At 73.8% G+C, this 55,837-nt stretch carries 49 protein-coding genes, 1 other RNA gene, 1 pseudogene and 1 riboswitch (2 of these 52 running past the window's edge); of the genes and pseudogenes, 25 read left to right on the top strand and 26 right to left on the bottom strand.

The genetic code is table 11. The features are described 5' to 3' along the window. Positions 1 to 934: the start of a SpoIIE family protein phosphatase gene (locus ACH4OW_RS01245; RefSeq protein WP_398024003.1), read on the bottom strand. It extends 1,766 nt beyond the left edge of the window; only the first 934 of its 2,700 coding nucleotides appear in the window; it begins with the start codon at positions 932 to 934; its stop codon lies off the left edge, out of view. Positions 935 to 1,204: 270 nt separating this feature from the next. After that, positions 1,205 to 1,605, bottom strand: an RNA gene (gene rnpB / locus ACH4OW_RS01250) — RNase P RNA component class A. 77 nt (positions 1,606 to 1,682) lie between these two features. Between rnpB and ACH4OW_RS01255 the strand changes: the two genes are divergently transcribed. From ACH4OW_RS01255 to eda, 4 genes are all read left to right on the top strand, one after another. Beyond that, complete coding sequence (locus ACH4OW_RS01255) at positions 1,683 to 2,495, top strand: MerR family transcriptional regulator (RefSeq protein WP_398024005.1); 813 nt, start codon at positions 1,683 to 1,685, stop codon at positions 2,493 to 2,495. A 76-nt stretch (positions 2,496 to 2,571) separates the two neighbouring features. After that, a complete protein-coding gene (locus ACH4OW_RS01260; protein ID WP_398024006.1) occupies positions 2,572 to 3,258 on the top strand; it encodes a hypothetical protein in 687 nt (228 codons plus the stop codon). 65 nt (positions 3,259 to 3,323) lie between these two features. Then, positions 3,324 to 4,121, top strand: coding sequence for a peroxide stress protein YaaA (gene yaaA / locus ACH4OW_RS01265; RefSeq protein WP_398024007.1), 798 nt, complete (start codon positions 3,324 to 3,326; stop codon positions 4,119 to 4,121). 76 nt (positions 4,122 to 4,197) lie between these two features. Then, the gene (gene eda / locus ACH4OW_RS01270) at positions 4,198 to 4,851 is read left to right on the top strand and encodes a bifunctional 4-hydroxy-2-oxoglutarate aldolase/2-dehydro-3-deoxy-phosphogluconate aldolase (protein ID WP_360136810.1); all 654 of its coding nucleotides are present in this window, start codon (positions 4,198 to 4,200) and stop codon (positions 4,849 to 4,851) included. A gap of 152 nt (positions 4,852 to 5,003) precedes the next feature. Here the strand turns inward: eda and ACH4OW_RS01275 are convergent, their stop codons facing one another. The 5 genes from ACH4OW_RS01275 to ACH4OW_RS01295 all read right to left on the bottom strand — a co-directional run bounded on the left by ACH4OW_RS01275 (position 5,004) and on the right by ACH4OW_RS01295 (position 10,952). Beyond that, the gene (locus ACH4OW_RS01275; protein ID WP_398024010.1) at positions 5,004 to 7,085 is read right to left on the bottom strand and encodes an alkyl/aryl-sulfatase; all 2,082 of its coding nucleotides are present in this window, start codon (positions 7,083 to 7,085) and stop codon (positions 5,004 to 5,006) included. 261 nt (positions 7,086 to 7,346) lie between these two features. Continuing rightward, positions 7,347 to 8,114, bottom strand: a complete 768-nt coding sequence (locus ACH4OW_RS01280; protein WP_398024012.1) for a PIG-L deacetylase family protein — start codon at positions 8,112 to 8,114, stop codon at positions 7,347 to 7,349. A gap of 43 nt (positions 8,115 to 8,157) precedes the next feature. Beyond that, positions 8,158 to 9,342 carry a bifunctional RNase H/acid phosphatase gene (locus ACH4OW_RS01285; protein ID WP_398024014.1) on the bottom strand — a complete coding sequence of 395 codons (1,185 nt, stop codon included), beginning with the start codon at positions 9,340 to 9,342 and terminating at the stop codon, positions 8,158 to 8,160. A gap of 3 nt (positions 9,343 to 9,345) precedes the next feature. Then, the gene (locus ACH4OW_RS01290; protein ID WP_360136866.1) at positions 9,346 to 10,089 is read right to left on the bottom strand and encodes a C4-type zinc ribbon domain-containing protein; all 744 of its coding nucleotides are present in this window, start codon (positions 10,087 to 10,089) and stop codon (positions 9,346 to 9,348) included. Then, positions 10,086 to 10,952: a Nif3-like dinuclear metal center hexameric protein gene (locus ACH4OW_RS01295; protein ID WP_398024016.1), complete on the bottom strand. Its 867-nt coding sequence runs from the start codon at positions 10,950 to 10,952 to the stop codon at positions 10,086 to 10,088. Before ACH4OW_RS01295 ends, ACH4OW_RS01290 begins: the two co-directional genes overlap by 4 nt. Positions 10,953 to 11,217: 265 nt before the next feature. Between ACH4OW_RS01295 and ACH4OW_RS01300 the strand changes: the two genes are divergently transcribed. Continuing rightward, positions 11,218 to 12,633, top strand: coding sequence for a hypothetical protein (locus ACH4OW_RS01300; protein WP_398024018.1), 1,416 nt, complete (start codon positions 11,218 to 11,220; stop codon positions 12,631 to 12,633). A gap of 150 nt (positions 12,634 to 12,783) precedes the next feature. Further along, positions 12,784 to 12,948, top strand: coding sequence for a hypothetical protein (locus tag ACH4OW_RS01305; RefSeq protein WP_360136816.1), 165 nt, complete (start codon positions 12,784 to 12,786; stop codon positions 12,946 to 12,948). Positions 12,949 to 13,034: 86 nt separating this feature from the next. Here ACH4OW_RS01305 and ACH4OW_RS01310 read toward each other — a convergent pair whose 3' ends face one another. The 3 genes from ACH4OW_RS01310 to ACH4OW_RS01320 all read right to left on the bottom strand — a co-directional run bounded on the left by ACH4OW_RS01310 (position 13,035) and on the right by ACH4OW_RS01320 (position 16,068). Then, positions 13,035 to 13,988, bottom strand: coding sequence for a 3-oxoacyl-ACP reductase (locus ACH4OW_RS01310; protein ID WP_398024020.1), 954 nt, complete (start codon positions 13,986 to 13,988; stop codon positions 13,035 to 13,037). Positions 13,989 to 14,052: 64 nt separating this feature from the next. Continuing rightward, a complete protein-coding gene (locus ACH4OW_RS01315) occupies positions 14,053 to 15,138 on the bottom strand; it encodes a Zn-dependent alcohol dehydrogenase (RefSeq protein WP_360136818.1) in 1,086 nt (361 codons plus the stop codon). 63 nt (positions 15,139 to 15,201) lie between these two features. After that, positions 15,202 to 16,068: a MaoC/PaaZ C-terminal domain-containing protein gene (locus ACH4OW_RS01320; protein WP_360136819.1), complete on the bottom strand. Its 867-nt coding sequence runs from the start codon at positions 16,066 to 16,068 to the stop codon at positions 15,202 to 15,204. A 363-nt stretch (positions 16,069 to 16,431) separates the two neighbouring features. On the opposite strand from ACH4OW_RS01320, the gene ACH4OW_RS01325 reads away from it, so the two are divergent. From ACH4OW_RS01325 to ACH4OW_RS01335, 3 genes are all read left to right on the top strand, one after another. Next, on the top strand, positions 16,432 to 17,739 hold the full coding sequence (locus ACH4OW_RS01325; protein WP_398024022.1) for a sensor histidine kinase: 1,308 nt from the start codon (positions 16,432 to 16,434) through the stop codon (positions 17,737 to 17,739). Positions 17,740 to 17,862: 123 nt separating this feature from the next. After that, complete coding sequence (locus ACH4OW_RS01330) at positions 17,863 to 19,260, top strand: condensation domain-containing protein (protein ID WP_360136820.1); 1,398 nt, start codon at positions 17,863 to 17,865, stop codon at positions 19,258 to 19,260. A gap of 66 nt (positions 19,261 to 19,326) precedes the next feature. Beyond that, entirely contained in the window at positions 19,327 to 19,965 is a 639-nt protein-coding gene (locus ACH4OW_RS01335) for a response regulator transcription factor (protein WP_360136821.1), read from the top strand. 11 nt (positions 19,966 to 19,976) lie between these two features. Here the strand turns inward: ACH4OW_RS01335 and gcvH are convergent, their stop codons facing one another. From gcvH to ACH4OW_RS01360, 5 genes are all read right to left on the bottom strand, one after another. Continuing rightward, positions 19,977 to 20,372, bottom strand: a complete 396-nt coding sequence (gene gcvH, locus ACH4OW_RS01340; protein ID WP_398024026.1) for a glycine cleavage system protein GcvH — start codon at positions 20,370 to 20,372, stop codon at positions 19,977 to 19,979. Between the two features lie 83 nt (positions 20,373 to 20,455). After that, entirely contained in the window at positions 20,456 to 21,253 is a 798-nt protein-coding gene (locus ACH4OW_RS01345; RefSeq protein ID WP_360136823.1) for an SDR family oxidoreductase, read from the bottom strand. Then, entirely contained in the window at positions 21,246 to 22,694 is a 1,449-nt protein-coding gene (locus tag ACH4OW_RS01350) for an MFS transporter (RefSeq protein WP_360136824.1), read from the bottom strand. Before ACH4OW_RS01350 ends, ACH4OW_RS01345 begins: the two co-directional genes overlap by 8 nt. A 133-nt stretch (positions 22,695 to 22,827) precedes the next feature. Continuing rightward, the gene (locus tag ACH4OW_RS01355) at positions 22,828 to 24,024 is read right to left on the bottom strand and encodes a lipid-transfer protein (protein ID WP_398024028.1); all 1,197 of its coding nucleotides are present in this window, start codon (positions 24,022 to 24,024) and stop codon (positions 22,828 to 22,830) included. Between the two features lie 29 nt (positions 24,025 to 24,053). Beyond that, positions 24,054 to 26,249: an acyl-CoA dehydrogenase gene (locus tag ACH4OW_RS01360; protein WP_398024031.1), complete on the bottom strand. Its 2,196-nt coding sequence runs from the start codon at positions 26,247 to 26,249 to the stop codon at positions 24,054 to 24,056. A gap of 236 nt (positions 26,250 to 26,485) precedes the next feature. Between ACH4OW_RS01360 and ACH4OW_RS01365 the strand changes: the two genes are divergently transcribed. The 4 genes from ACH4OW_RS01365 to ACH4OW_RS01380 all read left to right on the top strand — a co-directional run bounded on the left by ACH4OW_RS01365 (position 26,486) and on the right by ACH4OW_RS01380 (position 30,250). Beyond that, entirely contained in the window at positions 26,486 to 27,136 is a 651-nt protein-coding gene (locus ACH4OW_RS01365) for a class I SAM-dependent methyltransferase (RefSeq protein WP_398024034.1), read from the top strand. A 21-nt stretch (positions 27,137 to 27,157) separates the two neighbouring features. Further along, positions 27,158 to 28,093 (top strand): N-acetylmuramoyl-L-alanine amidase, encoded by a 936-nt coding sequence (locus ACH4OW_RS01370; protein WP_398024036.1) that lies wholly within the window; start codon positions 27,158 to 27,160, stop codon positions 28,091 to 28,093. 141 nt (positions 28,094 to 28,234) lie between these two features. Continuing rightward, positions 28,235 to 29,089: a DUF5336 domain-containing protein gene (locus ACH4OW_RS01375; RefSeq protein ID WP_360136829.1), complete on the top strand. Its 855-nt coding sequence runs from the start codon at positions 28,235 to 28,237 to the stop codon at positions 29,087 to 29,089. 150 nt (positions 29,090 to 29,239) lie between these two features. After that, positions 29,240 to 30,250: an LLM class F420-dependent oxidoreductase gene (locus tag ACH4OW_RS01380; RefSeq protein WP_398024039.1), complete on the top strand. Its 1,011-nt coding sequence runs from the start codon at positions 29,240 to 29,242 to the stop codon at positions 30,248 to 30,250. A gap of 38 nt (positions 30,251 to 30,288) precedes the next feature. Here ACH4OW_RS01380 and ACH4OW_RS01385 read toward each other — a convergent pair whose 3' ends face one another. Continuing rightward, positions 30,289 to 31,083: a maleylpyruvate isomerase family mycothiol-dependent enzyme gene (locus tag ACH4OW_RS01385; RefSeq protein ID WP_360136868.1), complete on the bottom strand. Its 795-nt coding sequence runs from the start codon at positions 31,081 to 31,083 to the stop codon at positions 30,289 to 30,291. A gap of 120 nt (positions 31,084 to 31,203) precedes the next feature. Here ACH4OW_RS01385 and ACH4OW_RS01390 point away from each other — a divergent pair, with 120 nt between their 5' ends. Continuing rightward, positions 31,204 to 31,503, top strand: coding sequence for a hypothetical protein (locus tag ACH4OW_RS01390; RefSeq protein ID WP_360136831.1), 300 nt, complete (start codon positions 31,204 to 31,206; stop codon positions 31,501 to 31,503). Positions 31,504 to 31,552: 49 nt separating this feature from the next. Here the strand turns inward: ACH4OW_RS01390 and ACH4OW_RS01395 are convergent, their stop codons facing one another. The 3 genes from ACH4OW_RS01395 to ACH4OW_RS01405 form a co-directional block, all read right to left on the bottom strand. Then, positions 31,553 to 32,623 (bottom strand): prenyltransferase, encoded by a 1,071-nt coding sequence (locus ACH4OW_RS01395; protein ID WP_398024041.1) that lies wholly within the window; start codon positions 32,621 to 32,623, stop codon positions 31,553 to 31,555. Next, entirely contained in the window at positions 32,620 to 33,396 is a 777-nt protein-coding gene (locus ACH4OW_RS01400) for a class I SAM-dependent methyltransferase (RefSeq protein ID WP_360136833.1), read from the bottom strand. The genes ACH4OW_RS01395 and ACH4OW_RS01400 overlap by 4 nt, the downstream gene beginning before the upstream one ends. Before the next feature lie 90 nt (positions 33,397 to 33,486). Further along, positions 33,487 to 34,866 carry a glycosyltransferase family 4 protein gene (locus ACH4OW_RS01405; RefSeq protein WP_398024044.1) on the bottom strand — a complete coding sequence of 460 codons (1,380 nt, stop codon included), beginning with the start codon at positions 34,864 to 34,866 and terminating at the stop codon, positions 33,487 to 33,489. Between the two features lie 295 nt (positions 34,867 to 35,161). Here ACH4OW_RS01405 and ACH4OW_RS01410 point away from each other — a divergent pair, with 295 nt between their 5' ends. Together ACH4OW_RS01410 and ACH4OW_RS01415 are read left to right on the top strand one after the other, a co-directional pair. Continuing rightward, positions 35,162 to 35,794, top strand: coding sequence for a TetR family transcriptional regulator (locus tag ACH4OW_RS01410; protein ID WP_360136835.1), 633 nt, complete (start codon positions 35,162 to 35,164; stop codon positions 35,792 to 35,794). A gap of 121 nt (positions 35,795 to 35,915) precedes the next feature. Beyond that, positions 35,916 to 36,506: pseudogene (locus tag ACH4OW_RS01415) on the top strand (LuxR C-terminal-related transcriptional regulator); the annotation flags it as partial. On the opposite strand, the gene ACH4OW_RS01420 reads toward ACH4OW_RS01415, so the two are convergent. From ACH4OW_RS01420 to ACH4OW_RS01445, 6 genes are all read right to left on the bottom strand, one after another. Then, complete coding sequence (locus tag ACH4OW_RS01420) at positions 36,432 to 38,315, bottom strand: ATP-binding cassette domain-containing protein (protein WP_398024045.1); 1,884 nt, start codon at positions 38,313 to 38,315, stop codon at positions 36,432 to 36,434. The pseudogene ACH4OW_RS01415 and the gene ACH4OW_RS01420 overlap by 75 nt on opposite strands. Then, on the bottom strand, positions 38,308 to 40,014 hold the full coding sequence (locus ACH4OW_RS01425; RefSeq protein WP_398024047.1) for an ATP-binding cassette domain-containing protein: 1,707 nt from the start codon (positions 40,012 to 40,014) through the stop codon (positions 38,308 to 38,310). Before ACH4OW_RS01425 ends, ACH4OW_RS01420 begins: the two co-directional genes overlap by 8 nt. A 113-nt stretch (positions 40,015 to 40,127) precedes the next feature. Next, complete coding sequence (locus ACH4OW_RS01430) at positions 40,128 to 40,247, bottom strand: SapB/AmfS family lanthipeptide (RefSeq protein WP_360136838.1); 120 nt, start codon at positions 40,245 to 40,247, stop codon at positions 40,128 to 40,130. Positions 40,248 to 40,379: 132 nt separating this feature from the next. Beyond that, positions 40,380 to 43,010 (bottom strand): class III lanthionine synthetase LanKC, encoded by a 2,631-nt coding sequence (lanKC, locus tag ACH4OW_RS01435; RefSeq protein ID WP_398024049.1) that lies wholly within the window; start codon positions 43,008 to 43,010, stop codon positions 40,380 to 40,382. Between the two features lie 185 nt (positions 43,011 to 43,195). Continuing rightward, the gene (locus tag ACH4OW_RS01440; protein WP_398024051.1) at positions 43,196 to 43,465 is read right to left on the bottom strand and encodes a ferredoxin; all 270 of its coding nucleotides are present in this window, start codon (positions 43,463 to 43,465) and stop codon (positions 43,196 to 43,198) included. 7 nt (positions 43,466 to 43,472) lie between these two features. Continuing rightward, complete coding sequence (locus ACH4OW_RS01445) at positions 43,473 to 44,924, bottom strand: aldehyde dehydrogenase (protein WP_398024053.1); 1,452 nt, start codon at positions 44,922 to 44,924, stop codon at positions 43,473 to 43,475. Between the two features lie 144 nt (positions 44,925 to 45,068). Between ACH4OW_RS01445 and ACH4OW_RS01450 the strand changes: the two genes are divergently transcribed. The 8 genes from ACH4OW_RS01450 to ACH4OW_RS01485 all read left to right on the top strand — a co-directional run bounded on the left by ACH4OW_RS01450 (position 45,069) and on the right by ACH4OW_RS01485 (position 53,894). Further along, complete coding sequence (locus tag ACH4OW_RS01450) at positions 45,069 to 46,142, top strand: MBL fold metallo-hydrolase (RefSeq protein WP_360136842.1); 1,074 nt, start codon at positions 45,069 to 45,071, stop codon at positions 46,140 to 46,142. A gap of 80 nt (positions 46,143 to 46,222) precedes the next feature. Beyond that, positions 46,223 to 46,324, top strand: a riboswitch (cobalamin riboswitch). Positions 46,325 to 46,579: 255 nt separating this feature from the next. Next, a complete protein-coding gene (locus ACH4OW_RS01455; protein WP_360136843.1) occupies positions 46,580 to 47,893 on the top strand; it encodes a prenyltransferase/squalene oxidase repeat-containing protein in 1,314 nt (437 codons plus the stop codon). Next, the gene (locus ACH4OW_RS01460; protein ID WP_398024056.1) at positions 47,893 to 48,615 is read left to right on the top strand and encodes an SCO2322 family protein; all 723 of its coding nucleotides are present in this window, start codon (positions 47,893 to 47,895) and stop codon (positions 48,613 to 48,615) included. The genes ACH4OW_RS01455 and ACH4OW_RS01460 overlap by 1 nt, the downstream gene beginning before the upstream one ends. Then, positions 48,612 to 49,823, top strand: coding sequence for a CbiQ family ECF transporter T component (locus tag ACH4OW_RS01465; RefSeq protein ID WP_398024058.1), 1,212 nt, complete (start codon positions 48,612 to 48,614; stop codon positions 49,821 to 49,823). Before ACH4OW_RS01460 ends, ACH4OW_RS01465 begins: the two co-directional genes overlap by 4 nt. Further along, positions 49,820 to 51,595, top strand: a complete 1,776-nt coding sequence (locus ACH4OW_RS01470) for an ABC transporter ATP-binding protein (RefSeq protein ID WP_398024060.1) — start codon at positions 49,820 to 49,822, stop codon at positions 51,593 to 51,595. The genes ACH4OW_RS01465 and ACH4OW_RS01470 overlap by 4 nt, the downstream gene beginning before the upstream one ends. Beyond that, positions 51,592 to 52,497 (top strand): ECF transporter S component, encoded by a 906-nt coding sequence (locus ACH4OW_RS01475; protein WP_398024063.1) that lies wholly within the window; start codon positions 51,592 to 51,594, stop codon positions 52,495 to 52,497. The genes ACH4OW_RS01470 and ACH4OW_RS01475 overlap by 4 nt, the downstream gene beginning before the upstream one ends. A gap of 322 nt (positions 52,498 to 52,819) precedes the next feature. Next, complete coding sequence (locus ACH4OW_RS01480; RefSeq protein ID WP_398024065.1) at positions 52,820 to 53,266, top strand: transglycosylase SLT domain-containing protein; 447 nt, start codon at positions 52,820 to 52,822, stop codon at positions 53,264 to 53,266. Between the two features lie 106 nt (positions 53,267 to 53,372). After that, positions 53,373 to 53,894, top strand: coding sequence for a hypothetical protein (locus ACH4OW_RS01485; protein WP_398024067.1), 522 nt, complete (start codon positions 53,373 to 53,375; stop codon positions 53,892 to 53,894). 27 nt (positions 53,895 to 53,921) lie between these two features. On the opposite strand, the gene ACH4OW_RS01490 is transcribed toward ACH4OW_RS01485, so the two are convergent. Continuing rightward, the gene (locus ACH4OW_RS01490) at positions 53,922 to 55,091 is read right to left on the bottom strand and encodes a steroid 3-ketoacyl-CoA thiolase (RefSeq protein ID WP_360136850.1); all 1,170 of its coding nucleotides are present in this window, start codon (positions 55,089 to 55,091) and stop codon (positions 53,922 to 53,924) included. Positions 55,092 to 55,378: 287 nt separating this feature from the next. On the opposite strand from ACH4OW_RS01490, the gene ACH4OW_RS01495 reads away from it, so the two are divergent. Next, a protein-coding gene (locus ACH4OW_RS01495; RefSeq protein ID WP_360136851.1) for a cytochrome P450 crosses the window boundary here: on the top strand, positions 55,379 to 55,837 show its start. It continues 774 nt past the right edge of the window; the window shows 459 of its 1,233 coding nt (coding positions 1-459); its start codon is at positions 55,379 to 55,381; its stop codon lies beyond the right edge, outside the window.

Genomic DNA, 55,837 nt, shown 5'->3' on the forward strand with positions numbered 1-55,837 from the left:
CCCTGCTGGCCCGTACGTGGCCGACGTCCCACGGCACCAGCTCCCAGGGGCTGGCGCTCGGGTCGCGGGGAACCACGGTCCAGGCGGTGACGGGCTCGCCGGCGAGCTGGCCGGTGATCTGGTCCAGCAGCCACCGGCGGAAGACGCGGTTCTGGGGCATCGCCGGCCAGGTGAGCAGGCGCTCGTCCCGGGCCGCCTGCTCAGCCAGGTCGAGCACCCGGCGCAGGGTGGCCACGGCCCGCCCGGCATCCGCGGGAAGCACCAGGTTCAGGGAGTGGATGTGGGCCACCGCGGGCTGCTTCTCCAGCGCCTCCGTCAGGCCCGCGCTGATCAGGTTGGACATGTCGTGCGCGACGGCCAGGTCCTCCGGGCGTACGCCGGTGTCCTCGCCGGCGAACCCGGCGAGAGTCAGCTCGCGCAGCAGCGCGTGCCGGTGCCGCTGGGACGCCAGGTACAGCGTGCCCGGCAAGTCGACCAGCGTCACCGTGCGCGTGGGCCCGGAAGGCGGCGCGGGGATCTCCCATCCGGAGGGCTGCGGCGGCCGCCCGTCCTCCCACAGCTCGAACCACACCGTCTTGCGCTCTTCCCCGGTCTCCACCCCGTACCGGGACGCCAGCTGCCGCACCATCGCCAGCCCGTGCCCCGGACCGGGGTGCGGAAGGTCCTGCGGCACCGGCCCCCGCTCCGGCCGCCGGTCGCCGACCTGCACATGGACCACGCCGTCCGCCGCCCAGGCGGCCACCTCCGCCTCCGTACGCGCGTGCAGCACCACATTGGTCACCAGCTCGCCGGCCAGCAGCTCGGCCGTCTCCACCACATCCGCGCCCGCACCGGCCAGCGCATCCCGCACGAAACGCCGCGCCGGCCCCACACTCTCCGGCCGAGAAGCAAACCTCCGAGAGCCCCCCGCCCCCGTCTCACTGCTGTGGTCCATGCCGCCAGTGTGCTCCACGAGACGGCCCACACAGCCGACCGGCACGCACGCCCGAACCGGCGCTCTCACACCAAGAGCCGTCCCGACCAGGATCGAAGCGATGGGGCGGACGAGTCGGCCAAAGGCCGCCTTCATGGCTACCTTGATGGCTACTTACGTAGCCGCGCGGTCTGGTGTGAACCGGTATGCAGTGAGGTCTGAGTAAGGCGCCTCCGGCATCCAAAAGGGCCCTCTGACCAGCGAAAATCCTGGTCAGGGAGCCCTTGCGGACGGACGAGTCGGCCTGTACGCCGGGTTCTGTCGCCGAAGGGCCTTGCGGCCCGTCGGGAGACGGCCATCCATCTAGGGCTGTCGTTGCCGGCAGCCTCGTGCGGTCTACCCGCGGACTCGGGCGGGCAGCCCTCGAACGTCCGCGCAGAAACACCGGGGTGTTTCCTCTTGACCTTGCTCCGGGTGGGGTTTACCTAGCCCTCCGAGTCACCTCGGAGGCTGGTGGTCTCTTACACCACCGTTTCACCCTTACCGGCGCCTTGCGGCACCGGCGGTCTGCTTTCTGTGGCACTGTCCCGCGGGTCACCCCGGGTGGGCGTTACCCACCACCCTGCCCTGTGGAGCCCGGACGTTCCTCGGGGGGATCCGATGAATCCCCACGCGGCCGTCCGGCCGGCTCGTCCGCCGTGCCGACCATGCTACCTCCCGGTCGGCTGAGCCTTGACCTTGACGCAACGGCAACGTGTGTACTGGCCGCATGAGGATCGGAGAGCTCGCGGCGCTGGCCGGTGTCACCACCCGGACCGTACGGCACTACCACCATCTCGGCCTGCTCCCGGAACCCGAACGGCTGGCGAACGGGTACCGCGAGTACCGGCTGCGCGACGCCGTGACGCTGGCGCGGGTGCGGCGGCTGACGGAGCTGGGGCTCGGGCTGAGCGAGGTGCGCGACGTGCTGGCGGACGACGCCGGGCGGGAGCTGCGCGAGGTGCTCGGCGAGCTGGACGCGGACCTGGCGCGGCAGGAGGAGGAGATCCGCCGCCGGCGCAAGCGGCTGGAGGGGCTGCTGCGGCAGGTGGAGAAGGGGCATCTGCCGGACGAGGGGCCGTATTCGGAGCAGCTGACGGCGCTGGTCGGCGAGATGCAGCGGGTCTCCGCCACGCTGCCGGGCCCGGAACCGGCGATGGCGGTGAAGGAGCGGGAGATGCTGTCGGTGCTGGAGATGGCCGCGGGGTCCTCGGAGGAGGGCGAGCGGATGATCTCCGTGCTACAGGAGGCCGCCATGCCGCCCGGGGCGATGGAGCGCGCCTACGAGGTCTACGCCTTGCTGGACGAGCTGGCCGGGGTGGAGCCCGGGGACCCGCGGGTGGAGGAAGCGGCCCGCGCGCTCGCGGCGTGCGTTCCGGACGGGCTGACGGAAGAGCTGCGCAGGGCGGAGCAGGAGGGGAAAGCGGGCGGGTCGCGGCTCGACACGGGGTTCTTGGGTTCGTATTTCGCGGGCTTCGCGCCGGCGCAAGAGGAGGCCGTGCGGTGGGCGACCCGGATGGTGCTGGAGCGGGACCGTGAGTAGCGGACGCGGCGCGGCCGGAGGGGGATCAGTCATGAGGGGGACGGGCATGAGGGGGACGGGCATGAGGGGGACGGGCATGGGGAGTACGGGCGTGGTGGGGCGGCTGGCGGCGTACGAGAGGCGTCGGATGGCGAGCCTGGCGCTGTGGGTGGCGCGGCGGCGCCACGGCGTGGGTACCGGGGAGCGCGCGCTCGGGTATGCGCGGGCGCAGGCGCCGATGATGTACGGCTTCGCGTTCGTGGCCCTGGTCGAGTCGGTCGGTGTCGGGTTCCTGCTGGCGGGGTTGCCGGTCGTGCACCTGGTCATGCAAGTGCTCGACGTCTACACGGTGCTGACCGTGCTGAGCTTCCAGGCCGCCGCCGTGACCCGGCCGCACGTCCTGGGGTCCGGCGGGCTGCGGATACGCAACGGGGCGCAGCTGGACGTGTGGATACCCCTGGAGCGGATCGCGTCCGTCCGCTACGACCTGCGCTTCCCGAAGACCGAGGAGGACAAGCGCCGGGAGCTGGAGCGGGACGGCGTGCTGGAACTGGCGGTGGCGGCGCAGACCTGCGTCACCGTCGAGCTGGCCGAGCCGGTCGTCGCGGTGAAGCTGCTGGGGCAGCGGGTGGCGGCCCGTACGGTCCGGTTCCACGCGGACGAGGGGCGGGCCGCGGCCGCCGCCATCAGGGAGGCGGTCGCGCGCCGGAAGGAAGAGCAGGAAGAGAAGGAAGCGAAGGGGGAGGAAGAGGGTGAGGGGAGGGCTGTGGTGGCGCCGGTGTGAGAGGGGCGGCCGCCGCCGAACGTAAAGTGGCGGGGCCATCGCACCGGGAGTTTAAGGAGAAGCGCGTGCTCGTGTTGCTGCCGCCGTCCGAAGGGAAGGCCGCGTCCGGGGGCGGGAAGCCGCTGGATCTGGGGGCGCTGTCGCTGCCAGGGCTGCGCCCCGCGCGGGAGGCGGTGCTCGAAGAGCTGGTCGGGCTGTGCGCGGCGGACGAGGCGAAGGCGCAGGAGGTCCTCGGGCTGAGCGACGGCCTCAGGGGCGAGATCGCGAAGAACGCGGCGCTGCGCGAGTCCGGTACGCGCCCGGCCGGCGAGATCTACACGGGCGTGCTGTACGACGCGCTGGGGCTGGCCACGCTGGACGCCGGGGCGCGGCGGCTGGCCGGGAAGTCGCTGCTGGTGTTCTCGGGGCTGTGGGGTGCGGTGGGGATCGGTGACCGCATCCCGTCGTACCGCTGCTCGATGGGGGTCAAGCTGCCGGGCCTGGGCGCGCTGGGTGCGTACTGGCGTACGCCGATGGCCGAGGTCATGCCCGAGGCCGCGGGGGACGGGCTGGTGCTGGACCTGCGGTCGGCGGCGTACGCGACGGCCTGGAAGCCCAAGGGCGAGGTCGCGGGCCGTACGGCGACGGTGCGGGTGCTCCAGTCGAAGATCGTGGACGGTGTCGAGAAGCGGTCGGTCGTCAGCCACTTCAACAAGGCGACGAAGGGGCGGCTGGTGCGGGACCTGCTGACGGCGGGGCGGGCGCCGGAGGGCCCGGCGGAGCTGGTCGAGGCGCTGGGCGATCTCGGGTACGTGGTGGAGGCCGGGGCCCCCGCGAAGGCGGGCAAGGCGTGGGCGGTCGACGTGGTGGTCAAGGAGCTTTAGGGGCCGGAGGGGCAGCAATGAACGCCCGTTGCAGTATTTGCAATGGGCGTTGCGGATGTTGACGGGCGGGCGCAGTATGGGCGGCGTGACTACCGCTGCCCCCTCCCCCGCCGGCGCGCCCTCCGTCCTCGGGCTCGCCCCCGTGATCCCGGTCGTGGTCCTCGACGACGCGGCCGACGCCGTCCCGCTCGCCCGCGCGCTGGTGGCGGGCGGGCTGCCCGCCATCGAGGTGACGCTGCGCACGGCCGCGGCGCCGGACGCGATACGGGCCATCGCCGACGCGGTGCCGGAGGCGGTCGTGGGCGCGGGCACGGTCCTGACCCCTGGGCATGTGGACACGGCGGTCGCGGCGGGCGCCCGTTTCCTGGTCAGCCCGGGGTGGTCGCCGCGGCTGCTGACCGCGATGCGGGCGTCCGGCGTACCGTTCCTGCCCGGCGTCTCGACGGCGTCGGAGGTGGTGACGCTGCTCGACGAGGGCGTGACCGAGATGAAGTTCTTCCCGGCGGAGGCCGCGGGCGGCACGGCCTACCTGAAGTCCCTCGCCTCGCCGCTCCCCCTGGCCAGGTTCTGCCCGACCGGCGGCATCGGCCTGGCCTCGGCCCCCGCGTACCTCGCGCTGCCGAACGTGGGCTGCGTGGGCGGCACCTGGATGCTCCCGGCGGACGCGCTCCGCGCGAAGGACTGGGGGCGGGTGGAGCGGCTCGCCCGCGAGGCCGCGTCGCTGCGCTGAGACGGCGCGCGCCACACACCCGTACGCCACACGCCCGTACGCCACACGCCCGTACGTCACGCAGCCGTACGGCGCGGCCCCGGCTGTGCGGATCGGCCGGTGCGGATCGGCGTGCCCGCACCGGCCTGACTGCCCCTCTCCCCGGCGGCCGGCTAGCCCCGGCCGCCGCCCCGCGGTGTGACGATCGGGAACATCGGGTCCGGCACCGTCAGGTAGCCGAAGACGGTGTCCGCCGCCGCCTGGTCGTCGACGCGGACCGTGCCGTTCTTGACCGCCGCGTCGAAGTTGTCGCGGAACAGCGGGCCGTCCAGTGCCAGCGAGTCGAACGCCGCCCTGGTCAGGACGATGGTGGCCTGCGGCTTGCCCGCGTAGAGGTCCTTGCCCTCCACGTACACCAGGACGCCGTTGCGTAGTGTGGTGGTGCACTCCTGCCGGGTGTCCGTGAAGTTCCACTGGAGGACGATCGCGGCGCGCTGCTCCTCGGCCGCCTTCGGCCCGTCCACGCTGCGGGCCATCGCCGCGAAGACCTGTTCCAGGCTCATGCTGCGGACCAGGTCCGGCGCGCCCTTGCCGGTGGGCCGCTGCGGGCCGTTGCGCAGTTCGTCGGCGCCGGTGAGGTAGAAGTTGCGCCAGGGCCCGTTCTCGGCGCCGTAGCCGAGCTGGGCGAAGGTCTTGGCCTGGAGGGCCTTGGCGTCCCTGGCGGCCTGCTCGGAGACGGTGCCGGGGTCGGCGAAGATGACGTGGTTGAGCAGTTCGACGACCCAGCGGTACGCCTGCGGGTCGTCCGGGTGGCGGTCGTACGCCTCCTGCGCCGTGCGTACGACGGCCTCGGCGCCGCCCATCGCCGCCACGTACCGGGTGCCGGCCTCGGACGGCGGCAGGTTCCACAGGTGGGCCGGGTTTCCGTCGAACCAGCCCATGTAGCGCTGGTAGACGGCCTTGAAGTTGTGGCTGAGCGAGCCGTAATAGCCCTGGTTGTACCAGTGTTCGGCGAGTCCGGCCGGCAGGTGCTGCAGTTCCTCGGCGATCTGTATTCCGGTGTATCCGCGGTTGGCGAGCCGCAGCGTCTGGTCGTTGAGGTACGCGTACATGTCCCGCTGGTTGCTCAGGAATTCAAGAATGCTTTCCTTGCCCCAGCGCGGCCAGTGGTGCGACGCGAATTCCACTTCGGTGTGCTCGCCGAAGGTCTGGATCGCGTCGGTGAGGTATTTCGACCAGGCGTGCGCGTCCCGGACCTGGGCGCCGCGCAGGCTGAGAATGTTGTGCTGGTTGTGGGTGGCGTTCTCGGCCATGCACAGGGTCTGGAGTTCGGGGAGGTAGATGTTCATCTCCGCGGGGGCCTCGGTGCCGGGCGTGAGCTGGAAGAGCAGCCGTACGCCGTCGACGACCCGCCGGTGCAGGCCGGCCCGCCACGGGATGACGTCGGCGGGCGTCCAGTCGTCGCTGGTGACGGCCTGGGCCGCGCCGATGGAGTCGGTCGGCGGCAGGAGCGTGACCTCGCCCGTGGAGATGGTCAGGCCGAGGCCCGAACCGACCTGTGCGTAGGGGGACTTGTCCAGCCCGGCCGCGTACATGTACTCGGCGCGGCGCGCCATCGCCGGGCCCGCGTAGACGTTCTCGCTGACGGCGTGCTCCAGGAACCCGTCGGGCGCGATGACCGGGAGGTCCGCGGGCACTTCGTCGTTCCGCTCGGCGAACAGGCCGCGGGCGCCGCCGAAGTGGTCGACGTGGCTGTGGGTGTAGATGAGGGCGACGACCGGCCGGGGCCTGGGGCGGTCGCCCTCGACCGTGTCGCGGTAGAGCTTGAGGGCGGCCTGCGCGGTCTCGTAACAGGCCAGCGGGTCGATGACGACGAGCCCGGTGTCGCCCTCGATGATCGTCATGTTCGACAGGTCGTAGCCGCGTACCTGGTAGACGGCCCTGCTGCCGTTGGAGGTGACCAGGAACAGCCCGGCCGTCGCGGTGAGCACCCCCTGGCGCCACAGGCTCGGGTTGACCTCCGCCGGTGCCTGCTCGTCGCCGTCGACCAGGAAGTCGTACGCCGCGAAGTCCCAGACGGCCTTGCCGCTGTCCGAGCGGGCGGGGATCACCGCGACGTCCGGTCGGGCGAGCAGTTGCCTGTTCGCGTCCTCGAAGTCCCGCGAACCGCCCGCCTGGATTCGCTCCGCGACCTTTCGATTGGCCTGTGCCACGGACGGGGAAACCGCAATGGGCTCGACGCTCTCGCTCGGCATACCAACCTCCGTACAGGCATGCGGAATGCGCGCATGCGGTGAGGGATAAAGACGCTGGCCGCGCCTTGGTGTGCAAGCGACGCTATGGAAGCGGAGTGCGCGGTACAAGGAATCGAACAAGCCACCCGGTGCGGACCGGCCCCGCGCCGGCGAAAAGCACTGCGTTCACGCCAAGGAAAAATGGCCCGGAAAGGGCCCGTCCGGAGCGGAAAAAAGCCCGCCGGTACGTCCTCGCGGAGGTACCGGCGGGCGGGTGCGCGTTCAGGCGGTCAGTTCCGTCCGGGCGGTGGCGGCGGTGGCCGCGGTGACGGGCGCGTGGCGGATGTACCACTCGGTGCCGAACAGCCGCGCCCCGGCGTCCGGCGCGAGGCCGTCGAGCACTCCCGGCAGGGCTCCGCGCGCCGCCTCGGAGCGGTGCGCCAGGATGGCGGCGATCTTCTGCTCCAGCCAGGGCCGTACGTCGACGGTCGCGGTGACCAGTGCGTCGGGCACGCTGTAGAGCGGCGCGTCCGCGTCGAGCACGTCGCGGAGCCGCGGCACGGCCGAGTCGGGGTGCGTGGCCAGGTAGAGGGCGCGCGGCTGCCACGGCTCTCCGGCCTCGGGGTAGAGCTTTTCGAGCCCGGCCGCCTGGACGGCGAGCATGGTCACCCGGTGGGTGTGCACGTGGTCCGGGTGGCCCGTCAGCCCTCCGTACGCGTCGTGGGTGACGACGACCTCAGGGCGGGTCTCCCGGATGTGTGCCACCAGCCGCCCCACCGCCTCGTCCAGCGGCGCGTCGCACAGCCGCGCGCGGCCCGGGGCCGACCACGGGACCCTCGCGTCGGCGTAGCCGAGCATCCGCGGCTCGCCGGCGCCGAGGATCGCGAGTGCTTCGGCCAGTTCCGCGGCGCGCGCGGTGTCCTCGGCCCAGGTCGCCGTGACGACCGCGGTGCGCGCGCCGGCGGCCGCGTGCCGGGCGAGCACCCCGCCCGCCGACAGCGACTCGTCGTCGGGGTGGGCGAAGACCGCGAGCAGGTCGGGCCATGCCATCGGCGTACCGCCTTCCGTCAGGAGAAGACCTGCCGGGGTCCTCTCAGCGCAGATGTCCCGTGTCGTTCAGCAGGCGCACCGACGCGTTCCCGTCGGCGTAGTACGCGACGGCGGACAGCGACGCCGCGGAGAGTTCCATCCGGAACAGTGACTCCGGCGGGGCGCCGAGGGCCAGGCGTACCAGGGTCTTGACCGGGGTGACGTGGGTGACCAGCAGCACCGTGCGGCCGGCGTGGCGGGCCAGCAGCTTGTCGCGGGAGACGGCGACGCGGCGGGCGACGGCCGCGAAGGACTCGCCGTCCGTGGGCGCCGCTTTCGCGGAGCCGAGCCAGGCCGCCATGTCCTCCGGGTGGCGCTCTTGGACCTCGGCGAAGGTCAGGCCCTCCCAGGCGCCGAAGTCGGTCTCGCGCAGGCCCTCGTCGGTCCGTACGTCCAGGCCGAGGCGGGCCGCGACGGTCTCGGCCGTCTGCCGGCAGCGCTTGAGGGGCGAGCTGACGACGGCCTGGATCGTGCCGCGCGCGGCGAGTGCGGCGGCGACCGCCTCGGCCTGGCGGTGGCCGGCCTGGGACAGCTCGGGGTCGGAGCCGCCGCTGCCGGAGAATCGCTTCTGCGGTGTCAGCGCGGTCTCGCCGTGCCGCAGGAGGACGAAGGTGGTCGGCGCGCCGAGGTCGGCGGGCGCCCAGCCGGCCGGCGGCGCCTTCGGCCCGGCGGCCTCGGCGGCCTCCGCCGCCGCGTCGGCGGCGCGGGCCGCGGCACTGCGCGCCGGACCGCCCGCTTCCAGTCCGGCCCGCGAGTCGCGCGGCTCCCACTGGCGGCCCGCCTTGCCCGCGTCCATGGCCTCGTTGGCGAGCCGGTCGGCGTGCTTGTTCTTCTCGCGCGGGATCCACTCGTACGTCACCCGTGAGGGCGGGAAGACGCTGCGCGCCTCCGCCGCCAGCGGCCGCATGTCCGGGTGCTTGATCTTCCAGCGGCCCGACATCTGCTCGACGACCAGCTTGGAGTCCATCCGGACCCGGATCTCCGCCTCCGGGTCCAGCGCGTGCGCGGCGCGCAGCCCGGCGACCAGGCCCCGGTACTCGGCGACGTTGTTGGTCGCCGTGCCGATGTACTCGGCGGCCTCGGCGAGGGTCTCGCCGGTCGCCGGGTCGATGACGACCGCGCCGTAGCCCGCGGGCCCCGGGTTGCCCCGGGACCCGCCGTCGGCCTCGACGACGAACGTACGGGCCACGGCCTACAGACCCGAGTCGGGCGTGCGCACCAGGATGCGGCTGCAGTTCTCGCAGCGCACGACCTTGTCGGCGGGCGCGCTGCGCACGTCGTTCAGCTCGGTGATGTCCAGCTCCAGGCGGCAGCCCTCGCAGCGGCGCTGGTAGAGGCGGGCCGCGCCGAGGCCGCCCTGCTTCTCGCGCAGCCGGTCGTAGAGCTTGAGCAGGTCGGCCGGGATGTCGGCGACGGTCAGCTCGCGCTCCTTGCGGACCGTGTCGGCCTCGGCGTCGATCTCGGCGAACGCGGCGTCCCGGCGGGCGGCCGCGTCGTTGACCTTGGCCTGCACGGACTCCACGCGCCCGGTCAGCTCGGCGACGCGCTCCTGGGCGGACTCGCGGCGCTCCATGACCTCCAGGACGACGTCCTCCAGGTCGCCCTGGCGCTTGGCGAGGGAGGCGATCTCCTTCTGGAGGTTCTCCAGGTCCTTGGGCGAGGTGATGGCACCGGAGTCCAGGCGCTGCTGGTCGCGGGCGGCGCGCTGGCGCACCTGGTCCACGTCCTGCTCCGCCTTGGTCTGCTCGCGGGTGGTGTCGCTCTCCTCGGTCTGCGCGGCCACGAGCAGGTCGCGCTGCTGGGTGAGGTCGCCCTCCAGGGTGTGGATCTCGGCCAGCTCGGGGAGGTTCTTGCGCTTGTGCGCGAGCTGGCTGAGCCTCACGTCCAGAGCCTGGACGTCGAGGAGGCGGATCTGGTCGGCGGGCGCGGCGTTCAGCGTGGGGCTCCTGTTGTGTTCGTCGGGGTCGTGCGGGCGTCGGACGCCGCGTGGGCGGTCCAGGGATCGGTGACCGTGCGCGAGACGTGGGTGCGCAGGTTCCAGCCGTGCCGGTCGGAAATCTCGTCGAGCTGGGCCGCGGCCTGCTCGCACCAGGGCCACTCGGTGGCCCAGTGGGCGGCGTCGAGCAGCGCCGGACCGCTTCGCTGGGTCGCCTCGGAGGCGGGGTGGTGGCGCAGGTCGGCGGTGAGGAACGCGTCCACGCCCGCCGCCCGCACGTCGTCGAAGAGGCTGTCGCCGGAGCCGCCGGAGACCGCGACCGTGCGGATCGTACGGTCGCCGTCGCCGGCGATCCGGACGCCCTGCGCGGTGGCGGGCAGCCGGGCGGCGGCGTACGGGCCGAACTCGGCCAGCGTCATCGGGTGCGGCAGTTCGCAGACCCGGCCCAGACCGCGGCGGCCGTGGGTGTCGGTGGCGTCCGGCACCAGGGGGCCGAGGACGCGCAGGTCCAGGGCGCCGGCCAGGGCGTCGGAGACGCCGGGGTCGGCGGTGTCGGCGTTGGTGTGCGCGACGTGCAGCGCGATGTCGTTCTTGATCAGCGTGTGCACGACACGGCCCTTGAAGGTGCCGACCGCGACCGTGGTCGTACCGCGCAGGTAGAGCGGGTGGTGCGTGACCAGCAGGTCGGCACCGATCCGGACCGCCTCGTCGGCGATCTCCTGCACGGGGTCGACGGCGAACAGGACCCGGCGCACCCCGGCGTCCGGGTCACCGCAGACCGTGCCGACGGCGTCCCACGATGCGGCCCGCTCGGGGGGCCAGAGGGCGTCGAGCGCGGCGAGGACTTCAGACAGTACGGGCACGGGTGGAAGGTTACCTCCCACCCGTGCCCGTATGACGGGCCGCTTCGGACGGCGGCGGGCGGGCGTCCGCGCGCTCCGGGCGGCCGGGGCGCGAAGTCGGGGGCGCCGCGCTCCGCGGAGGCCCGTCGCGTAGAGCACAACCCTCTCCCACGCCTCAGGCGAAGCGGACATCCACCACTCTTTTGCGTGAAGTGCCGCAACCTTCGCCGATCGTTTGGAAGGACGAAAACTAGCTTCGAGCGCACTGACTGGAGGTGAGCACTCGATGACGGCCTGTGTCACCGAGGACGCCGCGGCGCCGGACACCCGGCAGCGCCCCGCGGCGCTGACGATCGCCGCCGACGGCTCCTACGCCGCCCGGCTCGCGCGGCACGAGAGCACCGGGAGCTGGTTCCCCGAGCGCTGGACGCTGGCGGGGCCCGAGCCGTACGCGGTCCCGCTGCCCGGCAACCAGCCCGAGGAGGCGGACAGCGAGCTGCTGCCGCTCACGGACGGCCGGGTGCTGATCCGGCGCCGGTCCGGGGACCGTTTCGCGCTCGCCCTGCTGTACCCCACGGGGCCCGGCACCGGCGAGCTGGCGCTGGGCGCCGTGAGCGCGCCCGGGCTGACGCTGCTGCCCGCGTCGCCCTGCGGGACCCGCGCGTACGCGCTCGCGCCCGGCGAGCGGTCCACCGTGCTGTGGCTCGTGCACGACGGCCGCGACTCCCCCGTGCCCGGCCTGGCGCATTCGGGCCCCGCCTGCGTCGCCGAGCTTCCGGGGCGCTGCACGGGCGGTGTCTGGCTGGACCGTACGGGCCGGCTGCTCGCCCTCGACCAGGAGCTGGACGGGCGTACGAAGACGGTGGTGGTCGACCTGGAGCGCGGCGGCGAGACCAGCCCGCTGCTCCAGATCACGGAGCGGAGCAACGACCGGCTGCTGCTGGCCGACCCGGACAGCGGCCTGCTGGTGCTGCGGTCCGACGCGGCCGGGCACGACCGGCTGGGCTGGGGTGTGCTGGGCAGCGCGCTGCCGGTGCGCTTCCCGGAGTGCCTGCGGCTGCCGGACGCCGCGCTCCAGCCGTTCGCGGTGCAGCCGGGGCAGGCGCTCGCGCCGGAGAGCAGCGCGGTGGCGTTCCGCGTCGACGCGGCGGGCGGCACCTGGCTGGGCGTGTGGCGGCCCGCGGAGCGCAGGCTGCGGCAGCTGGCGGCCCCGCGCGGGTGGCTGGCGGGGGCCGGGCTGTGGGCGGCGGACGGCGAGCTGCGGCTGCCGTTCGTGACGCCGACGGCGCCGTGCGGGCTGGCCCGGCTGCCGGCCCGGGCCACGGGGCTCGTGGAGCGGGAGGCGCCCGCCGGGGAGTCTGGGCCACGCACGGAGATCGCCGTACGGCACTCCCGCCCCTCGGATGCCCCGCTACCGGACAAATTTCCCGAAGACCCACCACCTGCCAACTTCCCGCCCAGAGCCGCACGATGGGTACGATTCTCACCGGCCCCGTCCCCAACTCCCCCGGTGGCGCTGCGAGTAGACCGCGCGGACGGGCGGCCGAAGGTGCGCTGCGAGGCCCCACCGCCCACCGCCTCCACACCATCCACACAACCGGAACCCGTAACCCAGGAACCGTACGCCGCGCCCGCGCATCCCCTTCCTTGCAGGCCGGTGCCGCTGCAGCAGGCGCCCCTCGCGGCCCGGGAGGCCCGGTAGAGCAAGATCTTTCGCACCGTTAGGATCGGGCGGGGGCTACGCAGCCGGTTGACCGGCCACCGACGGGTGTTGCCGCGGCAATCCCAGCGGTTCGCTGGGAGAGGTCCCGACGCGTACAGCTGTAAGCGATCTGACGGAGTGACTCCTCGCATGTCCGAAGCCCGAACCGACACGACCCAGGCGCGCCAGTACGACGCCGCCCAGGCCGCCGCGGCGGCAGGCGCCGGCAAACACCGTGGCCCGGCCGCCTCGGAGGACGCCGACGCGTCCCCGAACGGCCGGCACCGCCGGAGCAAGCAGACGCAGGACGCCTGAGGCGGGTCCGTACGGCAACGGCCGTGGCCGCCGCACCGCATTCCAGGGGTACGGGGGCCACGGCCGCTGTCGTGCGCGCCGGGCGGTCAGCGGTGCTTGAGGCCGAGCACCTCCGCCGCCGCGAACGTCTCCTGCGGCGGGCGCTCCGCGTAGTACGGCGTCAGCGCCTCGTCCAGCTCCGCGTACGTGAAGACGTCCTTCGCGGTGTCGAACTGCGCCGCCACCTTCGGCCGTTCGACCACCGCGACCATGCCGCCGTGCACGACGAGCAACTGCCCGTTGACCCGTGCCGCCGCCGGCGAGGCCAGGTAGCCGACCAGCGGCGCGACGTGCTCGGGGGCCAGCGCGTCGCGGGACCCGTCCGCCGGCACCTCGAACCCGGCGAAGACGTCCTCGGTCATCCGGGTGCGGGCTCTGGGGCAGATCGCGTTGGCGGTGACCCCGTACTTGGCCAGGGCCAGCGCGCAGGACGTGGTGAGGCCGACGATGCCGCCCTTGGCCGCCGCGTAGTTGGGCTGGCCCGCCGAGCCCGCGAGGAACGCCTCGGACGAGGTGTTGACGATCCGCCCGTACACCGCGGACCCGGCGGCCTTGGACCGCTCGCGCCAGTGGGCGGCGGCGAAGTGCGTGGTGTTGAAGTGGCCCTTGAGGTGGACGCGGATCACCGAGTCCCACTCGTCCTCCGTCATGGAGAACACCATCCGGTCGCGCAGGATGCCCGCGTTGTTGACCAGGACGTCCAGCTTCCCCCAGCGCTCGACGGCCAGCCCGACCAGGCCGCGCGCCGTCTCGTGGTCGGCGACGTCGCCGAGGTGGGCGACGGCCTCGCCGCCCGCCGCGCGGATCTCGGCGGCGGTCTCCTCGGCCGGGCCCGCCGACGCCGCGCCGGAGCCGTCCCGGCCCGGCTGCCCGTAGTCGTTGACGACGACGGCCGCGCCGAGCCCGGCCAGTTCCAGCGCCTCGGCCCGGCCCAGGCCGCGGCCGGCCCCGGTGACGATCGCGGACAGTCCCTCAAGCGGCCGTGCGGTGGGAGCGCTCACGGTGCCGGCTTCCTCTCGGTCGGTGTGCGTACGCGGCGGGGCGGGCCCTGTAGGGCCGGTACGGTCAGATCTCGATGCACGTACGGAGGGCGGCGCCGGTCCGCATCTGCTCCAGCGCCTCGTTGACCTCGGCGAGCCGGACCCGGTGGGTGATCAGCCCCGCCAGGTCGATCCGGCCGGCGCGCCACAGGGCGATGGCCCGCTCGTAGGACCGCAGCACGTCCCCGCCCCCGTACAGCGACGGCAGGATGCGCTTCTCGTCGAAGAACAGCTCGAACATGTTGACCTGGAAGTGGTCGTCCACCGCCCCCGCACCGACCACGCAGAGCGTGCCGCCGCGCCGCGTCGCCTCGTAGGCGGTGCGGGCGGTGGCGGCCTTGCCGACGACCTCGAAGACGTAGTCGAAGCCCTCGCCGCCGGTGATCCGCTGCTTGGCGTCGGCCAGCTCCTCCGGGGCCACCGCCTCGGTCGCGCCGAAGCGCAGCGCCGCCTCGCGCCGCGAGACCACCGGGTCCACCGCGACGATCTGCGCGGCCCCGCACACCCGCGCACCCTGGACGGCGGAGATGCCGACCCCGCCGCAGCCGATGACGGCGACCGACGCGCCGGGCTCCACCCGCGCGGTGTTCATCGCGGCGCCCAGCCCCGTCGTCACCCCGCACCCGATCAGCGCCGCGATCTCGTACGGCACGTCGTCGGGGATCGGCACGGCGCAGTCGGCGGCGACGACCACCTCCTCGGCGAAGGTGCCGGTGCCCGCGAAGCCGAAGACGTCGGACGGATCGGCCGCGGCGCGGCGGAAGTTGGGCGTCCCGGCGTTCATGAAACCCGCCAGGCACAGCTGGGTCTGGCCGCGCTTGCACGACGGACACGTACCGCAGGCGGGCAGCCAGCACATCAGCACCCGGTCCCCCGCCGCGAGCCCCTGGACGCCCTCGCCCACCTCCGTGATCTCGCCCGCGCCCTCGTGCCCGGGGACGAAGGGCGCGGGCTGCGGCAGCACCCCGCTCATCGCGGACAGGTCGGAGTGGCACAGCCCCGTGGCCCGGATGCGCACCCGCACCTTCCCCGGGCCGAACCCGACCGCCTCGACGTCGTCGACGACTTCCAGCTTGTCCTGCCCTGTCTGGTGCTGAATCGCTGCGCGCATGGTGCGCTCCCTTCGCGGGGCGGCCGGGTCCTGGTGGGGTGTCGCGGGCGCCGCAGCGCCGCCTCAGGCGCCGGACGGGCTGATGTCGATCACGGTGTCGGCGAGCACCGGCGCGTCGTCCCGGTCGGCCGCCGTGACCGACACCAGGACCCGGCCCGGCTCCTGCCACATGCGCACGCGGAGCGTCTCGCCGGGGTAGGCCACCCCGGCGAACCGGGTCGTGTACGCGGCGACGCGCGCCACGTCGCCGTCCAGCACCTCGTCCACCACCGCCTTGAGCGTGACGCCGTACGAGCACAGGCCGTGCAGGATCGGCCGGTCGAAGCCGGCCAGCTTGGCGAACTCGGGGTCGGCGTGCAGCGGGTTCCAGTCGCCGGACAGGCGGTAGAGCAGCGCCTGGTCCTCGCGCAGGTGCCGTTCGACGGTGCGGTCCGGGGCGCGTTCCGGCAGCTCCAGGCGGTTGGAGGGCCCGCGCTCACCGCCGAAGCCGCCCTCGCCGCGGACGAAGATCTGTGTGTCGCAGGTCCACAGCGGGCCCTCGTCGTCGGCCGTCTCGGACCGCAGCACGATGACGGCGGCCTTCCCCTTGTCGTACACGGCGGGCACGGTGGCGGTCGTGACGGCGCGCCCCCGTACGGGGATCGGCCGGTGGACGGTCACGGTCTGGCCGCCGTGCAGGACCGCGGCGAGGTCGACGTCGATGCCGGGCGCGGACAGGCCGCCGGCCAGCGCCATCCCGCCGCCCGCCACGGTCGCGAAACTGGGCAGCACGTGCAGCCGGCTCTCCAGCGTGTAGCGCAGCTCGCCGGGGTCGGTGGCGGGGACGCCCGCGCCGATGCCGAGGTGGTAGAGCTGGACGTCCTTGGGCTCCCACGCCAGCTCGGTGGTCTTCGGCTCGGCGGCGGTGGCCTTGGCGGCGTCGATGGGCATGGGTCTGCTGCTCCTTCACCACGGTGGGAAGACCCCGGCCCGGCCGTCCGCACCGTCGGCCGTGCCGGGGTCGCCTGCGGTCGGCCGTCCGCGCCGTCGGGTCCGGTCGGCACGGGATACGTGTGTGCGCGTACCGCACCCGCCGCTCGTTCTAGAACGCGTTCTATCCGACGGCATCCATGTATAGCCGATCCGGCAGGAGCCGGGAACCCCTGACGACCCGTCAGCCAGACGGGCGGCGACGGCGGTGCGCCGCCCGTGACATTTGTCCCCGTCGGCCGACTACATTCGCACCTGCCGGGGCCACGGACGGCGCCGTACCGTCCTGACCAGGGCCCGAACAGGAAAGAGGCAGTGCGCGACGTGCGGAAGAACAGACGGAGCGAGCCGGACGGGGACCACGGGCAGGACGCCCGGGACCGCCGGGGCACCGGCCGGTGGCGGTCCGGCACCCTCAGGGTGCCGGGCTGGGCCGCCATCCCCGGCGGGGCCGGGGACTGCGGGGACGGGCCGGCGACGCCACGGGAGAAGCACCGGCGCAAGGGCAAGGCCCCCAACAGCTTCACCTTCCTGCCGTGGCTGCTGATGGGCATCGGCGCCCTGTCCAACATCTTCAGCGGCAAGACCCAGAACACCTGGCTCGCGGGCCTCGGGCTGCTCACCTTCAATTCCCTCTACGTCTTCGTCGTCTTCTCGGCCTTCAACCCCCGTTACCGCGACTCCCGCGTCCCGGTCTACGGGCTCGCCGCGCTGACCGCGGTCACCTACGCGATCACGATCGGCTTCGGCCACGCCTGGCTGCTGTTCTTCCCGCTGCTGTCCCTGGCGTCCGGCACCGTCCGCGTCCTGCGCGGCAAACCCCACTTCGTCCTGCTCTTCGTCCTCAGCGCCTCCGCCGGCGCCGTCGCGGGCGTACGCGCCGGCGACGGCTGGAACGCCTCCGCCATCGGCTACGGCACCTTCATCTCCGGCATGGTCGCCGCCACCGTCCTGAGCCTCTTCGACAACATCAAGCAGCTCGACGAGACCCGCCAGGAGCTGGCCCGCACCGCCGTGGAGAAGGAGCGCCTGCGCTTCTCCCGCGACCTGCACGACCTGCTCGGCCACACCCTCTCGGTCGTCGTGGTCAAGGCCGAGGCGGTACGGCGGCTGGCGCCGCGCAACCTGGACGCGGCACTGGCCCAGGCCGCCGACATCGAGGCGGTCGGCCGCCAGGCGCTCACCGAGATCAGGGAAGCGGTCACCGGCTACCGCGAGGGCAGCCTGAGCACCGAACTGGACCGCGCGGCCTCCGCCCTCCAGGCCGCCGGCATCGAACATGTCGTCCGCCGCTCGGGCCCGCCGCTGCCCCCGCAGGCCGACGCGCTGCTCGGCTGGGTGGTGCGCGAGGGCGTCACCAACACCGTCCGGCACAGCGGCGCGGCCCGCTGCGAGATCGAGGTACGCACCGACGCCGCGGGCGACCGCGCCCGCCTGACCGTCACCGACGACGGCCGCGGCCCCGGCACGGGCGCGGCACCCCCCGCATCCGGCGGCACCGGCCTCAAGGGCCTGACCGAACGCCTCGCCAGCGCCGGCGGCACCCTCGACGCGGGCCCGGACGGCCGACGCGGCTTCCGGGTGGTGGCGGAGCTGCCGGTGGACCTGGACGAGGTGACGCCGGAACGCTGAGAGCCTGACCGCGCACACCCCGCATCTCCTGTACAACTTTCTCCTCAAGGGGTAACCCCCGCCTCGTACGGGACAACCTTCTAGCTATGTCCCGAGGGTCTACGATCGGAGAACCCTGTGCGCATGACTGACATCCAGCGCTGCGAGATCCGCCCCGGACGTCTGGTGGAGTGGACGCTGCACCCCGCGGTCGTCGAGACCGCGACGAGCCTGCCGCACGACACGCGCCCGCCCGCCTACATCCAGGAGTCGCACGTACGCACGGCACGGTCGGTACGCCAGGACGGCCTGTTCGTACCGACGTGGCTCGGCACCGCCTTCGACATACCGGGGAAGGCCGACCTCGACGTCCTCCAGGAGGCACTGCGCGCCTGGACACTCCGGCACGAGACGCTGCGCAGCGGTTTCCGCTGGGCCGGCGACGAGATGCGGAGATTCACGCTCGACGCGGACGCCGTGGTGCTGCACCGTACGGAGATCGGCGAATTCTCCGACGCGGCGGCGCTGACCCAGCACCTCCAGGACCGTTTCGACGCCGGGGCCGACGCGCTGTCCTGGCCGAACTTCATCTTCGCCGCGGTCGTCAGGGACGACAGCACCAGCGTCTACATGGCGTTCGACCACAGCAACGTCGACGCGTACTCGATCCAGCGCATCACCGCCGAGATCCACGAGCTGTACGCGGCCGGCCTCGACAGCCGCACCGTGGACACGGCACCCGTCGCCAGCTACGTCGACTTCTGCGCCACCGAACGCTCCAGCGCCGACCAGGTCGACGACACGCACGAGGTCGTCGCCCGCTGGCGCAAGTTCATCGCCCAGTGCGACGGGAAGCTGCCGAACTTCCCCGTCGACCTCGGCCTCGACCCCGAAGGGCCGCTGCCCACGCAGAAGTTCATGCACGAGATGCTGGTGGACGACGCCACGGCGGCGGCCTTCGAGGCGTACTGCCGCCCGTACGGCGGGAGTTTCATCGGCGTCCTCGCGGCCACCGGCCTGATCGTCCGCGACATCGGCGGCCAGGAGGTGTACCGCACCGTCGTCCCCTTCCACACCCGGGCGAGGTCCCAGTGGTCGGACTCGGTGGGCTGGTACGTGGGCGGCGCGCCGATCGAGGTCCCCGTGGGGCAGGCGCCGGACTTCGACGGCGCCATGCGGATGGTCCGCGCCGCGCTGCGGGAGAACCGGCCGCTGTCCCGCGTCCCGCTCGCCCGCGTGCTCCGGCTGCTGGGCGCGGATTTCCGGCCCACGTCCCCCGACCTGTACTCGATCGTCTCGTTCGTCGACGCGCGCGCCGTCCCGGGCTCCGAACGGTGGGAGCACCTCAAGGCGTACGGGCTGATCCGGGTCTCCTACGGCGACCAGGTGTGCGCGTGGATCACCCGGCTGCACGAGGGCCTGCAGTTCGCCGGCCGCTACCCGGACACCGACATCGCGTACGGCAACCTACGGCTGTACGTCGAGCGGCTGCGGGAACTCATCGTCTCGGTGGCACGGGAGGGCGCGGCGTTACCCGCCTGACGTACCGGCTCACCGCCCGGGGCCCTTTCGCGGGGGCCCCGGCCGGGGGCTGGCTAGGCTTGTCCCATGACTGACCCGGGCGGCGAGCAGGCCGAAGCGTGCGTGAAGGTTCTCCTCGCCGAGGACCAGGGGATGATGCGGGGCGCGCTGGCGCTGCTGCTCAACCTGGAGGACGACATGGAGGTCGTCGCGCAGGTGCCGGCCGGGGACCAGATCGTGCCGGCGGCACTGGAGGCCAGGCCGGACATCGCGCTGCTGGACATCGAGCTGCCGGGGCGCAGCGGCCTGGACGCCGCCGCCGAGCTGCGCGAGAAGCTGCCGTCCTGCAAGGTGCTGATCGTGACCACGTTCGGGCGGCCCGGGTACCTGCGGCGGGCGATGGAGGCCGGTGCGTCCGGCTTCCTGGTGAAGGACGGCCCGGTGGAGGACCTGGCGGCGGCGATCCGGCGGGTGCTGGCCGGGGAGCGCGTCATCGACCCCGGACTGGCCGCCGCCGCGCTCAGCGCGGGCCCGAACCCGCTGACCCAGCGCGAGCGCGACGCGCTGACCGCGGCCGTGGACGGCGCGACCGTCGCCGACATCGCGGGCAAGCTGCACCTGTCGCAGGCCACCGTCCGCAACTACCTCTCGGCGGCCATCGGCAAGACCGGGACGCGCAACCGCATGGAGGCGGTGCGCACCGCCCGCCAGAACGGCTGGCTGTAGTCCCCCGGCGGCTACCCGGCCGTCCCCTCCTGCAAGTAGCTCTCGTATCCCTTCGCGTCCAGCAGGCCGCCGGCCTCGGCGGGCCGGATCAGGCGGAACACGACCAGCCAGCCCGCGCCGTACGGGTCGTCGTTGATCTGTTCCGGGGTGTCGTTGACGGTGTCGTTGACCACGAGCACCGTGCCGGTCAGCGGCTGGTAGACCTCGGTGACCGCCTTGACCGACTCCAGCGAGCCGAACGCGTCGCCCGCCTCGAACCGCTCGCCCGCCTTGGGCAGTTCGGCGTAGACGATGTCACCGAGCTGCCGCTGCGCGTGTTCGGTGATGCCGACGGTGACCTGATCGCCCTTGATCCGGACCCATTCGTGGTCCTTGGTGTACGAAAGATCCGCGGGGATGTTCGCCATGCCGCGGACGGTGCCACCGCGCCCCGGCGGAGGCAAGGCTTCCGGCGGGGCGCGGGCACGGCGGGCCCGGGGCGGGCGGCCGGCTACGTCCGCAGGTACGACGCGCCGTTGACGTCCAGGACCGTGCCCGAACTCCACTGCGCCTCGGGCGAGGCCAGCCACCGTACGGCCGCCGCGACCTCCTCGGGCGCCGCCACCCGGCCGAACGGGCTCTGCGCGCGGATCGCCGCGCCCTCGGCGCCGGACAGCCGGTGCGCCACCCGGTCGGTGTCGACGAAGCCGGGCGCGACGGACGCCACCGCGATGCCGTACGGGGCGAGGGCGACGGCGAGCGACTGGCCGAGCGCGTGCACGGCGGCCTTGGTCGCGCCGTAGGCGGGGTGGTCGGGCTCGCCGCGGAAGGCGCCGCGGGAACCGACGTTGACGATGCGTCCTCCGGTGCCCTGCGCGATCATCGCCTGGGCCGCGCCGTGGCTGAGGTGGGCGGTGCCGAGCAGGTTGACCTCGACGTGCTGCTGCCAGGCGGCGGTCCAGTCCTCGTACGAGGTGGTCGCGGGCGGGTGCGGGGTGTTGACGGCGGCGTTGTTCACCAGCACGTCGAGGCCGCCGAGAGCTTCGACGGCCGCACCGACCAGGGCGGCGGCGCCGGCCGGGTCGGCGAGGTCGGCGCCGAGCAGGACGTGGCCGCTGCCGGGCAGCGCGGCGAGGGTCTGCTCGGCCTCGGCGCGCCGCGAACCGTAGTGCACCGCGACCCGGTCGCCGTTCTCGGCGAAGGCGCGGGCCACGGCCCGGCCGAGGCCGCGCGAGGCGCCGCTGACCAGGACCCGGCGGCCGGTGGCGGGGAAGGCCGGGACGGGGGGTACGGGGGCGGGTTCAGCCATGGTGGGCGTCCTCGGGGCGGCGGGGCAGGGCCAGGACCATCAGCAGCACGCTCGCCAGCAGGATGACCGTGCCGACCTGGAAGGCGAGGCCGTACCCGTCGGCCATCGCCGCGGGGCCGCCGTGTTCGCCCGTGATCCGGGAGGCGGCGACGGTGGACAGGATCGACAGGCCGAGCGCGCCGCCCATCTGCCGCGAGGTGTTGATCAGTCCGGAGACCAGGCCCTGGTCGGAGGGCGCGGCACCGGAGGTGGCAATCGAGGCGACCGGCGTCGCCGTCAGCCCGGCGCCGAAGGCCATCAGGACGCCGGGGCCGAGCAGCGTGCCGAGGTAGGTGCCGTCGGCGCCCATCTGCCCCTGCCAGACCATTCCCGCGGCGGATATCAGCGCGCCGGCGACGGCCAGGCTCTTGGCGCCCACCCGGTTCATCAGGCGCGGCGCGATCTTCGAGCCGAGCACGATGCTCAGCGAGTGCGGGATGAAGGAGAGCCCGGCCTCCAGCGGCGTGTAGTCGAGGACGTTCTGCACGTAGAGGGAGAGGAAGTACCACATGGAGAACATCGCGGCGCCGGCCAGCACCATGGCGCTGTTCGCCGCGTACACCGACCGCAGCCGGAAGAGCGTGAGCGGCATCAGCGGCGCCTTCGTACGGGCCTCCACCAGCACGAACGCCAGCAGCACCAACAGGCCCGCCGCCAGGGGCAGCAGCGCGACCGCCGACGTCCAGCCGTGCGACTCGGTCTGCACGATGCCGTACGCCACCAGCGCGAGGCCCGCCGTCACCAGCAGCGCGCCGGGGAGGTCCAGGCGCCGCCCCTGCCCGCGGCGGCTCTCGTCGAGCCAGAGCACCGCACCGGCCAGCACCAGCGCGCCGACCGGCACGTTGATCAGCAGCACCCAGCGCCAGGACAGGTACTCGGTCAGCACGCCGCCGACGAGGCCGCCGACGGCGCCGCCGCCCGCGCCGACCGCGGTCCAGGTGGCGATGGCGCGAGTGCGCGCGGGGCCCGCGGGGAAGGCGGTGGTGAGGATGGTGAGGGTGGCTGGGGAGAGCACGGCGGCGCCGACGCCCTGGACCGTACGGGCGGCGATCAGGTGCCAGGACTCCTGCGCCAGGCCGCCCGCCAGGCTGGCCAGGGTGAAGAGGGTGAGCCCCACGACGAATATGCGCTTGCGCCCGAAGAGGTCGGCCATCCGGCCGCCGAGCAGCATGAAGCCGGCGAAGGTGATCACGTAGGCGTTGACGACCCATTGCAGGCCCAGTTCGCTCAGTCCGAGTCCGGTGCGCATGCTGGGCAGCGCGACGTTGACGACCGAGACGTCGAGGACGACGAGGAACTGTCCGGCGCAGACCAGCAGCATCACCAACCAGGCGGGCGGGGGCGTGCGTCGGGCGCTTTCGGGCAGCGTGGTGGGAGTGACTGTCGGGGGCATGGTCTCCATAGTTGCACCCGGCACGCGACGGTGACATCGGAATATCGGCCCGGCCTCGGCCGCCACCCGACCTAGTCCTCCCGTCGTACGCCGGGCGGACGCGGACACCGGGTACGGAGGGGGGCATTCCGGGCCGGTACGGTCACGCCCTGCGCAGGAGCGTGACGACCGCGGCGCCGCCCAGACCGATGTTGTGGGCCAGGCCCACCCGCGCCCCCGGCACCTGCCGCGCCCCGGCCGTGCCGCGCAGCTGCCACACCAGCTCGGCGGCCTGCGCCAGGCCGGTCGCGCCGAGCGGGTGCCCCTTGGAGATCAGCCCGCCGGACGGGTTCACCACCCACCGGCCGCCGTGTGTGGTGGCCCCTTCCTCGGCGAGCTTGCCCGACTCCCCTTCCGCGCACATGCCGAGCGCCTCGTACGTCAGCAGCTCGTTGACCGAGAAGCAGTCGTGCAGCTCGACCACGTCCACGTCCTCGATGCCGAGTCCGCTCGCCTCGTACGCCTGCCGGGCCGCCGCCCTCGACATCGGCCTGCCGACGACGTCGATGCAGGACCCGGAGGCGAAGCTCAGCTCCGTGTCCGTCGTCATGGCCTGCCCGGCGATCTCCACCGCCCGGTCCGCCAGTCCGTGTTCGCGGACGAACCGCTCGGAGGCGACGACGGCGGCGGCCGCGCCGTCGGAGGTCGGCGAGCACTGGAGCTTGGTCAGCGGCCGGTGGACGGTCCGGGCGGCGAGGATCTCCTCGACCGTGTAGACGTCCTGGAACTGGGCGTTCGGATTGTCCGCCGAGTGCCGGTGGTTCTTGGCGCCGACCGCGGCGAGCTGCCGTTCGGTGGTGCCGTACCGGTCCATGTGCTCGCGCGCGGCGTTGCCGAAGATCTGGGCGGTCGGCGGCGTCATCTCGAAGCCGTGCGCGGCGGCCATCACGCCGTAGTGCCGGGCCACGGGCGACGTCGCGAAGTCGCCGCCGTCGGCGCCGCCGCCCAGGGCGCCGCGTTTCATCTTCTCGAAGCCGAGGGCCAGTACACAGTCGTTGAGGCCGGAGGCGACGAACTGCCGGGCCATCATCAGCGCGGTCGAGCCGGTCGCGCAGTTGTTGTTGACGTTGTAGACGGGGATGCCGGTCAGGCCCAGCTCGTAGACGGCGCGCTGCCCGGCCGTGGACGCCTGGTAGCAGTAGCCGGCCGGCACCTGCTCGATGCCGCTGTACGGGACCCCGGCGTCGGCGAGGGCCTTGCCGCCCGCCTCCTTCGCCATGTCCCAGTACGGCCAGTCCCGTGTCTCGGGCTTCTCGAACTTCGTCATACCGACGCCGATGATGTACGCCTTGCCGGCCATGTCCGTCCTCCTCGTCGGTGGCGCCCGCGTCAGACGACCGGGCGCGGTTCGGGGTCCCTGGGCAGGCCGAGCAGCCGCTCCGCGACGACGTTCAGCTGCACCTGTGTCGTACCGCCCGCGATCGTCAGGCAGCGCGACATCAGGAAGCCGTGCAGGGCGCGTCCCGCGTCGCCCTCGCCCGTCGCGCCTTCCGGGCCGAGGAGTTCGAGCGCCAGCTCGGCGACCTTCTGCTGGTGCGCCGTCTGCACCAGCTTGCGGATACTGGCTCCGGCGCCCGGTTCCAGCCCGGAGACCTGCTGGAGGGTGGTGCGCAGCCCGATGCACGCCAGCGCGTGCGCCTCGGCGGCGAGCGCGCCCACGCGCTCGCGCACCGCGTCGTCCAGCCCCGCCGACCGCTCGATCAGCGCCTCCAGGCCGGTGCCGAAGGTCACCTGGTCGGCCATGTGGACGCGCTCGTTGCCGAGTGTGTGCCGGGCCACCCGCCAGCCGTCGCCCACCTCCCCCACCACCGCGTCCGCCGGCAGCAGCACGTCGTCGAAGTAGACCTCGCAGAAGAGGGAGTCGCCGGTGATCTCTTTCAGCGGCCGCACCTCGACGCCGGGGGCCGCCATGTCGACCAGGAAGAACGTCAGCCCCTGGTGCTTGGGCGCGCCGGGGTCCGTGCGGGCGAGCAGGATGCCGTGGTCCGCCCGTTGGGCCGCCGAGGTCCACACCTTCTGGCCGTTGACGCGCCAGCCGCCGTCCACCCGCTCGGCCCGGGTGCGCAGTGCGGCCAGGTCGGAACCGGCCTCCGGCTCGGAGAACAGCTGGCACCACGACTGGTCGCCGCGGAGCGTCGGCAGCAGGTGGCGCTCCTTCTGTTCCGGCGTCCCGTAGGTGATCAGCGAGGGCACCACCCAGGTCGCGATGCCCAGGCCGCCGACTTCGACGCCCGCCGCGCGCAGCTCCCGCTGGATCGCGAGCTGTTGGACGGGGCCCGCGCCCAGGCCGTACGGGGCGGGCAGGTGCGGCGCCGCGTATCCGGTGGGCGCCAGTTCGCGGCGTACGGCGGCGGGGCCGAGGCCGCGTACCGCGCCGATCACCTCGCGGGCCTGCTCGCGGTAGGCGGCCGCCTCGCGCGACCGCTCCGCCGGCAGGTCCGTGCGCAGCTCGCGCCGGGCGCCCCGCGCGCCGAGCCCGGCCGCCCGCAGCCGGTGCGCGGTACCGCTGCCGAGCAGCTGGCGGGCCACGGTCGCCCGCCGCAGGTACAGGTGCGCGTCGTGCTCCCAGGTGAAGCCGATGCCGCCGAGGAGCTGGATGCAGTCCTTGGCGCAGGTGAAGGCGGCGTCCAGGGCGGTGGCCGCGGCCAGCGCGCCGACGAGGCCGCGGGTCGCGGGGTCCTCGTCCGCCGCGCGCGCCGCGTCCCACGCCAGGGCGCGCGCCTGCTCGACGCGTACGAGCATGTCGGCGCAGAGGTGCTTGACGGCCTGGAACCTGCCGATCGGCCCGCCGAACTGCTCGCGTACGGTCGCGTGCTCCGACGCGGTGTGCAGCGCCCAGGCCGCCGTGCCGCACGCCTCGGCGGCGAACAGCGCCGCCGCCAGATCCCGTACGAGGCCGGTGTCGATGTCCAGCACCCGGCCGGCCGGTACGCGGACGCCCTCGGCCGCGACACCGGCGGTCGGGCGCGTCGGGTCGGCGGCGGTGTCCGGCACCCGTACGGACAGCGCGTCGGCGTCGGCGGCGAGCCAGACGGTGCCCGTCGGCGCCTCGGCCGCCAGGACGATCAGGTCGGCGTCGCCACCGCCGAGGACGGGCGGCGCCGCGCCGTCCAGTACGTAGCCGCCGTCCGTCAGGGCCGCGCGCAGCGTGCCCGCGCCGAGTGCGACGGCGCCGACGCGTTCGCCCGCCGCCAGGGCGCGCACGAGGCCGGGGGCGCCGCCGCGCCGCAGCAGTTCGGAGGCGAGCACGCTGGGCAGGTACGGCCCCGGCAGCGCGGCGCGGCCGGTCTCCTCCAGCACCACGGCGAGGTCGAGGAGGCTGCCGCCGCCCCCGCCGTCCGCCTCGGGCAGGTGCGGGCCGAGCAGGCCCATCGCGGCGAGCCCGTCCCAGTACGCGGGGCGTCCGCGCCGGCCGGGCCCGGCGTCCAGCAGCTTGCGCAGCTCCTCCGGCGGCACGGTGCGGGCCGCCCACCCCCGTACCGCCTCGGCCAGGTCCTGGTGTTCCGGTGTGATGGCGATACCCATGGCGGGCACAGTAGAACAGGTTCCAAACTGACGGTAGGTCAGATCGGGGTCGCATCGCGGGCCGGACGGGCGGGCCGGACGGCCGGGCCCGGTGTCCGGGATTCGCGACCGGGACCCACCTCCCGGACCCGCGTTCGGGGTCCGCCCCGCCCGGCCGCGTGTTACCGGCACGTACGATCCGTCGTTGTGAGTCACCGCCGCACGCCCCGGTGACCGTACGACTAGGAGGAATCCCCATGGCCGCCGCGAACGCCCCCAAGCCGGAGACACTCGCCGCATTCGAGGCGGCCAAGGGCTTCATGCCCCTCGACGAGGGCCTCGCGCTCTACGCGGCCGCCGCGCAGGCCGCCGCGCTGGGGCTGCCGCTCGCGGAGGTCGGCACCTACTGCGGCCGCTCCACGATCCTGCTCGCCGACGCCGCACGCGCGGCCGGCGTGACGGCCGTCACCGTCGACCACCACCGCGGCAGCGAGGAGCAGCAGCCCGGCTGGGAGTACCACGACCCCTCCGTGGTCGACCCGGAGGTCGGCCTGATGGACACCCTGCCCACCTTCCGCCGCACGCTGTACGCGGCCGGCCTGGAGGACCACGTCGTGGCACTGGTGGGCCGCTCCCCGCAGATCGCCGCGATCTGGAACACGCCCGTCGGCCTGGTCTTCGTCGACGGCGGGCACACCGACGAGCACGCCACCGCCGACTACGAGGGCTGGGCGCCGCACGTCGCCCCCGGCGGGCTGCTCGTCATCCACGACGTCTTCGCCGACCCGGCGGACGGCGGCCAGGCCCCGTACCGCGTCTACCGCCGCGCCCTGGAATCCGGCGCCTTCACCGAAATGTCGGCACACGGATCGCTGCACGTACTGCGTCGCACCGGCGAAGGCCACTGACCTCCCCACTACGATCGCGATGTGTCGAACGGCAGTACATTCCCCCCGCGCCGCCGCTTCGGCGGCACCCTCGTCGTCGTCCTGGCCGCGCTGCTGGCCGCCTGCGCCGCCGGCTGGCTGATCTGGCGGTCCGCGAGCGGCCACGGCGGCGGCAGACCGCCGAAGGCGCTGCCCGCACCCAGCCCGGACGCGCCGGCCCCGGCCTCGCCGGGTCCGCACACGCCCGGCGAGGCCGGCCGGGACGGCAAGGGCGACGAGGCCGGGACCGGCGGCCGGGCCGGCACCCGCCTCAAGGGCAAGGTCGTCCTCATCGACCCCGGCCACAACACCCGCAACCGCGACCACACCCGGGAGATCGCGCGCCAGGTGGACGTCGGCAACGGGCGCAAGGAGTGCGACACCACCGGCACCTCCACCAACGACGGGTACGCCGAGGCGTCCTTCACCCTCGACGTGGCGCGCCGCGCCCGCACCCTCCTCCAGGCCGAGGGCGCCAAGGTCGTCTTCACCCAGGACGGCGACCGCCCGTACGGCCCGTGCGTGGACGAGCGCGCCCGCGCCGGGAACGAGGCCGGGGCCGACGCCGCCGTCTCCGTGCACGCCGACGGCGCGGGCGAGGGGAACCGGGGCTTCCACGTGATCCTCCCCGCCCGCGTCACCGCGGGCACGGCGGACACCTCCGCCATCGTCGGCCCATCCCGGCGGCTCGGCGAACACCTGGCGGGCCGGTTCGTGGCACTGACCGGGAGCGCCCCGGCCAATTACGTCGGCGGCGGAACCGGCCTGGACGTGCGCTCCGACCTGGGCGGCCTCAACCTCTCCCGTATTCCCAAGGTGTTCCTGGAGTGCGGCAATATGCGGGACGCGAAGGACGCCGCGCAATTGACCGACGCGAAATGGCGGGAAAAGGCCGCGCGCGGGATCAGCGAGGGCATTGCGGACTTCCTGGCGGAGTAGCCGCCGACAGGACGGCCCACAGGATCCGGCGGTAGGTTCCCCCTTACGATGGTGGGCCACCCCGTGCCTCGCCACGCGCCCACCAGCGCCCAGGCAGCGACCGCGACGACCAGAACACCGGAACCGACAAAGGACCCTTACGTGAACATCCGCTCCCTCACTAGAGGCGACGGCGTGGTGATCGGAGCAGCGGTGTTGCTGTTCATCGCCTCGTTTCTCGACAGCAGCTCGTACGACGGCTCCGACTGCACCGGCAGCTTCTGCCCGAAAATCACTTCCACGAACGCGTGGGACGCGCTGCCCCTGCTGATGGGCGTATACCTGGGCGGCGTGATCGCGGCCGCCCTGATCGTCGTGGCGCGTGCCCTGCCGCAGCCGCTGAAGGTGGCCGGCCTCGACCTCGGCCAGTTCGGCGTCGCGTTCTCCGTGTTCGTCGCCTGGCTCGCCTTCTGGACGATCGTCAGCGCCTCCGGCGCGGGCGCCGGCCTGATTCTCGGTCTGATCGCCGCTCTCATTCTGGCGGGCGCGGCCGTGGCCACCCCGCTCGTCCCCGCCCTCAAGGCCGGTCTCGTCCCGGCCCCGCGGCCGCAGGCCCCGTCCCCGTACGGCGCGGCCCCCGGCCAGGGCTACGGCTACCCCGGTGCCCACCAGCAGCAGCCGGCCCCCGGCGGGTACGGCTACCCGGGCGCCCACCAGCCCGGCCAGCCGCAGCCGGGCCAGGGCCAGCCGGGCCCGCAGACGTTCGGCGGCCAGCAGCCCGCGCCGGCCGCCGCGCAGCAGCCCGCCGCCCCCGCGGCGGAGTTCGCGCCGTTCTGGTTCGCGGTGCCCGTCGCGCGCCCACTGTACGGCGAGGACGGCACGCCGACGCCGATCGCCGAGCTGGCGCCCGGCACCTGGTACCTGGCCGTCGACCAGCGCGGCCCGGCGCTCGTCGCGCAGACCCAGGACGGGCGCCGCGGCGTCCTCCAGGACACCACCGGCATCCAGCGCGGCTGACACCCGCACGCGCGCACCGCACGGCCCCTCGCCCCCAAGCGAGGGGCCGTCGCCGTAACGTCCCCCTTTCCTTCCCCCTCCCCCGCCTCGTACAGTGCACCCACCGCACCTGACACACCGTCAGCAGGCCGGTACGGGAGGGGCACCGCCATGCGACTCGGCCTGGCACTCGGCTACTGGGGCCGCGGCCCCGAGCCCCGGCACGTCGAACTGGCCCAGGAGGCCGAGCGGCTGGGCTACGACTCCGTATGGACAGCGGAAGCCTGGGGCTCCGACGCGTTCACCGCGCTCACGTGGATCGCGGCCCACACGTCCCGCATCAAACTGGGCACCGCCGTCGCCCAGATGGCCGCCCGCACGCCCACCGCCACCGCCATGCAGGCCCTGACCCTGGACCACCTGTCCGGCGGCCGGATGCGGCTCGGGCTCGGCCTGTCCGGGCCGCAGGTGGTCGAGGGCTGGTACGGCCGCCCGTTCCCCGCGAGCCCCCTCACCGCCACCCGCGAGTACGTGGACATCGTCCGCCAGGTCCTGCGTAGGGAAGCCCCGGTGACCCTGGACGGCCGCTTCCACCCGCTCCCCTACCGCGGCCCCGACGCCACCGGCCTCGGCAAACCCCTCAAGCCCATCACCCACCCGCGCCGCGCCGACCTCCCGGTCCTCCTCGGTGCCGAGGGCCCCAAGAACATCGCCCAGACCACCCGCATCGCCGACGGCTGGCTCCCGCTGTACTGGTCGCCGTACCGCACCGACGCGTACGAGGCGCCGCTCGCCGGTGCCCCCGACGGCTTCCTGGTCGCGCCGATGGCCCTCGCGCAGGTCTGCGACGACGTCGCCGAGGGCCTCCTTCCCGTCAAGGGCATGCTCGCCTTCTACATCGGCGGCATGGGCCACGCGGCCCGCAACTTCCACGCGGACCTGATGTCCCGCATGGGCTACCCGGACGAAGCCCGCCGTATCCAGGAACTCTTCCGCCAGGGCCACCGCGCGGAAGCGGTCCGCGCCGTCCCCGACGCCTTCGCCGACGCCATCTCCCTGACCGGCCCACGCGCCCGCATCGCCGACCGCCTCACCGCCTGGCGCGCGGGCCCGGTGACCGACCTCCTGGTCACCACCCAGGACCCGCACACCCTGCGGGTCCTGGCGGAACTCAACCAGTAGGGCGCCCCGCGCGCCCCGTTCCTCAGCTCCTCAGCTCCTCAGCCGAACGAGGAAACCGACAGCCACTCGTCCAGGAACGCCCGGTCGCCGGTGATCTCGACGCCGGGAGTGTCGGGCGAGAGGCGGCGGTAGTAGACGCGGAGCAGGTCGGCGGCTGGGGCGCTGAGGGTGACGGTGGCTTCTTCGGGAGTGTGGCGGTAGGTGGCGGCGGTGCCGCTGAGGTCGACGACCCAGTCGGCGTGGGTGCCGGGCGGGGTGTCGGTCGCGTGCAGGCGCAGGGTGCGGCCGGTACCGAGGAGGCGGTTGGACTCGTGGTCGGGCCGGAGGGTGGGGATCATGCAGATCAGCTGCGTGTACTCCTCGATGGTGTCGGCGGCCACCTCCGGGTCCAGGAGGAAGTCGGCGCCGGTCGTGGCCGCCGCGTCGGCCCGGTGGACGACCGTCTCGTGGGTCATCCGCCGTGCCCAGAAGCCGGACGGCTGCCCCGGCGCCCAGACCCAGATCGGGGTGTCGGGGCCGATCTCGCGCAGCGCCTCGGCGGTCAGCCGCCCGCTCTCGGCCAGCCAGGCGTCCAGTGCCGCCGGGTCGCTGCCCGCCGGGCCCTTGTACTCGGGGACCGAGTCGAACGGCACCATTTCGGTGGCCCGGGTCCGTACGGTCGTGTCGACCCAGCGGAGTGCGCCGCCGACGTGCCGTACGAGGTCTTCCAAAGTCCAGTCCGGACAGGTCGGTACGGTCGCCTTCAAGTCGCCGCCGCGTATCGTCTGCCGGAACGCGTCGGTCTCGGCGAGGACTTCGGCACAGTAACGCTCGTGGTCAAGTGTTCCGATCATGGTGGTCATGGATCGCACTGTAACGGCTGGAGTGTTCGGCCGGACGCCGGGCCCCGGCCCAACGGGACGGTGCTGTAGGGGGAGTTGTTTATTCCGGGCTTACGCGGCTACCCGGCCGTCATGTCCAGCAGACACCGGTACGGAAGCAGTCACGCGGCCACGGCCGTCACCGTCATCGCGGACGTCACCGCCCTGATCCTGGGCCTGTGGATCGCGATGTACCTGCTCGACGCGAACCGCGCCAACGACCTGGTGCACTTCGTCCAGGGCGCGGCGCGGTGGCTGGCGGGCTGGTCCTACAACCTGTTCACCTTCGACGCGGAGTGGCTGCGGACGCTGCTGAACTACGGGCTCCCGGCGCTCGTGTACCTCGTCGTCGGGCATGCGCTCGCGGCCCGCATCCGGCGCATCGAGCACTGAGGAGGCGGTGGGGCGGCAACGGGGCCGCCCCACCGGTCGGCGGCCGCGGTCAGCGGCAGCAGTCCGGGGCCAGGCCCGCCGGCAGGCGCTCGCCGCCGAAGACGGCGGTGGTCGCCTCGTCGCCCCCCAGCGCGGCCACGGCCAGCAGCATCGATCCCGCCGTCCAGGAGGTCTGTTCCTCGGGCCAGACGGCGTCGTCGTCGAAGACGTAGCCCGTCCAGTACATGCCGTTGTCGGCGCGCAGGTGCTGGACCCACTTGAGGATCTGCACGGCACTGTCGGACTCGCCCATCGCCCAGAGCGCCAGGGCCAGTTCGGCGCTCTCGCCGCCGGTGACCCACGGGTTGGGCAGCACGCAGCGCACGCCTAGCCCGGGGACCACGAAGTCCTCCCAGGCGGACTCGATGCGCTCCTTGGCGGCGGCGCCGCGCAGGGCGCCGCCGAGGACCGGGTAGTACCAGTCCATGGAGTAGCGCGCCTTGTCGAGGAAGCGCTCGGGGTGGTGCCGGATGGCGTGCCCGAGGCGGCCGAGGGCCAGTTCCCAGTCGGGCTGGGGCTCTTCGCGCTGGTCGGCGATGGCCAGGGCGCAGCGCAGCGCCTGGTAGACGGAGGAGGAACCGGTCAGCAGCGCATCGGGGACGGGCGTTCCGTCGTCCTCGCGCTTCCAGCCGATCTCGCCGCCGGGCTGCTGGAGGTCGAGGACGAACTCCATGGCCGCGTAGACGGCGGGCCACATGCGGTCGACGAAGGTGTCGTCGCCGGTGGACAGGTAGTGGTGCCAGACGCCGACGGCGATGTAGGCGCAGAAGTTGGTCTCGCGGCCGCGGTCGGTGGGGGCCGCGGCGTCCCCGTCGGCGTAGGCCGCGTACCAGGAGCCGTCCGGGTTCTGGTGCCGGGCCAGCCAGGCGTACGCGGCTTCGGCGCGCTCGTGCTCGCCGGCCGCGTCCAGGGCCATGGCGGCCTCGGTGTGGTCCCACGGGTCGAGGTGGTGGCCGCGGAACCAGGGGATGGCGCCGTCCTCGCGCTGTGCGGCCAGGATGCCGGCGACCGTGCGGGCCGCTTGTTCGGCGGTGAGCACACCGGGCAGGACCAGGTGCTCCGTGCGCCCCGGGCTCGTCACTTGGCGGCCCCGGCGGCGTCCGTGGCGGCGTCGGTGGCGTCCGCGGCGGCGGCCGCGGGCAGGTGCGGCTTGGTGGCGTACGCGACGAAGCTCTTGCCGATCACCGGGTTGAGCACCTGCTCGGCCATCCGCGTGGCCAGCGGCTTCTTCATGATGTCCCAGACCAGCAGCTTGTGGTACGCCTTGACCGGCAGCGCCTGGTCGTTGTCGACGCCGAAGGCGCACTTGAGCCACCAGTAGGGGCTGTGCAGCCCGTGCGCGTGGTGGGTGCCGTACGGCTTCAGGCCCGCCTCGCGCATCTTGCCGAGGAGTTCGTCGGCCTTGTAGATGCGGATGTGGCCGCCCTCGACCTCGTGGTACTCGTCGCTCAGCGCCCAGCAGACCTTCTCCGGGCCGTAGCGCGGCACGGTCACCGCGATCCGCCCGCCGGGCCGCAGCACCCGCACCATCTCCGCGAGCACGCCCTTGTCGTCGGGGATGTGCTCCATGACCTCGGAGATGATGACGACGTCGAAGCTCTCGTCGGGGAACGGCAGGGCCAGCGCGTCGCCCTCCATGGCGGTGGCGGTGGCGCCCGCCGGGGCCTCCCCCGCCTCCTTCATCGCGGCGAACCACTTGGCGACCTCGCGGATCTCCTCGGCGTTCTGGTCGAGGGCCACGACCTGCGCGCCGCGCCGGTAGCACTCGAAGGCGTGCCGGCCCGCGCCGCAGCCCAGGTCGAGGACGCGGTCGCCCTGCGCCAGCGGGAATCGGGAAAAGTCGACGGTCAGCAAGGGCTCTCTGCTTTCGTCCTGGGGGGCCGCGTGGCTAGGGCCGGCGGCGGTGGGTCATGGCGGTGGTGGTCGGTGCCCTGCCGGGGCGCATCAGGCGCGGCCGGCGGGGGACGGTGCGGTGGCGGGCGCGGGGCGGCGGGCGGCGCGCCCGCCGGAGGACTGGAGGGCGATGGCTTCGCGGTAGCGCTCGGCGGTGCCGATGGCGGCCTGGCGCCAGGTGAAGCGGGCGAGGACGCGTTCGCGTCCCGCGGCGCCGAGGCGGCGGCGCAGCGCGTCGTCGTCCAGCAGGCGGACGAGCCCGGCGGCCAGCGCGCCCGGGTCGCCCGGCGGTACGGACAGGCAGGTCTCGCCGTCGGGTCCGGAGACCTCGGGGATGGCGCCGCCGGTGGTGGCCAGCAGCGGCGTACCGGTGGCCATGGCTTCGGCGGCGGGCAGCGAGAAGCCTTCGTAGAGGGAGGGGACGCAGGCGATCTGGGCACTGCGGACCAGGTCGACGAGTTCGGCGTCGGTGATGCCCTTGACGAACTCGATGGCGTCGCCGAGGCCGTGCCGTTCGATGGCGGCGGCGACGGGGCCGTCGTCGGCGCGCTTGCCGACGACGACGAGGTGGGCGCGCGGGTTTTCGGTACGGACCTTGGCGAGCGCTTCCACGAGGTGGACGAGGCCCTTGAGGGGCACGTCGGCGCTGGAGGTGGTGACGATGCGGCCGGGGATCTCGGGGACCGAGGGGTCGGGCGAGAAGAGGTCGGTGTCGGCGCCGATGTGCACGACGTGGATGCGGCCGTCGCGTACGCCGAGGTGGTCGACGATCTCCTGGCGGGAGGAGCCGGAGACGGTCAGCACCGACGGCAGGCGGCGGGCGACGCGCTTCTGCATCCGGGTGAAGCCGTACCAGCGGCGTACGGAGGCGCGGCGCTTCCAGCCCCCGGCGGCGTCGAGGTCGAGCTGCCGGTCGACGGTGATGGGGTGGTGGATGGTGGTGACCAGGGGCGCGCCGAGGTCGCCGAGCAGGCCGTAGCCGAGGGTCTGGTTGTCGTGCACGACGTCGAAGTCGCCGCGCCGGGCCGCGAGGTGGCGGCGGGCGCGCAGGGAGAAGGTGAGCGGCTCGGGGAAGCCGCCGGTCCACATGGTGCCGACCTCGACGGCGTCGATCCAGTCCCGGTACTCGCCGCGCTTGGGGGTGCGGAAGGGGTCGGGCTGGCGGTACAGGTCGAGGCTGGGCAGCTCGGTGAGGGTGACCCCCTCGTCGAGGACCGGGTACGGCTGCGCGCCGATCACTTCGACGGTGTGGCCGAGGCGGGCCAGCTCGCGGGAGAGGTGGCGGACGTAGACGCCCTGGCCGCCGCAGAACGGGTTGCCCTTGTAGGTCAGCAGGGCGATGCGCAGGGGGCGGTCGCCGTCCGGGCCCGGGGAGGCCGCGGGGGCCTCGGCGGGGTGCGGCGCGGCTGCCTGGACGGCCTCGGCGGACACTCTCGGCCCCCTTCTCGCTGGACTTTCGCCGGAGCGTAACCGCTGGCGCTAATCTAGAACAAGTTTCAGTGCGGATCGGCCGCGGCCGGTCGGCGGCCGGTCCGCGGCCGCCCGGCAGGGCCCCGCGGCCGATCGGTTACTGATCAGTTCAAGAGCTTCGAATCTACCGGCCCCCACCCCGGCGAAAAGAGCCGCACCAGGTGATTCGCGCCACGGACCGCGGCCCTGCCATGCTGTGCCGATCGCTTGACCGGTACGCGCCGCACCGCGGACGGACTGTCACGGAATGGGACATATGACTACGGATTCCAAAGCGGCCGGCGCGGCGCTTCCCGCCAGTCCTCCCCTGACCGAGCGTCAGGAAGCCCGGCGCCGCCGCATCCTGCACGCCAGTGCCCGGCTGGCGAGCCGCGGCGGGTTCGACGCCGTGCAGATGCGCGAGGTCGCCGAGTCCTCCGACGTCGCGCTCGGCACCCTCTACCGGTACTTCCCCTCCAAGATCCACCTGCTGGTGGCGACCATGCAGGACCAGTTGCAGCACATGCACGAGACGCTGCGCAAGCGCCCGCCGACGGAGCGGGAGCCGGGCGCCCGGGTCGCGCAGACGCTGATGCGCGCCTTCCGGGCGCTCCAGCGCGAACCGCACCTGGCGGACGCCATGGTGCGCGCCCTGACGTTCGCCGACCGCTCGGTGAGCCCGGAGGTGGACACCGTCTCGCGGCTCACCACGGCGATCATCCTGGACGCGATGGGGCTGGACGGCGCGCCGACGCCCGAGCAGCTCTCCGCGGTCCGGGTGATCGAGCACACCTGGCACTCGGCGCTGATCACCTGGCTCTCGGGGCGCGCCTCGATCGCCCAGGTGAAGATCGACATCGAGACGGTCTGCCGGCTCATCGACGTCACGGCGCCCCGGCAGCACACCTGAGGTGACGGCTACGGGCGCGTAATCCCGCGCGAAGCACATTCGGGGCGCACACAACCCCGACGCGCGCCCCCTTGCCCCCGCTTGGCCAGTTCTCCGGGTCCATGACAGCGGCATTGCCGGTATGAATTCCGGGTACTCGCAACGGAGCCGGTACACAGGGGTCTGGAGGGGGACTGCAGTGATCCGGGTACTACTGGTCCACGACATCTGTCTGTTCCGATGGGCTTTGACAGAAGTACTCGACCGGGAGAACGACATCGAAGTCGCCGCCGCCACCACCGGTGACGCGGCGGAGCGGGCGTGGGCGACACGGCCCGACGTCTGCGTGGTGGACGCCGAAAGCGCGGAGCCGGCCGGTACCGGCCTGTTGCGCAAATTATCCAAACTCGCGAAATCGAAAGCGCTGGCGAAATCGCCGGCGCTGCTGGTGCTGGGTTCCGCGCGCCGCCCCGGGCCGCTGCGCCGGGCCTTCGAGGCCGACGCGCTGGGATTCGTGGACAAGGAGGCCTCACCGGTGCAGTTGACCACCGGCATACGCCAAGTGGCGGCGGGGAAACGGTTCGTCGACGGATCGCTGGGCTTCGGATTCCTGCAAGCCGCCGACATTCCGCTTACCCGCCGGGAGTTGAGTGTGCTGTCACTGGCCGCCGAGGGCTCCTCGGTCTCCGAGATCGCCGGCGTCCTGCATCTGTCGGCCGGCACCGTGCGCAACTACATGTCCGCCATCACCCGCAAGACGGGAGCCCGCAACCGCGTCGACGCCATCCGCATCTCGCGCGGGGAGGGCTGGCTGTAGCGGGACGTCGCCCGCCGACGGCGTGGCGCCGGCGCCCTCGTGCTCCCAGCCGCCCGCCAGTTCGCGGTAGAGCGCGGAGCGCCGCAGCAGATCGCGGTGCCGGCCCGTACGGGCATGCACACCGTCCATCACCAGCACCCGGTCGGCGCGCAGCGCCGAGCTGATGCGGTGCGCGACCACGATCAGCGAACCGCCGGGACGGGCCGCGAAGGCGCGTTCGGCGCGGGCCTCGGCCGCGGGGTCGAGGTGGCAGGTCGCCTCGTCGAGGACGACCAGCGGCGCGGGCGAGAGATGGGCGCGGACCAGGGCGATCAACTGGCGCTCCCCTGCCGAGAGTCCGGCCGGCGCGAGCGTGGCGTCCGGCCCGCCCAGCCGGGCGAGCAGCGCGCTCGCGCCGACCGCCTCGGCGGCGGCCGCGACCTCCGCGTCGGCGACCTCACCCGGGCACAGGTACAGCAGGTTCTCCCGCACGGTGCCGGAGAAGACGTACGCCTCCTGCGGCACCAGCACCCGGCCCTCGGTGCCGGGCCGGCAGACCTCGCCGCTCCCGGGCTCCAGCATGCCCGCGACCAGCGCGGCCAGGGTGGACTTGCCGATGCCGCTGGGGCCGACGACGGCCAGGTGCCCGCCGACCGGCAGGGTCAGGTCGAGCTTGCGCACGACCGGGTCGGCATGCGGCCCGTACGCGAAGGTCACGCCGCTGAGTTCCACGGCGACCCCGCTGCGGGGGACGCGGTGCGGCCTGGCGTCCGCCACCCCGGCCGCCGGTACGGCGGTCAGGCGGCGCAGCACCACGCCCAGCCGGGTGCCCGCCGTGCCCAGCCCGTGCATCAGGCTCTGGAGCGCCGGCAGCAGCGACTGCGACAGGTACGCGAGCGCACCCACCAGCGCCCCGGCGGTCACCCCGCGGTCGAGCAGCCAGGGCGCGGCGACCAGCAGCAGGACGATCGGCAGCCGGCCGCCGATGCCGAGGGCGAGCACCCGGCACACGCTCCAGCGGGCCAGCGCCCCGGAAGCCCGCCGTTCGGCGTCGAACCGCCGGTCCGCCGCGGCGGCCACGCTCCGCTCGGCGCCGGCCGCGGTGATGTCGCGCAGCCCGCCGACCGCCGCGCCGGCCTCCTCCGCGATGGCCTCGTCCGCCGCGAGGAACGCCTCCTGGCGGCGGGCCATCGGGCGCAGGGCCGCGACGAACAGCGCCAGCCCGAGCACCAGCGGCGGCAGGACGAGCAGCAGGAGCACGGGGGCGAGCGAGCACAGTCCGGCCAGCGCGCCGACGGTGACGAAGACGAACGACCGGGACACCAGCACCAGCCCGGCGAAGGTGTCGCGGGCGATCTCCACCTGGTGGGTCAGCCGGGAGACCGCCGCGCCGTCGGGGGCGTACAGGCCGCGGTCGACGACCTTGCGCACCAGGCTGTCGCGCAGCGGTTCCACCAGGTCGGCCACGGCCCCGTAGACGCGTGCGGTGCCGTACGCGCCGGCGCCGACGGCGACCGCCGCGGCCGCCAGCCAGGCGACGCCGACGGCCAGGCTGCCGTCCAGGAACCCGTCGTCGAGGGCGCGGGCGAGCGCGTACCCGAGCAGGAACGTCTGCCCCGATTCCACCAGGGACCAGCCGGCGAGGCGGGCCAGGACGGCGCGCCGCCGCTTGAGGAAGCGCGCCCCCGACCGCCGCAGCGGGGTGCCGGCGACGACCTCGGGCCGGCCCGCGATGGCCTCAGACATGCGCCGCCTCCTCGGCTGCCGCGGCGAACAGCTCTCGGTACTCGGGTAGTTGCCACAGTTCGGTGTGGGGCGCAAGGGCGCGAATGCGCCCGTCGTCGAGCCAGGCCACCAGGTCGGCGCGGGCCGCGGTGGCGGCGCGGTGCGCGATGACGACGCGGGTGGCGGCCTTGACGTCGTGCAGCAAGGCGCGGGATACGTGCAGCTCGGTGACGGTGTCCAGGCTGGAGGTCGCGTCGTCGAGGATGAGCAGCCGCTCGGCGTGCGCGAACGCCCGCGCCAGGCCGAGACGTTGGGCCTCGCCGCCGGACAGGGGCGCGTCGGCGCAGCGGGTCGCGTAGCCGTCCGGCAGGCGGTGGATGAACGGGGCGGCGCACGCGGCGTCGGCGGCGGCTTCCACTTCCGCGCGGGCGGGCGTGTAGGAGCCGAGCTCCAGGGTGTCCCTGAGGGTGGTGCCGAGGAGCGCCGGGCGCTCGAAGGCGTAGCCGACCGCGCGGCGCAGGGCGTCGTGTTTCAGGTCGGGCAGCGGCACGTCGTCGAGGATCACGGTGCCGGAGTCGGGGTCGGCCAGCCGCCCGGCGACCGCCGCCAGGACGGACTTGCCGGTGCCGGAGCGGCCGACGACGGCGACCGAGGTGCCGCCGGGCACGGTCAGGTCCAGGCCGCGCAGTACGGTGCGGTCGCCGCGCCGCACCGTCACGCCGTGTAGTTTCAGCGTGCCGTTGCCCTGGCCGAGCGGGCGGGAGCCGTAGCGCATCGCCGGGACGTCCAGGGCGTCCGCGACGCGCCGGGCCGCGGCACGGCTGTGCACCAGGCTGTTCAGGCGGCCGACGAGCTGGCCGATGCCGGTGGCGAGCACTGCGTACCGGGAAGCGGCGAGCAGCCCGCCGACGCTCAGCCCGCCTTGCGACAGGCGAATTCCGGCCACGCACAGCACCGCGATCTGGAGCAGCGGTACGAGCATGGCGGCCTGGGCCGTGGACCGGCCCAGCACGTGCCACATGCGGTATCCGTGGCCGGCGAGTCCGGGGAGGGGGGCGAGGATGCGGGCGGCTTCGCGGCGCCGGGTGCCCGCGGCGGCGATGGTACGGGCCCCGCCGACCGCCTCGACGAGCCGTCGGGCCATCTCGCCCTGGCTCTCCTGGTAGCGCCCGACGCAGTCGCCGGTGTCCCGCGCGAAGGCGCGCAGCAGCAGGGCCAGCAGGGGCAGGCCCAGGAGGAAGACGGCGGCGGTCCAGACGTCGACGAGCGCGAGGGCGACGAGCGCGCCGACCGGGGTGGCGAGGGCGGCGGCGGAGGACGCCAGGGCGGTGGGCGCGGTACCGGCGTGTGCGGCGTTGCCGACGACGCGGGTGACCAGGTCGCCGGTTCCGTACCGCTCGCCGGCGCGCGGCCCGGCGGCGAGGAGGTGGCGGGTCAGGCTGCGCCGTACCCAGGCGGTGCCGCGCGCGTCGGTGGTGCCGGTGAGCAGCCCTTCGAGGGCGTCCAGCAGGACGATGAGGCAGGTCAGGGCCGCGCAGGCGAGGAGCCACGACCCGGCGGGGCGGTGTGCCAGCAGCAGGTCGAGGGTGTGGCCGAGGGCGGCGGGGAGGGCCAGGCCGACGCCGGCCGAGGCGATGGTGAGCAGCAGGATCGCGGTGGCGCGCAGGGCGCTGTGGCGCAGGGCGCCGAGCAGCAGCCGGTCGGCGGGGGTGACGGTCACGGGCTCTCCCACGGGGTGTGCGTGCGGCCCACGCAGGGGCCGCACGCACGTCCGATTCACGACTACCGGATCGGCACTACCGGTTCAGGCGCTCCGGTAGGGGTGCCGTCCGGTCACACGCACAGGACGATGCTGGCGTCACTCCAGCAGAGCAGCAGGCTGGCCTCGCTGCCGCCGCCACCGCCGCCGCCGTGCTCCGGAGCGTCCATCGCCTGAAGGTCGAGAAGCGCCATGACACTTTCCTTTCACTATGGGGACGTAGTTGTACTGGTTGTACTGGTTGTGCTGGTGTTGCTGCGGTTCCGGGTGGCGGGTCTCCCCGGTCACCCGGTGGTACGGCTCCGGCACGCCGGCCGGAGCCGGCTTCAGGGCCGCCGTGTCCCGGAGGGGGGCGGCGGCGGGAGGAAGGGCAGCTGGACGGGCCGGTCGTGCAGCGCGGCCCCGAGGGCCAGCAGGCAGCCCGCGGTTCCGGTCGCCAGGTCCATCGACAGGCGCATCATCTGGTCGCCCGGGAACGCCAGGTGCTTCTGATAGGGCACGGCGTACCAGCTCAGATAGGAGATCTGGGCCGCCAGCTCGCCGTCGCGGTCGGTGCCCGGCGTGGTGGTCCGCGCGAGGTGCAGGACGCAGCCGGCGCGCCCGCGGAACAGGCCGGGCTGGGCGTAGAAGCGGGACTTGGCCGCCGGCAGGATGGCGGCCCGCGCCTCCTGGAACTCCTCGTCCGCCCGGTGCGCCAGGTAGTCGTCCAGGACGGTGGCGATGCCGACGCTGCCGCCGCCGAGGTACGGCAGGGTGCGCCGGCCCTCGTCCACGACCAGGGTGCCTTCCTTGTTCCGTACGCAGCGCGCCAGGTCGCGCCGGAGCGCCTCGGCCGCCAGGTCGAGCAGGCTCGGGTCGCCGGTGCTCTCGTACAGCCGCAGGAAGAGCAGCGCGGGACCGCTGGCGCCGCGCAGCAGGCCGGCCCGCTTTCCGCAGGCGTCGAGCCGGTCGGCGGTGTGCCCGGCGACCTCCAGGGCCCGGTCGCGCAGTGCGCGCTCGCCGCGGGTGCGGGCGAGGTGGTCGAGCGCCAGCCCGATGCCTGCCAGGCCGCCGTGCAGGTCGGGGGCGAGGCGGTGCCACTTCTCCGCGAGGATCTGCTCCATCAGCTCCATGGCCCGCTCGGGGTGGCCCAGCCGGTCCAGCACGCAGGCGACGCCGGCCAGTCCGTCGTAGAAGCCGAGCGGGGTGCCGGGGGGCGGCGGAGCGGTCTGCCGCAACAACCACTCTTCGCCTTCCCCGTACCCCCCGGCACCGGTCTCGGCGAGCGCGTAGAGGACGCCTGCCGCGCCGTACGCGACCCCCAGTCCGCCGCCGTCCGTGAACTGGGCGATGTCACCGGGGAAGAGCCGGTCGGTGCGCTCGGGGGTGGCCGAGGCGAGGATGCCGCGGACCATGGAGTCCCGGCAGCGCGGCCAGTCGGCGGGCTCCGCGGGGAGGTAGGGGGCGGGTTCCGTACGCCGCTTCGCGGGCGGGGTCTGCGGGGTGCTCGCGGGCGTGGCCTTCGGCGCGCCCTGGATCACGTCCACCGCTTCGGCCAGGAACTCCGCCGGCACGTCGGGGAACTCGTGCGCCACGACGTCGGCGAGGTGCGCGGCCTTGTCCCGGTCGATCACCAGCAGGGTGGTCATCGGCAGGAACAGCGCGAGCCGCAGGCAGGCGAGCGCGTAGTGGTCCACCTCGAAGCCGGTGCGGTCGGCGGGGGCGATGAAACCCGGGTGGGCCAGCGTCTGCCGCTGCGCCGCACCGGCCTCCGCCGCCGCCTCGAAGTCCAGCAGTTTCACGCCGCGCTCGTCGGGCGCGACCATGATGTTGAACATGTGCAGGTCGTTGAAGACGACGCCGCGGCGGTGCACGGCGGTCACCACGCCCTCGACCGCGGCGTGGATGCGCAGGGCCCACTGCGTGTACTCGGCCAGCGCGGCCGGGTCCGGCGCGGTCCCGATCAGCGGGTGCCGTTCGGCGAAGAAGGAGTTGAGGGTGCGCCCCTCCAGGTAGTCCATGACCAGGAAGCGGTGCTCGTCCAGCGTGAACCAGTCGCGGACCTCGGGCGCGACGCCCAGCCCGGACAGCTTCCGCAGCGCGTCCCGCTCGCGTTCCAGCCGCGTGACGGCGTCGGCGCGGTCGGCGGCCAGCCCGGCGTGCGGGCGCGCCTCCTTGAGCACCACCTTGTCGCCGCTGCGCCGGTCGCGGCCGAGGTAGACGCCGCCGCCGTTGGAGAAGTGCAGCGCCGACTCGATCTGGTACGGCAGGTCCGTGACGGTGGTGGAGTTGCGGGCGGCGAGCTGCGGGGCGAGGAAGTCCGGCAGCGTCACCCACTCCGGCGGCTTGAACGCCGGGCCGCGCCGGTCGGGGACCAGCTTGCCCTCGGGGTTCTCGATGGCGGCGGCGAGGCTGCCCTGCTCGTCCACGCAGTAGCGCCGGGTGAAGCCGCCGTAGCGTACGTACAGCGGGCCGTTCTGCCACCGGAGGTCGCTGAGGATGTACGGGCCCGCCTCGCCGTCGAGCAGTGCGCCCAGCTCCCGCAGGACGGTGTGCAGCTGCTGCTCGTCGGACGGGTAGATGGTGGCGAACTTGCCGCTCGAACCGCGGTCGGCGTACTTGGAGTTGCGCAGGTGCAGGGGGCGCGGTCCGGGTACGAACTTGAACGGGATCAGCCGGGCGACGCAGTAGTCCCACACCTGGGCGGCCGTCTTCTCGGCGTTGTCCGTACAGGCGGAGACGTGGATCTTCCAGCCCTGTGCGGGCAGTCCGGTGCGCGGTTCGCCCGCGGCGTCGACGGGGTTGACGTGGAGCCAGTCCCCGGAGAGGAAACACCGCCACCCTTCGGGGACTGCGCGTTGCGCCGCTTCGTAGAGCGGGCCGCTGCCCGACGGGGTACCGGTGCCGGCGGAAAGACGGTCCGGGGTCTCGTAGAAGGTTCTGTCTGCGAGACAGTAGATCTCGTACCGCTTTTCCATCGAATCCCCCCTCGGCGGCGTGGACTTGAGATTTCCACGCCGCCAGGGAGGGTTAACAGTCGCAGATGTCACGAGATCACTGTGAGAAGTTCACGAGTTACCGACGGTACGCACCGGTGGGCGCGTGCCTCGCTCCAGCACCGCCCCAGCGGGAACGCCCGCCCCGGCCGGTGGCCGGAAGCCGCTCACTCCTCGGGCGGGAAGACGGCCTCGCCGGTGTCCGCGAGCGTGATGGCTATCGCCTCGACGGGGCACCCCTCGGCGGCGGCCAGCACGTCTTCGTCCGCGTCGCGTTCGGACCGGCGCGGATGCGACTGCCGGGCCGCGTCCAGCTCGAATCCGCCGGGCGCGGTGGCCGCGCACATCCCGGAGCCGATGCACACGCCCCGGTCCACCGTCACGCGCCAGCGGGGCCCGCCCTCCGGCTCGCCGCCCGTACCGCCCCTACCGCTCATGCCGCCCTCACCCTTCCGCCGGCAGGTGGATCGTCTTGTGCTCCAGGTACGCGCCGAAGCCCTCGGGCCCGAACTCCCGCCCGATGCCGGAGTTCTTGTAGCCGCCGAAGGGCCCGAGCACGTCGATGCTGAAGGTGTTCACGGAGTACGTGCCGGTGCGCACCCGCCGCGCGATGTCGACGCCGTGCCCGGTGTCCGCGGTCCACACCGAGCCGGACAGCCCGTAGTCGGAGTCGTTGGCGATCCGGACGGCCTCCTCCTCGGTCTCGTACGGCAGCAGGCAGATCACCGGGCCGAAGATCTCCTCGCGGGCGATGCGCATCGCGTTGGACACCTCGCCGAACAGCGTCGGCTCCACGTACCAGCCGGTCTCCGCGCCCTTCGGCCGCCCGCCGCCCGTCAGCACCTTGGCGCCCTCCCGCTGCCCGACGGAGATGTAGTCCAGCGAGCGCTGCTGCTGGCGCCGGGTGACCAGCGGGCCCAGCTCGGTCGCCGGGTCCAGGGGGTCGCCGATGCGCAGCGCGCCGGCGGCGGCGACGAACCGCTCGGCGATCTCGTCGTAGTGCTCGCGGGGCGCCAGGATGCGCGACTGGGCGATGCACGCCTGCCCGTTGACGAGCCACGCGAACGGCGCGATGCCCGCCACCGCGGCGTCCAGGTCGGCGTCCGGCAGGATGATCGCCGCCGACTTGCCGCCCAGCTCCAGCGTCACCCGCGTCAGCCGGCGCGCCGCCACCTCCATGACGCGCTTGCCCGCCGCGACCGAGCCGGTGAAGGCCACCTTGTCCACGTCCGGGTGCCCGACCAGGTACTCGCTCACCTCCCGGTCCGCCGGGAGGATCGACAGCACGCCCGGGGGCAGCCCGGCCCCGCTCGCGATGTCCGCCAGGACGTACGCGTCCAGCGGCGTCTCCGGCGACACCTTGAGGACCACCGAGCAGCCGGCCAGCAGCGCGGGCGCCAGCTTGGCCGCCGCGGTGAACTGCGGCACGTTCCACGGCACCACGGCCGCCACCACGCCCACCGGCTCGCGCCGCACCAGCAGCGGCCCCAGCGCGCCGGCCCTGCGCTCCTCGAACGGGAAGTCGCGCGCGACGGTGACGGCCGCGTCCCACGCCATCATCGCGGCGAGCGCCTGCACCATGACGGAGGAGGTGTACGGGGTGCCGTTCTCGGCGCTGACGACCCTGGCGATCTCCTCGCTGCGCGCGGCGAAGGCGTCCTTGATCCGGGTGACCACCGCGATCCGCTCCGCGAGCGGCGTCCGCGCCCACACCCCGGAGTCGAAGGAGGAGCGGGCCGCGGAGACGGCGCGGTCCACGTCGGTCCGCGAGGCGTGCGGCACCCGGCCGATGACCTGCTCGGTGTGCGGCGAGACCACCTCGATGGTGTCGCCGCCGGCCGGATCGGCGAACTCGCCGCCTATATAGAGCCGTCCGTGCTCGACGAGGTCGCTCATGGCTGCCGCCTCCTGCGGGTCGACCGTCCGGGAATGCCGCCGAAGTTTCTGACGCTGCATCAGAACTGATACCAGTTGCAGTTATGGTGGGCAATGCTCGGCACGGCGGCGCGGCTTGGCCGCGCGGAGGCGGGGAGGCGGCGGATGCCGGAGGCGACCGGAACCGGGCAGGCCACGGCCGGCCCCGGGGTGACCGACCACAAGGGCGGCGTGTGGTCCGTCGCCGTACCCATCCCGGACAACCCGCTCGGCCACACCCTCGTCCACCTCGTGGAGACCCGCCGCGGCCCGGTCCTCGTCGACACCGGCTGGGACGACCCGGACTCCTGGGACACCCTGGCCGCCGGGATCGCCGCCTGCGGCTTCGACGTCACCGGCCTCCACGGCGTACTGATCACCCACCACCACCCGGACCACCACGGCCTCTCCGCCCGCGTACGGGAGGTCTCCGGCGCGTGGATCGCCATGCACGACGCCGACACCGCCGTCGTACGCCGCACCCGCGAGGCCGAACCCGGCCGGTGGCTGGACTACTTGACCGCCAAGCTGACCGCGGCAGGAGCACCCGACGCCCACCTGGCGCCGTTGCGCACGGCGCGCGCCGAGGGCGGCGGACGGGCGCTGCCCGGCCAGCGGGCCGCGCTGCCCGACCGCGCCATCGCCCCCGGCGAACTGCTCGACCTGCCGGGCCGCCGGCTCCGCGCCGTCTGGACACCGGGGCACACGCCGGGCCACGTGTGCCTGCACCTGGAGGAGGAGCACCCGGCGCGCAGGCCCGGGCACGGCCGGCTCTTCTCCGGCGACCACCTGCTGCCCGGCATCAGCCCGCACATCGGGCTGTACGAGGACCCGGACGACGCGACGGCCACCGACCCCCTCGGCGACTACCTCGACTCCCTGCGCCGGGTCGCCCGCCTCGCGCCCGCCGAGGTGCTGCCCGCGCACCAGCACGCCTTCACCGACGCGGCAGGACGGGTACGCGAGCTGCTCGCCCACCACGAGGCGCGGCTCGCCGGCCTGCGCGCCCTGCTCGCCGTACCCCGCACGCCCTGGCAGCTCGCCGAGGCCATGGAGTGGAACCGCCCGTGGGAGCGGATTCCGTACGGGTCGCGCACCATCGCGGTCTCCGAGGCCGAGGCCCATCTGCGCCGCCTGGTCGCGCTGGGACAGGCCGAGCCGGTCCCGGGCTCGGACCCCGTCGCCTATCTGGCCGTCTGAGGAGCGCGCCCGGCCGCCCGCGGTACGCGCGTACGGGCCCGGGCCGTCCGGAGGGCACCCGTAAGCCGCCGGTTAAAGTGTGCGGGACAATTTCATCCCGTGCCCGATCGGGGGAAGCCGGTGGAAATCCGGCGCTGACCCGCAACCGTGATCCGGGACGTACGGCACCGACGCGTCGGACGCCGGGGCCGCGCACCGGCCCGGGCACCCCGGCCGCCCGTACGCCCGGCGAGCCGGAGCACTCGTTGGGGCACGACCAAGGCTCCCGCCACCGCAAGGCCGCGCCTCCTCGCGCGGACGGCCGGTGCGCGGCACCGTCGAGGTATGCGGAGCTGAGCCCGGTGCCACCGCGGCCGACGACCGATCGGCGTGCGGCGGGGCGTCCGAGTGCGGCTGCGCGCCCACCGCAGCGAACTGACCCGAGAGGCACCGACCCGATGGCCACCACGGCTTCCCAGGCTCCCCTGGCTCCCAGGGCTTCCACGGCCCCCACCTTCGCCGTCCTGGCGCGCCGCGCCGCCGCGGCGCTGGCCGGCGCCGCCGTGCTGTGTGCGGCCGGCGCGCCCGTGGCGGCCGCCGACTCCCCCACGCCCGCCGCCAAGCTGCCCGACGGTCTGTACGGCACGAAGGACCCGCAGTTCGACGGCGTGTGGCGGCAGTCGCTGGCGCTGCTCGCGCAGCGCACCGTCGGGGTGCGCCCGTCGGTGACGGGCGTCGACTGGCTCGCCGGCCAGCAGTGCTCCGACGGTGCCTTCGCCGCCTTCCGGGCCACCCCGGCCAAGGCGTGCGACGGCAAGACGATGCGGGACACCAACCAGACGGGCGCCGCCGTGCAGGCGCTGGCCGCGCTCGGCGGGCACGACGACGCCGTGCAGAAGGCCGTGAAGTGGTTGAAGTCGGTGCAGAACAAGGACGGCGGCTGGAGCTCGATGAGCGGCTCGCCCAGTGACGCCAACTCCACGTCCGTGGTGATCGGCGCGCTCAAGGCGGCGGGCGAGAAGCCGGAGTCCGTCAAGAAGGGCGGCAAGTCCCCGTACGACGCGCTGGTCACCTTCCAGCTGGGCTGCGAGGCGAAGAAGGGGGAGCGCGGCGCGTTCGCCTTCCAGCCCAAGGACGGCAAGCTGGCCCCGAACGCGGACGCCACCGCGGCGGCCGTGCTCGGCGGGCTGGGCGACGGCTTCGTCGTGGACCCGGCGGGCAAGGACGTCAACGAGCCGGTCGAGCCGTTGAAGTGCGACGGCGGCAAGGCCAAGCAGCGGGACCCGAAGAAGGCCGCCGAGGGCGGTGCGGCGTACCTGGTCTCGGTGCTCGACGCGGGCGGGCAGCACCTCAAGTCCGCGATGCCGGGCGCGGAGAACCAGCCCGACGTGGGCAACACCGCCGACGCCGTACTGGCGCTCGCCGCCGGTTCGCACGGCGCGGCCGCCCAGAAGCCGTTGCAGTGGCTGGAGAAGAACTCCGCGAAGTGGGCCAAGGAAGGCGGCCCGGCCGCGTACGCGCAGCTGGTGCTGGCCGCGCACGCCGCCGGCGGCGACCCGCGCGCCTTCGGCGGCAACGACCTGGTCGCGCAGCTGAACGCCACCGGGCCGAAGCCGGCCGGCAGCGCCGCGCCGTCCGCCGCCCCGCAGAAGGACGCGAAGGACAAGGACGACTCGGGCTCCGGCACGTGGTGGATCGTCGGCGTCGTGTTCGTGGCGAGCGTCGGCGCCGGGTTCCTGGTGAGCGGCCGCCGGCACAAGAGCGGTTCCTGATGCGCCCGCCGCGGCCCCGGCACGTCCGCCTGCTCGGCGCCCTGGTCCTGGCCGGCACGGTCACGGGCCTGGGCGCCGCGCCCGCGCAGGCGCAGGAGTACCGCTACTGGTCGTTCTGGGACGGACCGGCGGCGGGCGCCTCACCGGCGAAGGACGGGGGCTGGTCGTACGCGACCGAGGGCCCGGCCACCAGCCGCCCCCGGGACGGTGCCGTGGCGGGCTTCCGTTTCACCGTCAGCGCCGACTCGGCGGCGGCCGGCAAGCCGCGCCGCGCCGCGGACTTCGCCGCGATCTGCGGGAAGACGCCCGCCGAGGACGGCTCCAAGCGCGTCGGGCTGGTCCTCGACTTCGGCACGAAGGCGGAGGCGCCGGGCGGCGAGACCCCGCCCGCGGTCCGTACGGAGTGCGCGCGGCTGCCCGAGGACGGCACGGTCGGTGACGCGCTGGCCGCCGTCGCGGGGCCGCTGCGCTACGACGCGAACGCGCTGCTGTGCGCGATCGCCGGGTACCCGAAGTCGGGCTGCGCCGACAAGGCAGGACCGGGCTCGGCGCCGGGGTCCGGCACCCCGGACCCCGGTGCCTCCGGGGACGCGTCCGCCTCCGGCGAGGGTGCGGACGGCGACGACTCGGGCGGCCCCTCCGCCGGACTGATCGGCGGCATCGCCGCCGTGGTCGTCCTGGGCGCGGCGGCCGGGTGGCAGGCGCGCCGCCGCCGCGGATGAGCGCCCGCGCCCCCCGGGCGACCCGCTCGACCGCGCTGCACGCGGGCGCCTGGTGGCTGTGGGCACTGGGCCTGGCCACCGCCGCTTCGCGGACGACCAACCCGCTGCTGCTGGGCCTGCTGATCGGGGTCGCCGGGTACGTGGTCGCGGCGCGCCGCTCGGACGCGCCGTGGGCCCGCTCGTACGGCGCGTTCCTGAAACTGGGCCTGCTGGTCATCGGCATCCGGCTGGTCTTCGCGTTCTTCCTCGGCTCGCCCATCCCCGGCACCCACACCCTGGTGACGCTGCCGGAAGTGCCGCTGCCCGAGTGGGCACGCGGCGTGCGCATCGGCGGCCGGGTCACCGTCGAAGGCATGCTCTTCGCCTTCTACGACGGCCTGAAACTTGGCACCCTGCTCATCTGCGTCGGCGCCGCCAACGCACTCGCCAGCCCCGCCCGGCTGCTCAAGTCGCTGCCGGGGGCGCTGTACGAGGCGGGCGTCGCGGTCGTCGTCGCGATGACCTTCGCGCCCCACCTCGTCGCCGACGTCCAGCGACTGCGGGCCGCGCGCCGCCTGCGCGGCCGCCCCGACCGGGGGTTCAAGGCGCTGCTCCAGGTGGGGCTGCCCGTCCTGGAAGGCGCGCTGGAACGCTCGGTGTCACTGGCGGCGGCCATGGACGCGCGCGGCTACGGCCGTACGGCCCAGGTGCCGACCGCCGTACGGCACACCACCACGGCACTCACCCTCGGCGGCCTGCTCGGGGTGTGCGCCGGCACGTACGGGCTGCTGGCCGACACGGGAGCGGCGTACGGCCTGCCGGTGCTGCTCGCCGGGCTCGTCGCGGCCCTCGGCGGACTGTGGCTGGGCGGCCGCAGGACCGTGCGCAGCCGCTACCGCCCGGACCGGTGGGGCGTGCGCGCCTGGCTGGTCTCCGGGTCGGGCGTCGCGGTGGCGGCCGTGATGATCTGGGCGAACTCCTACGACCCGGCCGCTCTGCACCCGCCCGCCGTCCCGCTCACCGCGCCCGCCCTCCCGCTGTGGCCGGCCGCCGGAATCCTGGTGGGCCTGCTGCCCGCGTTCGTGGCGCCGCTGCCGCCACGGGCCTCGGGAGCGGCGGCCGAGGAGGCGGAGGAGACGGACGGCCGGGACCGTACGGGTCCCCGGCGGACCGCAGTCAGCACGTCACCGGCGCCGGGCGCGCCGCACACGAAGGAGTCCCCCCAGTGATCCGCTTCGACCAGGTGTCGGTCACCTACGGGGACGCCGCACGGCCCGCCGTCCAGGGCATCGACCTGACCGTGCCGGAGGGCGAACTCTGCCTCCTCGTCGGCCCGTCCGGCGTCGGCAAGTCCACCGTCCTGAACGCCGTCTGCGGCCTCGTACCGCACTTCACCGGCGGCACCCTGCACGGCCGCGTCGCCGTGGCGGGCCGGGACACGCGCACCCACAAGCCGCGCGAACTGGCCGACGTGGTCGGCACCGTGGGCCAGGACCCGCTCGCCCACTTCGTCACCGACACCGTCGAGGACGAACTCGCCTACGGCATGGAGTCGCTGGGCCTGGCCCCCGACGTCATGCGCCGCCGCGTCGAGGAGACCCTCGACCTCCTCGGCCTCGCCGACCTGCGCGACCGCGCCATCACCACGCTCTCCGGCGGCCAGCAGCAGCGCGTCGCGATCGGCTCGGTCCTCACCACCCACCCCAAGGTGCTGGTCCTGGACGAGCCGACCTCGGCCCTCGACCCGGCCGCCGCCGAAGAGGTGCTCGCCGTACTGCAACGCCTGGTGCACGACCTCGGCACCACGGTCCTGCTGGCCGAACACCGGCTGGAGCGCGTCGTCCAGTACGCGGACCAGGTCATCCTGCTGCCCGCCCCCGGCGCGCCGCCGGTCGTCGGCGCGCCCGCCGACATCATGGCCGTCTCCCCCGTCCACCCGCCGGTGGTGGCCCTCGGCCGCCTCGCCCACTGGTCGCCGCTGCCGCTGTCCGTACGCGACGCCCGCCGCAAGGCGTCGTCGCTGCGCGAACGGCTCACGGGGGTGGAACCGGGCGGCACGGCGCTGTCCGGGCCGTCCGGAGCGGTGCCTGCCGGGCCGGACGAGGCTGCCGGGCCCGCCGGGGCGGCCCCGGGTGACACCGGCGCCGCCCGTAAACGCTTCGGCCGGTGGCGCCGCCGCGAGGACCGCCAGGAAACCGGCACCCACCCCGCGCCGCTGTCCGCCGTACCCGCCTCCGGCCCGCTCGCCGCCGAAACCGTGGGCCTCTCCGTACGGCGCGGCCGGACCGACGCCCTGCACCGCGTCGGCCTGGCCGTACGCGCGGGCGAGACCATCGCCCTCATGGGCCGCAACGGCGCGGGCAAGTCCACACTCCTGACCACCCTCGTCGGGATGCACGAGCCCGCCGCCGGCTCGGTACGCGTCGGCGGCGCCGCACCGCACCGCACCGGCCCGCGCGAGCTGCTGCGGCACGTCGGCCTCGTACCGCAGGAACCGCGCGACCTGCTGTACGCGGACACCGTCGCCGCCGAGTGCGCCGCCGCCGACCACGACGCGGACGCCGCCCCCGGCACCTGCCGGGCGCTGGTCACCCGGCTGCTCCCGGACGTAGGGGACGACACCCACCCGCGCGACCTCTCCGAGGGCCAGCGGCTCGCCCTCGCACTGGCCGTCGTGCTCACCGCCCGCCCGCCGCTGCTCCTGCTCGACGAGCCGACCCGCGGCCTGGACTACGCGGCCAAGGGCCGCCTGGTGGAACTGCTGCGCGGACTGGCCGCCGAGGGGCACGCCATCGTCCTGGCCACGCACGACGTCGAACTGGCCGCCGAGCTCGCCCACCGCGTCGTCATCCTCGCGGACGGCGAGATCGTCGCGGACGGGCCCACCGCCGAGGTCGTCGTCTCCTCGCCCGCCTTCGCGCCGCAGGTCGCCAAGGTGCTCGCGCCCCTGCCGTGGCTCACCGTGCCACAGGTCGCCCACGCCCTGGAGGCCACGGCATGAGCCGTACGCTCCCCGCCCCGCCCGACCGGCAGGCGCGCGCCGTCCGGCTGGGCCCGCGCGCCGTCACCGCGCTCGTCCTCGTCTCGGCCGCCGGCGTCATGGCCTTCGGATGGCCGCTGCTGGCCAACTCCGCCTCCGGCCTCGCGCACTCCCACGACGCTCCGTGGCTGTTCGCGGCACTGCTGCCGCTGCTGCTCGCCGTCGTCGTGGCCACGATCGCCGACACCTCGGCCTCCGCCGCCTCCGGCGGCGCCCCCGGCCTGGACGCGAAGGCCATCGCCATGCTCGGCGTCCTGGCCGCGGCGGGCGCGGCGATGCGCCCGCTCGGCGCGGGCACCGCCGGCATCGAGCCGATGTTCTTCCTGATGGTGCTGGCGGGCCGGGTACTGGGCCCCGGCTTCGGCTTCGTGCTCGGCTCGGTGTCGATGTTCGCCTCCGCGCTGCTGACCGGCGGCGTGGGGCCGTGGATGCCGTTCCAGATGCTGTCGATGGGGTGGGTGGCGATGGGCGCGGGCCTGCTGCCGGGACCCGACCGGCTGCGCGGCCGCCGCGAACTCGTGGTGATCGCGGCGTACGGCGCCGTCGCCGCCGTCCTGTACGGCCTGGTCATGAACCTCCAGGGCTGGCCCTACATCGGCGGCATGGGCTCGGGCGTCTCGTTCGTACCCGGCGACCCGCTGCCGGACAACCTGGCCCGCTTCCTGGCCTACTGCCTGGCCACCTCGCTCGGCTGGGACCTGCCCCGCGCCCTGGTCACGGTCGTCCTCACCCTCACCCTCGGCGGCACCCTCCTCAAGGCACTGCGCCGGGCCACCCGCCGCGCGGCTTTCGACGCCCCGGCGACGTTCGAGTCGGCACCGGGGGCAGACCGGAAACCGGGAGCGGAACAAGCCCCGCAGTAACAGGCAGGCCCGAACCGCCGTAACAGGCAGGTCCGGCCATGGCCTATTACCCCCACCCCTCCTCCCTGTGACCCCACCCACAGGACTTCCGTCACATACGAGCCCCCTTCGTAGACCGACCCCTCCCGTCGATCCGCTACCTCTCGGGGATACACGGGCAGGACTTCCCGCCCCGCGTGCGAGATCCACTAGTAAGAGCGGGGGATTGCCATCCCGCCCGAGCACTTCCCAGGGTGGATGTGTCGCCGAGAGCAGCGCGGCCTCTCCCCCCGGCCGCGCCCTCGGCGGCGCCCCTTGCACCCTGTCGGAAGGTTCCTCCTCCGTGACCTCCCCCTCGTCCACGATCACCAGCCGTCTCGCCGCCCGCAAGAAGGCCGCCGTCGTCGTCGGCGCCGTCGCCCTGGGCGCTTCGGCCGCCGCCTTCGGCGCCACTCCGGCCCAGGCCGCCGCCCCCGCGCAGGCCCCGTCCTCCGCGAGCGCGAGCGACGCCAAGGCCGCGGCGCACAAGCTGATCCCGGACCAGGCGCAGTACCAGTGCTTCAGCAACATCGTCGAGCGGGAGAGCGGCTGGAACCCGACCGCCACCAACCCGTCCAGCGGCGCCTACGGCCTCGTCCAGGCACAGCCGGGCTCGAAGATGGCCTCGGCGGGCCCGGACTGGAAGACCAACCCGGAGACCCAGATCAAGTGGGGCCTGGACTACATGAACACCACCTACGGCAGCCCCTGCGACGCCTGGAACTTCTGGCAGTCCCACAACTGGTACTGAGCAGCCGGCACCGAGCAGCCGGTACTGAGCAGCGGAGCCCCCGGACCGACTCTGTCGCCGGGGGCAAGCGGCGTCCGGTTATCGGCCCTTGTGATCCAATAACGGGATGAGCGACATGGGCACGTCTCTGGGGCCGCTGGAGTGGTCCGGTGACCGCTGGACGGTGGGTGACTACAGCCGCCCGTACGGCGACTGGCTGGTGTTCCGCGCCGACGGGCTGTACCAGCGCACCCGCACCGAGGAGCTGCTGATCCCCTGGTCGAGGATCATGCTGGGCCCCCGCTTCACCCTCGGCGAGAAGCACCCGAAAAGCGGCAATTACGGCCCGATGGCCATGCTCGGCGGGCTGCCGGGCCCCTGGAAGGGGATCGGCCGCGGCTATCTGCACATGACACTGCGCCACCCGTACGAGGACCGGGTGGTCGCCTTCAACCGCCACCCCCGCTGGTACGACATGACCGAACTCGCCCTGTTCGGCGCGCTGCTCGCGCACACCGGACATGCCAAAAAGGTCCACAAGTTCGGTGACGCGGACTGGGTGGGCCACGCGATCGGGCAACTGCTGCGGCAGCGGCCCCGCAAGCTCCGCGAGATCGAGCGGGTAATGGACGAGATTCTCCAGGCATGAGGGTCCCGGGGCCGCCGCCCCGCGCCCTCACAGTCGCTGGATGATCGTCCCCGTCGCCAGTCCCCCGCCCGCGCACATCGTGACCAGCGCGAACTCCTTGTCCGTGCGCTCCAGCTCGTGCAGCGCGGTGGTGATGAGCCGCGCCCCCGTCGCGCCGACCGGGTGGCCCAGTGCGATCGCGCCGCCGTTCACATTGACCTTCTCCAGGTCCTGTTCGAAGACCTGCGCCCACGACAGCACGACCGAGGCGAACGCCTCGTTGATCTCGACGAGGTCGATGTCCTTGAGCGACATCCCGGCCTTGCCCAGGACGGCCCGGGTCGCGTCGATCGGCCCGTCGAGGTGGTAGTGCGGGTCCGCGCCGACCAGGGCCTGGGCGACGATCCTGGCCCGCGCCTTGAGCTTGAGCGCGCGGGCCATCCGCTTGGACGCCCACAGCACCGCGCTCGCGCCGTCGGAGATCTGCGAGCAGTTGCCGGCCGTGTGCACGGCGGTCGGCATGACCGGCTTGAGTCCGCCGAGCGCCGCCAAGCTCGTGTCGCGCAGCCCCTCGTCGCGGTCCACGAGCCGCCACATGCCCTGCCCCGCGGCCTGTTCCTCCTCCGTGGTCGGCACCTGCACCGCGAACGTCTCGCGCTTGAAGCGTTCCTCGGCCCAGGCGGCCGCGGCCCGCTCCTGGGAGAGGAGGCCGAGCGCGTCCACGTTCTCGCGGGTCAGGCCCCGGTTGCGGGCGATGCGTTCGGCCGCCTCGAACTGGTTGGGCAGGTCCACGTTCCACTCGTCCGGCCAGGGTTTGCCCGGCCCGTACTTGGAGCCGCTGCCCAGCGGCACCCGGGACATGGCCTCCACCCCGCACCCGATGCCGATGTCGACGACGCCGGCCGCGACCATGTTGGCGACCATGTGGTTGGCCTGCTGGGACGAGCCGCACTGGCAGTCCACGGTGGTGGCAGCGGTCTCGTACGGGAGGCCCATCGTCAGCCAGGCGGTGCGCGCCGGGTTCATGGACTGCTCGCCGGCGTGGGTGACCGTGCCGCCGACGATCTGTTCGACGCAGTCGGGCTGGATGCCGGTGCGGGCGAGCAGTTCGCGGTAGGTCTCGCCGAGGAGGTAGGCGGGGTGGAGGTTGGCGAGCGCGCCGCCGCGCTTGCCGATCGGGGTGCGTACGGCTTCGACGATGACGGGTTCCGCGGCCATGACTGACTCGTCCTCTCCTCGCGCCCCGCAGGACGTCCCGGCACCCCCGACGGCGGAACTGGTACGCGTTCTAGTTCCACGGACAGTCTCTTGAGGCGCAGCCGGGGGCGCAAGGGTGCTGCACCGCCCTTCGGCCGGTATTCGCGTGCGCGCGGCGGCAGTTGGCGGCTCCTGCCCCCTTGCCACTTATAGAACTCGTTACTACCTTCACGGCCATGAGCTGACGGGCCGTCAGGACAGCCGACCGGCCGGCCGGTACCGGTCCGGACCAGATCTGGAGTGCCGAGATGCCTTGCCCCGCGCTGCCCGACGGATTCGACCTCACCGACCCCGACGTCTACCAGAGCCGCGTACCGCTGCCCGAGTTCGCCCGGCTGCGGCGGACCGCCCCCGTCTGGTGGAACGCCCAGCCGCACGGCATCGCCGGGTTCGACGACGACGGCTACTGGGCCGTGACCCGCCACGAGGACGTCAAGGAGGTCTCCACCCGGCCGGAGCTCTTCTCGGCGAGCCTCAACACCTCGATCATCCGCTTCAACGCGGCGATGACCCGCGACAAGATCGACGTACAGAAACTGATCATGCTGAACATGGACCCGCCGGAGCACACCCGGGTCCGCCAGATCGTCCAGCGCGGCTTCACGCCCCGCGCCATCCGCGCCCTGGAAGAGGCCCTGCGCGGCCGGGCGCGGGCCATCGTCGCCGAGGCGCGGCGCAAGGAGTCCGGCGACTTCGTCACCGACATC

Origin of the sequence: Streptomyces sp. NPDC017056, assembly GCF_044332485.1 — a bacterium.
Lineage (GTDB): Bacteria > Actinomycetota > Actinomycetes > Streptomycetales > Streptomycetaceae > Streptomyces.

Bases quoted from the DNA above. Each gene is read 5' to 3' on its own strand.
- ACH4OW_RS01360 (WP_398024031.1), bottom strand. From the start codon at position 26,249: ATGGGTATCGCCATCACACCGGAACACCAGGACCTGGCCGAGGCGGTA.
- ACH4OW_RS01280 (WP_398024012.1), bottom strand. From the start codon at position 8,114: ATGGCATGGCCCGACCTGCTCGCGGTCTTCGCCCACCCCGACGACGAG.
- ACH4OW_RS01440 (WP_398024051.1), bottom strand. From the start codon at position 43,465: ATGAGCGGTAGGGGCGGTACGGGCGGCGAGCCGGAGGGCGGGCCCCGC.
- ACH4OW_RS01455 (WP_360136843.1), top strand. From the start codon at position 46,580: ATGGCCACCACGGCTTCCCAGGCTCCCCTGGCTCCCAGGGCTTCCACG.
- ACH4OW_RS01450 (WP_360136842.1), top strand. From the start codon at position 45,069: ATGCCGGAGGCGACCGGAACCGGGCAGGCCACGGCCGGCCCCGGGGTG.
- ACH4OW_RS01315 (WP_360136818.1), bottom strand. From the start codon at position 15,138: ATGCGCGCAGCGATTCAGCACCAGACAGGGCAGGACAAGCTGGAAGTC.
- ACH4OW_RS01490 (WP_360136850.1), bottom strand. From the start codon at position 55,091: ATGGCCGCGGAACCCGTCATCGTCGAAGCCGTACGCACCCCGATCGGC.
- lanKC (WP_398024049.1), bottom strand. From the start codon at position 43,010: ATGGAAAAGCGGTACGAGATCTACTGTCTCGCAGACAGAACCTTCTAC.
- ACH4OW_RS01355 (WP_398024028.1), bottom strand. From the start codon at position 24,024: ATGGCCGGCAAGGCGTACATCATCGGCGTCGGTATGACGAAGTTCGAG.
- ACH4OW_RS01465 (WP_398024058.1), top strand. From the start codon at position 48,612: ATGAGCGCCCGCGCCCCCCGGGCGACCCGCTCGACCGCGCTGCACGCG.
- ACH4OW_RS01380 (WP_398024039.1), top strand. From the start codon at position 29,240: ATGCGACTCGGCCTGGCACTCGGCTACTGGGGCCGCGGCCCCGAGCCC.
- ACH4OW_RS01335 (WP_360136821.1), top strand. From the start codon at position 19,327: ATGACTGACCCGGGCGGCGAGCAGGCCGAAGCGTGCGTGAAGGTTCTC.
- ACH4OW_RS01345 (WP_360136823.1), bottom strand. From the start codon at position 21,253: ATGGCTGAACCCGCCCCCGTACCCCCCGTCCCGGCCTTCCCCGCCACC.
- ACH4OW_RS01255 (WP_398024005.1), top strand. From the start codon at position 1,683: ATGAGGATCGGAGAGCTCGCGGCGCTGGCCGGTGTCACCACCCGGACC.
- ACH4OW_RS01460 (WP_398024056.1), top strand. From the start codon at position 47,893: ATGCGCCCGCCGCGGCCCCGGCACGTCCGCCTGCTCGGCGCCCTGGTC.
- ACH4OW_RS01390 (WP_360136831.1), top strand. From the start codon at position 31,204: ATGTCCAGCAGACACCGGTACGGAAGCAGTCACGCGGCCACGGCCGTC.
- ACH4OW_RS01300 (WP_398024018.1), top strand. From the start codon at position 11,218: ATGACGGCCTGTGTCACCGAGGACGCCGCGGCGCCGGACACCCGGCAG.
- ACH4OW_RS01385 (WP_360136868.1), bottom strand. From the start codon at position 31,083: ATGATCGGAACACTTGACCACGAGCGTTACTGTGCCGAAGTCCTCGCC.
- gcvH (WP_398024026.1), bottom strand. From the start codon at position 20,372: ATGGCGAACATCCCCGCGGATCTTTCGTACACCAAGGACCACGAATGG.
- ACH4OW_RS01275 (WP_398024010.1), bottom strand. From the start codon at position 7,085: ATGCCGAGCGAGAGCGTCGAGCCCATTGCGGTTTCCCCGTCCGTGGCA.
- ACH4OW_RS01485 (WP_398024067.1), top strand. From the start codon at position 53,373: ATGAGCGACATGGGCACGTCTCTGGGGCCGCTGGAGTGGTCCGGTGAC.
- ACH4OW_RS01445 (WP_398024053.1), bottom strand. From the start codon at position 44,924: ATGAGCGACCTCGTCGAGCACGGACGGCTCTATATAGGCGGCGAGTTC.
- ACH4OW_RS01330 (WP_360136820.1), top strand. From the start codon at position 17,863: ATGACTGACATCCAGCGCTGCGAGATCCGCCCCGGACGTCTGGTGGAG.
- ACH4OW_RS01305 (WP_360136816.1), top strand. From the start codon at position 12,784: ATGTCCGAAGCCCGAACCGACACGACCCAGGCGCGCCAGTACGACGCC.
- ACH4OW_RS01260 (WP_398024006.1), top strand. From the start codon at position 2,572: ATGGGGAGTACGGGCGTGGTGGGGCGGCTGGCGGCGTACGAGAGGCGT.
- ACH4OW_RS01365 (WP_398024034.1), top strand. From the start codon at position 26,486: ATGGCCGCCGCGAACGCCCCCAAGCCGGAGACACTCGCCGCATTCGAG.
- ACH4OW_RS01420 (WP_398024045.1), bottom strand. From the start codon at position 38,315: ATGTCTGAGGCCATCGCGGGCCGGCCCGAGGTCGTCGCCGGCACCCCG.
- ACH4OW_RS01475 (WP_398024063.1), top strand. From the start codon at position 51,592: ATGAGCCGTACGCTCCCCGCCCCGCCCGACCGGCAGGCGCGCGCCGTC.
- eda (WP_360136810.1), top strand. From the start codon at position 4,198: ATGGGCGGCGTGACTACCGCTGCCCCCTCCCCCGCCGGCGCGCCCTCC.
- ACH4OW_RS01350 (WP_360136824.1), bottom strand. From the start codon at position 22,694: ATGGAGACCATGCCCCCGACAGTCACTCCCACCACGCTGCCCGAAAGC.
- ACH4OW_RS01430 (WP_360136838.1), bottom strand. From the start codon at position 40,247: ATGGCGCTTCTCGACCTTCAGGCGATGGACGCTCCGGAGCACGGCGGC.
- ACH4OW_RS01320 (WP_360136819.1), bottom strand. From the start codon at position 16,068: ATGCCCATCGACGCCGCCAAGGCCACCGCCGCCGAGCCGAAGACCACC.
- ACH4OW_RS01410 (WP_360136835.1), top strand. From the start codon at position 35,162: ATGACTACGGATTCCAAAGCGGCCGGCGCGGCGCTTCCCGCCAGTCCT.